General features: G+C 64.0%; 52 protein-coding genes, 1 tRNA gene, 1 other RNA gene and 1 pseudogene. 32 read left to right on the forward strand and 23 right to left on the reverse strand.

Features of this window, described 5'->3' with window-relative positions; genetic code table 11:
- Positions 1-83: 83 nt before the first annotated feature.
- Positions 84-905, reverse strand: a complete 822-nt coding sequence (gene nadE / locus AC3WJU_RS02660) for an NAD(+) synthase (protein WP_059388495.1) — start codon at positions 903-905, stop codon at positions 84-86.
- A 329-nt stretch (positions 906-1,234) separates the two neighbouring features.
- Positions 1,235-2,254, reverse strand: a complete 1,020-nt coding sequence (locus tag AC3WJU_RS02665) for a LacI family DNA-binding transcriptional regulator (RefSeq protein WP_284988616.1) — start codon at positions 2,252-2,254, stop codon at positions 1,235-1,237.
- Positions 2,255-2,439: 185 nt separating this feature from the next.
- Here AC3WJU_RS02665 and AC3WJU_RS02670 point away from each other — a divergent pair, with 185 nt between their 5' ends.
- From AC3WJU_RS02670 to AC3WJU_RS02695, 6 genes are all read left to right on the forward strand, one after another.
- Positions 2,440-3,795, forward strand: a complete 1,356-nt coding sequence (locus AC3WJU_RS02670; RefSeq protein WP_332602487.1) for an ABC transporter substrate-binding protein — start codon at positions 2,440-2,442, stop codon at positions 3,793-3,795.
- Between the two features lie 12 nt (positions 3,796-3,807).
- Positions 3,808-4,803, forward strand: a complete 996-nt coding sequence (locus AC3WJU_RS02675) for a carbohydrate ABC transporter permease (protein WP_492259057.1) — start codon at positions 3,808-3,810, stop codon at positions 4,801-4,803.
- Positions 4,804-4,886: 83 nt separating this feature from the next.
- Positions 4,887-5,720 (forward strand): carbohydrate ABC transporter permease, encoded by an 834-nt coding sequence (locus AC3WJU_RS02680; RefSeq protein WP_307052942.1) that lies wholly within the window; start codon positions 4,887-4,889, stop codon positions 5,718-5,720.
- 2 nt (positions 5,721-5,722) lie between these two features.
- Complete coding sequence (locus tag AC3WJU_RS02685) at positions 5,723-6,568, forward strand: sugar phosphate isomerase/epimerase family protein (RefSeq protein WP_284988621.1); 846 nt, start codon at positions 5,723-5,725, stop codon at positions 6,566-6,568.
- Positions 6,565-7,779, forward strand: a complete 1,215-nt coding sequence (locus AC3WJU_RS02690; protein WP_284988622.1) for a Gfo/Idh/MocA family protein — start codon at positions 6,565-6,567, stop codon at positions 7,777-7,779. The genes AC3WJU_RS02685 and AC3WJU_RS02690 overlap by 4 nt, the downstream gene beginning before the upstream one ends.
- On the forward strand, positions 7,776-8,687 hold the full coding sequence (locus AC3WJU_RS02695) for a sugar phosphate isomerase/epimerase family protein (protein ID WP_332602484.1): 912 nt from the start codon (positions 7,776-7,778) through the stop codon (positions 8,685-8,687). Before AC3WJU_RS02690 ends, AC3WJU_RS02695 begins: the two co-directional genes overlap by 4 nt.
- Positions 8,688-8,767: 80 nt before the next feature.
- On the opposite strand, the pseudogene AC3WJU_RS02700 reads toward AC3WJU_RS02695, so the two are convergent.
- Positions 8,768-9,408, reverse strand: a pseudogene (locus AC3WJU_RS02700) (NADPH-dependent F420 reductase).
- Positions 9,409-9,535: 127 nt separating this feature from the next.
- Between AC3WJU_RS02700 and pyrE the strand changes: the two are divergent.
- Positions 9,536-10,108 carry an orotate phosphoribosyltransferase gene (pyrE, locus tag AC3WJU_RS02705; protein WP_268023778.1) on the forward strand — a complete coding sequence of 191 codons (573 nt, stop codon included), beginning with the start codon at positions 9,536-9,538 and terminating at the stop codon, positions 10,106-10,108.
- A gap of 67 nt (positions 10,109-10,175) precedes the next feature.
- Complete coding sequence (locus AC3WJU_RS02710; protein WP_284988625.1) at positions 10,176-11,225, forward strand: thioesterase domain-containing protein; 1,050 nt, start codon at positions 10,176-10,178, stop codon at positions 11,223-11,225.
- Positions 11,226-11,235: 10 nt separating this feature from the next.
- On the opposite strand, the gene AC3WJU_RS02715 is transcribed toward AC3WJU_RS02710, so the two are convergent.
- Positions 11,236-11,913, reverse strand: coding sequence for a tyrosine-protein phosphatase (locus AC3WJU_RS02715; protein ID WP_332602483.1), 678 nt, complete (start codon positions 11,911-11,913; stop codon positions 11,236-11,238).
- A 17-nt stretch (positions 11,914-11,930) separates the two neighbouring features.
- Positions 11,931-12,761: an HAD-IIA family hydrolase gene (locus tag AC3WJU_RS02720; RefSeq protein ID WP_113990628.1), complete on the reverse strand. Its 831-nt coding sequence runs from the start codon at positions 12,759-12,761 to the stop codon at positions 11,931-11,933.
- Between the two features lie 133 nt (positions 12,762-12,894).
- Here AC3WJU_RS02720 and AC3WJU_RS02725 point away from each other — a divergent pair, with 133 nt between their 5' ends.
- The 3 genes from AC3WJU_RS02725 (at position 12,895) to AC3WJU_RS02735 (ending at position 15,191) form a co-directional block, all read left to right on the forward strand.
- A complete protein-coding gene (locus tag AC3WJU_RS02725) occupies positions 12,895-13,584 on the forward strand; it encodes a TrmH family RNA methyltransferase (RefSeq protein WP_306964124.1) in 690 nt (229 codons plus the stop codon).
- Between the two features lie 96 nt (positions 13,585-13,680).
- Positions 13,681-14,772 carry a class II fructose-bisphosphate aldolase gene (fbaA, locus tag AC3WJU_RS02730; protein ID WP_268819367.1) on the forward strand — a complete coding sequence of 364 codons (1,092 nt, stop codon included), beginning with the start codon at positions 13,681-13,683 and terminating at the stop codon, positions 14,770-14,772.
- On the forward strand, positions 14,772-15,191 hold the full coding sequence (locus AC3WJU_RS02735) for a DUF3151 domain-containing protein (RefSeq protein WP_059388503.1): 420 nt from the start codon (positions 14,772-14,774) through the stop codon (positions 15,189-15,191). The genes fbaA and AC3WJU_RS02735 overlap by 1 nt, the downstream gene beginning before the upstream one ends.
- A gap of 144 nt (positions 15,192-15,335) precedes the next feature.
- Here the strand turns inward: AC3WJU_RS02735 and AC3WJU_RS02740 are convergent, their stop codons facing one another.
- The gene (locus tag AC3WJU_RS02740; RefSeq protein WP_059388504.1) at positions 15,336-15,968 is read right to left on the reverse strand and encodes a uracil-DNA glycosylase family protein; all 633 of its coding nucleotides are present in this window, start codon (positions 15,966-15,968) and stop codon (positions 15,336-15,338) included.
- Positions 15,969-16,237: 269 nt separating this feature from the next.
- Positions 16,238-17,929 (reverse strand): phospholipase C, encoded by a 1,692-nt coding sequence (locus AC3WJU_RS02745; protein ID WP_492259058.1) that lies wholly within the window; start codon positions 17,927-17,929, stop codon positions 16,238-16,240.
- Between the two features lie 373 nt (positions 17,930-18,302).
- On the opposite strand from AC3WJU_RS02745, the gene AC3WJU_RS02750 reads away from it, so the two are divergent.
- From AC3WJU_RS02750 to AC3WJU_RS02795, 10 genes are all read left to right on the forward strand, one after another.
- Positions 18,303-19,592 carry an adenylosuccinate synthase gene (locus AC3WJU_RS02750; protein WP_059388506.1) on the forward strand — a complete coding sequence of 430 codons (1,290 nt, stop codon included), beginning with the start codon at positions 18,303-18,305 and terminating at the stop codon, positions 19,590-19,592.
- 393 nt (positions 19,593-19,985) lie between these two features.
- Positions 19,986-20,540, forward strand: coding sequence for an RNA polymerase sigma factor (locus AC3WJU_RS02755; protein ID WP_059388507.1), 555 nt, complete (start codon positions 19,986-19,988; stop codon positions 20,538-20,540).
- Positions 20,537-21,331, forward strand: coding sequence for a hypothetical protein (locus AC3WJU_RS02760; RefSeq protein WP_492259059.1), 795 nt, complete (start codon positions 20,537-20,539; stop codon positions 21,329-21,331). The genes AC3WJU_RS02755 and AC3WJU_RS02760 overlap by 4 nt, the downstream gene beginning before the upstream one ends.
- Positions 21,332-21,343: 12 nt before the next feature.
- A complete protein-coding gene (locus AC3WJU_RS02765; RefSeq protein ID WP_492259060.1) occupies positions 21,344-21,769 on the forward strand; it encodes a CoA-binding protein in 426 nt (141 codons plus the stop codon).
- A 71-nt stretch (positions 21,770-21,840) separates the two neighbouring features.
- Positions 21,841-22,683, forward strand: coding sequence for a polysaccharide deacetylase family protein (locus AC3WJU_RS02770; RefSeq protein WP_492259061.1), 843 nt, complete (start codon positions 21,841-21,843; stop codon positions 22,681-22,683).
- Between the two features lie 26 nt (positions 22,684-22,709).
- On the forward strand, positions 22,710-23,111 hold the full coding sequence (locus AC3WJU_RS02775) for an MmcQ/YjbR family DNA-binding protein (protein WP_284988633.1): 402 nt from the start codon (positions 22,710-22,712) through the stop codon (positions 23,109-23,111).
- 82 nt (positions 23,112-23,193) lie between these two features.
- Positions 23,194-23,823, forward strand: a complete 630-nt coding sequence (locus tag AC3WJU_RS02780) for a hypothetical protein (protein ID WP_284988634.1) — start codon at positions 23,194-23,196, stop codon at positions 23,821-23,823.
- A 209-nt stretch (positions 23,824-24,032) separates the two neighbouring features.
- A complete protein-coding gene (ngcE, locus tag AC3WJU_RS02785) occupies positions 24,033-25,442 on the forward strand; it encodes an N-acetylglucosamine/diacetylchitobiose ABC transporter substrate-binding protein (protein ID WP_284988635.1) in 1,410 nt (469 codons plus the stop codon).
- Entirely contained in the window at positions 25,439-26,464 is a 1,026-nt protein-coding gene (locus tag AC3WJU_RS02790) for a carbohydrate ABC transporter permease (protein ID WP_172465567.1), read from the forward strand. The genes ngcE and AC3WJU_RS02790 overlap by 4 nt, the downstream gene beginning before the upstream one ends.
- Complete coding sequence (locus tag AC3WJU_RS02795; RefSeq protein ID WP_492259062.1) at positions 26,464-27,357, forward strand: carbohydrate ABC transporter permease; 894 nt, start codon at positions 26,464-26,466, stop codon at positions 27,355-27,357. The genes AC3WJU_RS02790 and AC3WJU_RS02795 overlap by 1 nt, the downstream gene beginning before the upstream one ends.
- A 97-nt stretch (positions 27,358-27,454) precedes the next feature.
- On the opposite strand, the gene AC3WJU_RS02800 is transcribed toward AC3WJU_RS02795, so the two are convergent.
- Positions 27,455-28,312, reverse strand: coding sequence for a DUF1206 domain-containing protein (locus tag AC3WJU_RS02800; protein WP_492259063.1), 858 nt, complete (start codon positions 28,310-28,312; stop codon positions 27,455-27,457).
- Positions 28,313-28,394: 82 nt separating this feature from the next.
- Here AC3WJU_RS02800 and AC3WJU_RS02805 point away from each other — a divergent pair, with 82 nt between their 5' ends.
- Entirely contained in the window at positions 28,395-28,688 is a 294-nt protein-coding gene (locus tag AC3WJU_RS02805; RefSeq protein ID WP_236814542.1) for a DUF503 domain-containing protein, read from the forward strand.
- An 81-nt stretch (positions 28,689-28,769) separates the two neighbouring features.
- Here the strand turns inward: AC3WJU_RS02805 and purL are convergent, their stop codons facing one another.
- Genes purL through purS form a run of 3 tightly spaced genes read right to left on the reverse strand, consistent with a single transcriptional unit; the run spans position 28,770 to position 32,093 of the window.
- Entirely contained in the window at positions 28,770-31,088 is a 2,319-nt protein-coding gene (purL, locus tag AC3WJU_RS02810) for a phosphoribosylformylglycinamidine synthase subunit PurL (protein WP_284988638.1), read from the reverse strand.
- Positions 31,085-31,840 carry a phosphoribosylformylglycinamidine synthase subunit PurQ gene (gene purQ, locus AC3WJU_RS02815; RefSeq protein ID WP_307052872.1) on the reverse strand — a complete coding sequence of 252 codons (756 nt, stop codon included), beginning with the start codon at positions 31,838-31,840 and terminating at the stop codon, positions 31,085-31,087. Before purQ ends, purL begins: the two co-directional genes overlap by 4 nt.
- Position 31,841: 1 nt before the next feature.
- Positions 31,842-32,093, reverse strand: a complete 252-nt coding sequence (gene purS / locus AC3WJU_RS02820) for a phosphoribosylformylglycinamidine synthase subunit PurS (protein ID WP_028265707.1) — start codon at positions 32,091-32,093, stop codon at positions 31,842-31,844.
- 352 nt (positions 32,094-32,445) lie between these two features.
- Here purS and AC3WJU_RS02825 point away from each other — a divergent pair, with 352 nt between their 5' ends.
- The 3 genes from AC3WJU_RS02825 to AC3WJU_RS02835 all read left to right on the forward strand — a co-directional run bounded on the left by AC3WJU_RS02825 (position 32,446) and on the right by AC3WJU_RS02835 (position 36,511).
- Entirely contained in the window at positions 32,446-32,631 is a 186-nt protein-coding gene (locus tag AC3WJU_RS02825) for a hypothetical protein (RefSeq protein WP_059388516.1), read from the forward strand.
- 135 nt (positions 32,632-32,766) lie between these two features.
- Positions 32,767-33,057, forward strand: a complete 291-nt coding sequence (locus AC3WJU_RS02830) for a DUF1540 domain-containing protein (protein WP_059388517.1) — start codon at positions 32,767-32,769, stop codon at positions 33,055-33,057.
- A 280-nt stretch (positions 33,058-33,337) separates the two neighbouring features.
- Positions 33,338-36,511 (forward strand): S8 family serine peptidase, encoded by a 3,174-nt coding sequence (locus tag AC3WJU_RS02835; RefSeq protein WP_492259064.1) that lies wholly within the window; start codon positions 33,338-33,340, stop codon positions 36,509-36,511.
- A 248-nt stretch (positions 36,512-36,759) separates the two neighbouring features.
- On the opposite strand, the gene AC3WJU_RS02840 is transcribed toward AC3WJU_RS02835, so the two are convergent.
- From AC3WJU_RS02840 to AC3WJU_RS02855, 4 genes are read right to left on the reverse strand one after another with little or no spacing between them, the layout of a single operon-like run.
- Positions 36,760-37,128, reverse strand: a complete 369-nt coding sequence (locus AC3WJU_RS02840) for a serine protease inhibitor (protein ID WP_306964151.1) — start codon at positions 37,126-37,128, stop codon at positions 36,760-36,762.
- Positions 37,125-38,168, reverse strand: a complete 1,044-nt coding sequence (locus tag AC3WJU_RS02845) for a 3-methyladenine DNA glycosylase (protein WP_492259065.1) — start codon at positions 38,166-38,168, stop codon at positions 37,125-37,127. Before AC3WJU_RS02845 ends, AC3WJU_RS02840 begins: the two co-directional genes overlap by 4 nt.
- Complete coding sequence (locus AC3WJU_RS02850; RefSeq protein ID WP_492259066.1) at positions 38,065-38,634, reverse strand: SSI family serine proteinase inhibitor; 570 nt, start codon at positions 38,632-38,634, stop codon at positions 38,065-38,067. The genes AC3WJU_RS02845 and AC3WJU_RS02850 overlap by 104 nt, the downstream gene beginning before the upstream one ends.
- A gap of 15 nt (positions 38,635-38,649) precedes the next feature.
- Positions 38,650-39,144: a MarR family winged helix-turn-helix transcriptional regulator gene (locus AC3WJU_RS02855; RefSeq protein WP_492259067.1), complete on the reverse strand. Its 495-nt coding sequence runs from the start codon at positions 39,142-39,144 to the stop codon at positions 38,650-38,652.
- Positions 39,145-39,268: 124 nt separating this feature from the next.
- Between AC3WJU_RS02855 and AC3WJU_RS02860 the strand changes: the two genes are divergently transcribed.
- A complete protein-coding gene (locus AC3WJU_RS02860; protein ID WP_253257261.1) occupies positions 39,269-39,478 on the forward strand; it encodes a hypothetical protein in 210 nt (69 codons plus the stop codon).
- A 155-nt stretch (positions 39,479-39,633) separates the two neighbouring features.
- On the forward strand, positions 39,634-39,813 hold the full coding sequence (locus AC3WJU_RS02865) for a hypothetical protein (RefSeq protein ID WP_113990642.1): 180 nt from the start codon (positions 39,634-39,636) through the stop codon (positions 39,811-39,813).
- A gap of 114 nt (positions 39,814-39,927) precedes the next feature.
- Here the strand turns inward: AC3WJU_RS02865 and AC3WJU_RS02870 are convergent, their stop codons facing one another.
- Positions 39,928-41,274 carry an aspartate kinase gene (locus AC3WJU_RS02870; protein ID WP_306964159.1) on the reverse strand — a complete coding sequence of 449 codons (1,347 nt, stop codon included), beginning with the start codon at positions 41,272-41,274 and terminating at the stop codon, positions 39,928-39,930.
- A gap of 251 nt (positions 41,275-41,525) precedes the next feature.
- Between AC3WJU_RS02870 and AC3WJU_RS02875 the strand changes: the two genes are divergently transcribed.
- Both AC3WJU_RS02875 and AC3WJU_RS02880 read left to right on the forward strand, forming a co-directional pair.
- Positions 41,526-42,482: an ABC transporter ATP-binding protein gene (locus AC3WJU_RS02875; RefSeq protein ID WP_492259068.1), complete on the forward strand. Its 957-nt coding sequence runs from the start codon at positions 41,526-41,528 to the stop codon at positions 42,480-42,482.
- Positions 42,479-43,666 (forward strand): ABC transporter permease, encoded by a 1,188-nt coding sequence (locus AC3WJU_RS02880; protein ID WP_492259069.1) that lies wholly within the window; start codon positions 42,479-42,481, stop codon positions 43,664-43,666. Before AC3WJU_RS02875 ends, AC3WJU_RS02880 begins: the two co-directional genes overlap by 4 nt.
- Before the next feature lie 60 nt (positions 43,667-43,726).
- On the opposite strand, the gene recR is transcribed toward AC3WJU_RS02880, so the two are convergent.
- The 4 genes from recR to AC3WJU_RS02900 all read right to left on the reverse strand — a co-directional run bounded on the left by recR (position 43,727) and on the right by AC3WJU_RS02900 (position 47,952).
- Positions 43,727-44,326, reverse strand: coding sequence for a recombination mediator RecR (recR, locus tag AC3WJU_RS02885; RefSeq protein WP_284754578.1), 600 nt, complete (start codon positions 44,324-44,326; stop codon positions 43,727-43,729).
- Positions 44,327-44,445: 119 nt separating this feature from the next.
- On the reverse strand, positions 44,446-47,418 hold the full coding sequence (locus tag AC3WJU_RS02890; RefSeq protein WP_492259070.1) for a DNA polymerase III subunit gamma and tau: 2,973 nt from the start codon (positions 47,416-47,418) through the stop codon (positions 44,446-44,448).
- A 33-nt stretch (positions 47,419-47,451) separates the two neighbouring features.
- Positions 47,452-47,548, reverse strand: an RNA gene (gene ffs / locus AC3WJU_RS02895) — signal recognition particle sRNA small type.
- 80 nt (positions 47,549-47,628) lie between these two features.
- Complete coding sequence (locus AC3WJU_RS02900) at positions 47,629-47,952, reverse strand: YqfO family protein (RefSeq protein ID WP_306964166.1); 324 nt, start codon at positions 47,950-47,952, stop codon at positions 47,629-47,631.
- Positions 47,953-48,262: 310 nt separating this feature from the next.
- Here AC3WJU_RS02900 and AC3WJU_RS02905 point away from each other — a divergent pair.
- Positions 48,263-48,347: transfer RNA gene (locus AC3WJU_RS02905), tRNA-Ser, on the forward strand.
- A gap of 110 nt (positions 48,348-48,457) precedes the next feature.
- Here AC3WJU_RS02905 and AC3WJU_RS02910 read toward each other — a convergent pair.
- Positions 48,458-49,357 (reverse strand): LysR substrate-binding domain-containing protein, encoded by a 900-nt coding sequence (locus AC3WJU_RS02910; RefSeq protein ID WP_059388524.1) that lies wholly within the window; start codon positions 49,355-49,357, stop codon positions 48,458-48,460.
- Positions 49,358-49,482: 125 nt separating this feature from the next.
- Here AC3WJU_RS02910 and AC3WJU_RS02915 point away from each other — a divergent pair, with 125 nt between their 5' ends.
- Positions 49,483-52,962: a proline dehydrogenase family protein gene (locus tag AC3WJU_RS02915; RefSeq protein ID WP_492259071.1), complete on the forward strand. Its 3,480-nt coding sequence runs from the start codon at positions 49,483-49,485 to the stop codon at positions 52,960-52,962.
- 58 nt (positions 52,963-53,020) lie between these two features.
- Here AC3WJU_RS02915 and AC3WJU_RS02920 read toward each other — a convergent pair whose 3' ends face one another.
- Both AC3WJU_RS02920 and AC3WJU_RS02925 read right to left on the reverse strand, forming a co-directional pair.
- The gene (locus AC3WJU_RS02920; RefSeq protein ID WP_284988806.1) at positions 53,021-53,932 is read right to left on the reverse strand and encodes an oxygenase MpaB family protein; all 912 of its coding nucleotides are present in this window, start codon (positions 53,930-53,932) and stop codon (positions 53,021-53,023) included.
- Positions 53,933-54,058: 126 nt separating this feature from the next.
- A complete protein-coding gene (locus tag AC3WJU_RS02925; RefSeq protein WP_306963250.1) occupies positions 54,059-55,525 on the reverse strand; it encodes an MFS transporter in 1,467 nt (488 codons plus the stop codon).
- A gap of 97 nt (positions 55,526-55,622) precedes the next feature.
- On the opposite strand from AC3WJU_RS02925, the gene AC3WJU_RS02930 reads away from it, so the two are divergent.
- Positions 55,623-56,003 (forward strand): MarR family winged helix-turn-helix transcriptional regulator, encoded by a 381-nt coding sequence (locus tag AC3WJU_RS02930; protein WP_306963252.1) that lies wholly within the window; start codon positions 55,623-55,625, stop codon positions 56,001-56,003.
- Positions 56,004-56,127 lie beyond the last annotated feature (124 nt).

The following is a 56,127-nucleotide window of genomic DNA, read 5'->3' on the forward strand; positions in this document are numbered from 1 at the left end:
CCCCCGCTACGGCGCGGCAGACCGCCGTCGTGCGCTGCAAAAAGTCGCTCGGCGTGACGGCGGCGGGCCGGTTCAGGCGATTGCTATTTCCACCACGTGTCGAAAATCGTGACCGGAACGGTGCGCTTGTGCCGCGTGCGCAGGTACTTCTGTTCGATGGTCTCCGCGACCTCGTCGGAGACGTCGCGGCCTTCGAGGTAGTCGTCGATCTGGTCGTACTTGATGCCGAGCTCGTCCTCGTCGGTGCGGCCGGGCGTGCCGTCCAGGAGGTCGGCCGTGGGGACCTTGTCCCAAATGCGGGACGGGGCGCCCAGCTCGGCGAGGAGTGCACGGTTCTGCCGTTTGTTGAGGCCGAAGAGCGGCAGGATGTCCGCGCCGCCGTCGCCGAACTTGGTGAAGAACCCGGTGACGGATTCGGCTCCATGGTCCGTGCCGATCACCAGGTAGTTGTGCTCGCCGGCGAGGGCGTACTGGGCGGTCATGCGGGCCCGGGCCTTCGTGTTTCCCTTGTGGAAATCCGAGATGCGCGCGCCCGTGGTCTTTTCGAACTCATCCTCGAAACCGTCCACTGCGCGCGAGATGTTGAATGTCCATTCGGTCTTGGCCTGGATGAAGTCGAGCGCGGCCTGGGCGTCGTCCTCATCGTGCTGGGTGCCGTAAGGGAGTCGGACGGCCACGAAGTTCGCCTCGACGCCCTCGGCCTCAAGCTCTTGGACGGCCAGCTGGGCAAGCCGGCCGGCAAGGGAAGAGTCGAGTCCGCCGGAAATGCCCAGGACAAAGCCCTTGGTGTGTGTGGCCTTGAGGTATTCCTTCAGGAACGTGACGCGTTTGCGGACCTCCTCGGCAGGGTCGATCCGGGGCTGGACGCCCATTTCCGCAATGATCGTGGCCTGGAGTGTGCGCATGTCCCCAACACTAGTAACCAGTACTTGAAACACTCAACTGTGTCACCTCAAGTGTCACGCCAATCGAGGAACGCTCGCTCAGATATGGGCGCTAATCGAGGAACGCTCGCTCATGATGTGAGCGAGGGTCGCGCCAAAACGCACTATAAGTGAGCGAGCGTCCTGGGAGGGGCTCCGCCGTCGTGTGTCCGGGCTGTTTGTCACCACCCCCTGAGCTACTTCGACGATCGCTCGCTCAGATATGGGCGCTAATCGAGGAACGCTCGCTCAGATGATGTGAGCGAGGGTCGCGCCAAAACGCACTATAAGTGAGCGAGCGTCGGTGGGGATTACGACGGCGCGGTGCCCGTCGATGCCCGGACCGTGAGGTGCGTGGGCATGACCGCCAGGCGACGGCTGGTGCCGCCATATTGGGGATTGAGCCTGGACAACAGCATGGAGACGGCCACTCGCCCCGCCTGTTCAATGGGCGACGCCATGGTGGTCAGGGGAGGGTTGCAGAAATCGGCTCCGAAGATGTCGTCGCAGCCCACAATGCTCATGTCATCGGGCACCCGAATACCGCGTTCGCGCAGGCGCTGCAGCATTCCGATGGCCAGCAGGTCGTTGAAGACGATGCACGCAGTGGCCCCAGTGTGCACTGCGGCGTCCGCTGCGGCCGCTCCGGAGGTGGTCTTGGGCGCGAACGGCCCCACGCTGAACGTGGTCAGCTTCCGCTCGGTGGTTTCGTCCTGGAATGCCTGCCACCGCTTGGCATTGGACCAGGACGTGGCCGGGCCTCCAACGAAGCAAATACGTGTGTGCCCCAGCGAGACCAGATGTTCCAGCGCCTGGATGATGGCCGACGGCGTATCGATCACCACGGTGGGTGCTATAGCCGGAGCCCGGTTGATGGTGACCAAAGGCTGCTGTGCCGCCGCCTCGGCCAGCTGCGCATCCGTCAGGCGGGACGCGGCAAGAATGAATCCGTCTGCCGAGCGGCGCATTTTCTGCAGGGCATCTGCTTCCATCTCCGCTGATTCCTCGGTGTCTACGAGCAATTGCGTGTAGCCGGCGGCCTTCAACTGGTGCTGCGTCCCACGGATGATGTCGAAGTAGAACGGATTGGTGATGTCCGGAACCAGGACGGCAACTGTCTGGGTGCGTCCGGAGCTGAGCCCGCGGGCCTGGGAGCTTGGAATGTAATTCAGTTGCGCGGCCGCTTCTTCGATCCGCTCGCGCGTTACCCGGTTCACTCGGCCGGGATTGCTCAGGGCCCTCGAGACTGTTGATGTTGCCACTCCCGCAAGCTCCGCCACATCGCGGATAGTGGGCTGCCTGCCTGGTGACTGGAGCTGGAGTTCTGCCATCGCCTAGGTGTTCCTCATCTGCCGCAGCCGCTCTTCAACGAGTGACTTGTCCCACAATTGCAGCACCGATGACAATTTTTGGCAATCGCTTGTCATCGCTGTTGCGCTTCCCTAGACTCGGAGAAATCACCCGATGTGACGCGCACCACGCCAATGAGGCCATCGGGTCTCCAGGGAGGAAAACAATGAAGTTTGCATCGTCCGCCAAATTTGCCGCTGTTGTCGTAACAGCCGCCCTAGCTCTGACCGCCTGTGGAGGCGGAAGCACCAGCTCCGGGGGGAGCGTCGGGCCCGTCGACGGGAAGGGCAAGAAGCTGAGCGTCCTGGTCAACTCCAACGCAAACTATCCGGCACAGCAGAAGCAGTGGTTCACGGATATTGCCGCCAAGTTCAAGGCACAGACCGGTGCCGACGTCGAATTCGAAACGTTCGCGTCGGGAAATGACGAACTCACACGGATCCAGACCTCCGTGGTGTCGGGTCAAGGCCCGGACGTCTATAGCCTCGGTACCACCTTCACCCCCACGGCCTATGCAACCAAGGCCTTTGTGACCTTGTCCGATGACGACTGGAAGAAGGTGGGCGGTAAGGACCGGTTCAACCAGGCAGCCCTGGGCATCTCCGGCCCGGACGCCCAGCACCAAGCGGGGATTCCGTTCGTCAGCCGGCCGTTCGTGATGGCCTACAACAAGGACATCCTGAAGGCGGCGGGGATCGATAAGCCCGCCACCAGCTGGGACGAGCTCGCAGCCCAGGCCAAGAAGATGACCAACCCGGCCACCGGAACTTTTGGGCTCGCTACCGGGTACAAGGACAACTTTGATCCGTGGAAATTCATCTGGGCCATGTCTGTCCAGGCAGGCAACCCGCTCGTGGACGGCAAGACTCTCAAGCTCGACGACCCGACGGTCAAGAAGGCTTACGAAACGTACTTCGGATGGCTCACCAAAGACAAAGTTGTCGATCCGGCGTCTGTTGGCTGGAGTAACAGCAACGCCCTGGCGGCATTTGCGAGTGGCAAGGCCGGTTATCTGATGATGACGACCTCGAGTTCCGTCCCGACGCTTGAGAAGTCCGCTGTCGCCGGTAAGTACGCTTACACGGCCATGCCGACGACGGCCCCGGGCCAGACGTCTCCGCAGGGCGACGCCGCGAATGCGGCGAGCATCCTCTCCGGTGACAACGTGGTTGTCGCCGATTACTCGAAGCAAAAGGACCTGGCCTTCGCTTACATCAACCTCATCACGTCCAAGGACGAGCAGCTGAACTACCAGAAGATCTTCGGAGATCTGCCCGCCAATGCCGAGGCGCTGAAGTCTCTGAATAACCCGATACTCCAACCGGTTGCCGATACCGCCGCCAAGTCCAAGGCAACGCCCTTCACCGGCGCTTGGGGCGACATCCAGTTGGCCCTCGTCAACGTAGTGGTCCAGTCGATCCCTGATCTCTCCAAGGGTTCCGTGGACGACTCGAGCCTCCAGACGCGCCTCAAGGACGCACAAACCAAGGGCCAGGCCTCACTTGACCGGGCATCAAAGTAAGTAGGAACTGACATGTCCACCGATTCACTGACTGCGGGCAAGTCCACGCGCCGCAAGTCGTCCCGCGCTGCCAAGCCGGACCCGCAGTCACCGAATGACACTTCCCGGCGCCGCAAGGGGCTGAGCGAACGCAACCGCCCCATGTGGATGCTGATTCCAGGCGGCCTGCTGATGACAATCATCATCGTGGTGCCGCTCCTGCTCGGAATCTTCATGTCGGGGCTGGACCTGGACCAGTATTCGCTGCGCAAGTGGGTCAGCGCTCCGTTCATCGGAGTCCAGAACTTCGTCGAAGCGCTGACCGCATCGCCTTTGCTGCACGCCATCTGGCTCAGCGTCAGCTACTCCTTGCTCGCCATGGTGGTCACTATCCCGCTCGGCATCGCCGGGGCAGTCGCCACCCAGAACGCGTTCAAGGGCCGGGCAGTGATCCGTTCCATCTTCCTGATCCCCTACGTCCTCCCTTCCTTCGTGGTGGCGACGGTGTGGCGGACCATGTTCCAGCCGGGCAGCGTCATCGACTCCATGCTGCATTCGGTGGGCATCGACCCCGGACTGTGGCTCAACGGGCCCCAGTCGTATTGGACGCTCATCCTTGTCCAGATCTGGGCGTCGTGGCCGTTTGTCTACCTGCTGGCTTTGTCCGGGCTCCAGTCCGTGGACCATGAGGTCCACGAGGCCTCGGCCCTTGACGGCGCCCTGTGGTGGAACAAGCTCCGCTACGTGGTGTTCCCTTACCTGAAGGGTCCGCTCTCCTTGGCATTCCTGATCGGCATGCTGCACCACATCAACAACTTCACCTTGCCGTTCGTCCTGTTCGGGGTACCTGCTCCGTCCGATGTGGAACTGCTCCCGATCCTCACCTACGTCACCAGCTTCCAGAGCTTCCGGTTCGGGCTCAGCGCGGCCATGGCGTTCATCTCGCTGATCCTGATCGCGATTCCCTTGTTCGTCTATCTGCGTGCCGTCAAACTCGACGACGCCGAAACACCCGGAGGCAAAAAGTGAGCACCGCAACTACCGCCATCGGACGCAAATCGAAGGAGGACTTCCGTCCGGGCTCCAAGCGCCAGCATGAAGTCACCCGGCTCATGCCAGGGCCGATGCTCGCCATCATCCTGACTCTGTTGTGTGCCCTGGTGCTGATTCCGGTGGCGTACATCTTCCTCGCGTCCGTGAACTCGGACATCGGCGTGGCCAGGGGCGAGTTCTTCCCGTCCAGTTTCTCCTTTGAGAACTACTCGACCATCTGGACGAGCGTTGGACTGGCCACCGGCTTGGCCAACAGCGTGCTTGTGGCCGGTTCCACCGCCGTTGTCTCCGCGCTCATGTCGATCGCCACCGCCTACGTCCTGGTCCGCTACCAGTTCCGCGGCCGCTTGACGATCCTTCGCGGGCTGCTGGGACTCCAGTCGGTTCCCGGCACCCTCATGGTCCTTCCGGTCTTCGTCCTGTTCTCTTCGTCCGCCACCTATCTGGGCATCCAGGTCATCGGCACGCAGTGGGGCTTGTTCATCACCTATTTGACGTTCGCGATGCCGTTCTCCACCTGGGTGATGGTCACCTATCTGCGCGGCCTGCCGCGCGAACTCGAAGAAGCGGCAAGGATCGACGGTGCCAGCAACCTGGGCGTGCTGGTGCGGATCATCCTCCCGCTGAGCTGGCCCGGCGTCGTCGTTTCCGGCATTTTCGCCTTCCTGCTCGGCTGGAACGACGTCCTGTTCGCCTCAGTCATGACGCGGCCCGAAAGCCAGACGGCCGCCGTCGCGCTCCAGGTCTTCGGTGCCTCGCAGGAAGGCGGCGCGATTCCCTTCTACGGCCAGATGATGGCAGCTTCCCTTGTGTGTGCTGCCCCGGTGGTCATCCTGTACCTGATTTTCCAGCGTTACCTAGTGGGCGGCCTGACCGCCGGAGGAGTCAAGTAACTATGAGCACGCCAGCTGTTGAATGGGAGCTCTCGGGCTTCGGCGACGAGATCGACGACGACCCCAAGATCCAGATTGCCGTGATGCAGGCATTGGGAGCCAAGCACATTGAGGTCCGCAGCGCCTGGGGCACCAACATCGTGGATCTGGATGACGCACAGCTTCGTGAATTGAAGTCCTTGCTGGATGCCGCGGACATGAAGGTTTCCGCGATCGCCTCGCCGATCGGGAAAGTGGACGTTTCCCTCCCCGTCGAGCACGAGGTGGAAAGGCTCCGCCGGGCAGTCAACGCGGCACAGGTCCTGGAATCCCGCTACATCCGGATCTTCTCCTTCTACTACGGCGAGGACGTGGCGGTGGAGAGCATCCGGGAGGCGGTCATCGAACGCATGCGTGCCCTTGCGGACGTGGCGGAAGAGTCCGGCGTCGTTCTTCTGCACGAGAACGAGAAGGACATCTACGGAGACATCCCCGAACGGGTCCTGGACATCATCGAAACCGTGGCCTCTCCCGCGCTCAAGGTGGCTTGGGACGCGGCGAATTTCGTCCAGGTAGGCGTCAAGCCTTTCGAGGACGGCTACGCCAAGCTCCGCCCACACCTTGAGTACCTGCAGGTGAAGGATGCCTTGTTCTCGAACGCCCACGTGGTCCCGGCGGGCGAGGGCGACGGCGATGTGCTCCGCACTGTCGAGGCCTTGAAGGCCGACGGCTACACGGGTTTCGCGAGCCTCGAGCCGCACTTGGCCGGCGCCCACGGACTGGGCGGTTTCTCCGGCCCGACGGCGTTCGGGATCGCAGCGAGGGCATTCGCGAAAGTCCTCAATGAAGCAGGAGTGGAGACGAAGTGAGCGAGGCCTCAAACGCTTCCGGCGCGGAGATCCGGGCCGCAATCGTAGGGTGCGGCGTGATCGGCCGCACCCACTCGGCCGCGGTCCGCGAATTCCCGGAGATCGTCATCACGGCCCTTGTGGATGTGGTTTCCGAGGCTTCCGAGGCGCTCGCCACCAAGATCGAAGCCCAGGGCGACCCGAGGCCGGCAGTCTTCCTGACGCTCGCCGAGGCGCTCGCCGCTGTACCCGTGGACCTGGTCATCGTCTCGACGCCCAGCGGGCTGCATATCCAGCAAGCGCTGGAAGCGCTCGACGCCGGCAAGCACGTGGTGATCGAAAAGCCCCTTGACGTTGACTTGGTCAAGGCGGACGAGATCCTGGCCGCGGCCAAGGCCGCCGAGGCCAAGGGCTTGGTGGCCACGGTGATCAGCCAGCACCGCTTCGATCCGGCCAGCCGGGTGGTGGACGAGGCCCGCCGAGCCGGACGCTTCGGTACGCTGACCTCGGCCGTCGCCTCGGTCAGCTGGTGGCGGAGCCAGGGCTACTACGATTCGGGCGCGTGGCGCGGAACCTGGGCCATGGACGGCGGAGGCGCCATCATGAACCAGGGCGTGCACACCGTGGACCTGCTCTTGTGGTTCCTCGGCCGGCCCCTTGAGATCAGCGCCAAGACCGCCCTTCTCGCCCACGAAGGTGTTGAAGTGGAGGACACCGCCGTAGCTACCGTCACCTTCGAGTCCGGGGCCCTTGCCGTGCTGCACGCGACGACGGCGGCGTACCCTGGCTTGACGGTCCGCCTCCAGGTGATGGGCAGCAAGGGTTCCGCAGTGATCGACAACGACGACCTCGCGTACTTCCACGCATCAGACGCCGCCGATCCTTCGGAGAGCAGTGCGATGGGCATCCTCGGCGGCGGGAACCAGGCCGCCGTCGAGCTCGCCAAATACCCTGACGACACCGTCGAAGCACTGGATCCCACGGTGTACCCGGCTGGACATGTCCGGCAGTACCGCGACATCGTCGCGGCGATCCGGGAAGGACGCCCCGCGGGCGTTACCGTCCGGGACGCCGTGACCGCCTTGGCCACGGTGCGCGCTCTGTATGTCTCGGCAACCCTGGGCCAGCCGGTGCTGATCGACGATGTCATAGCGGGCAAGTACAACAACGTGGAGGTCCGTACCGGCGGGGCTGCTTCCCACCCGGACGCCCGCGAGGAGGTATCGGCATGAAGTTCTCCGTCTTCACCGCATCCACGCCCGAGTGGTCGCCGCAGGAAGCCGCCACCAAGCTCGCCGCCCAAGGGTGGGACGGCATCGAATGGCGGGTCACGGACCAGGCGGAGGCAGCAGAACCGGGTTTCTGGGCAGGGAACCGTGCCACCTGGCCCATGACGGGCCTGGAAGATTCGATCCCGGAGATTGCCCGGCTCACCGCCGATTCAGGGTTGGAATTCTCCGGCCTCGGCGGCTACGCCCGCTGCGACAACCACGACGACGTCGATCGGGTCCTCGCAGCGACAGCGGCCTTGGGTGCCGGGCAGGTCCGGGTGAACGTGCTGCCGCTGGGCAACTCGAATATGGGCGGCCCGGAACCCACAGGCCTGCCCTACCCGGAACTCTTTGCAGCCACGCGGGAACACTACGAGTGGGTTGCTTCCCGTGCAGCACACCACGGCGTCAAAGCCCTCGTGGAACTGCACCATGGAACCGTGACGGCGTCGGCTTCCTCGGCCCGTCGATTGTTGGAAGGCCTGGATCCGCGGCATGTCGGCGTTATCCACGACCTCGGCAATCTGCTGATCGAGGGCTGGGAATCACCTTTGCCTGCCCTCCAGCTCCTCGGCCCCTATTTGGCACATGTCCATGTGAAGAACGCCCGCTGGGTCCGCACCGACTCGAAAGACGAATCGGGTGCGGCCGTGTGGGTCAACGAATGGGCCCCTCTTGCTGAAGGCCAGGCGAGTGTCCTCGCCTACTTCCGGGCGCTCGCTGACGTCGGCTATGACTCCTGGGTAACACTGGAGGACTTTTCCACCGAGCTTCCGTTGGAGGAACGGACGGCGTCCAACTTGGCTTATGTCCGGAAGGCAGCCGCCTTGGCGGGGTTCGCCGTCGTCGATCCCGCTTCTGCATCCTGACCGGTCCGGGCGTCCACGCCTAAACACAGCAGCCGCTTGCCTTTAGGAGGCAAGCGGCTGCTGTGTTGTTTGGAGGTTGCTCAGATGGTGCGCGGTGCCTTCGCCAGGTTGTCCTTGAGTTCGGCAGCGTTCTGCCGCACCACGTAGGCCGGGCGGTCACGCTCCACGCGCCAGCTCTCATCGAGCGGGCCGATGTTGACGGTGTCGAAACCGAACTCGTCGTAGAGCTTCGCCAAGAGTTCCGCCGCCTCGGGGTAGTCGCTGGCGGTGGCCAATGCGCGGCGGTTCTCGGTGCCCGACGGGGAGCCGTCAGTGCCGATCTCCTTCGCCATGATGTGGTTGAAGCCCTTGGCCACCTTGGACGTGGGCAGGTGCTTCTGCAGCAGGCCCGACGTGGTGGCCTCGCCCTTGGCGAGCTCCGGGATGCGGCCGTCCCGCTCCCAATAGTAGTTGTTCGTGTCGATCACAATCTTGCCCGCGAGCGGTTCACGGGAATGTCCTGGTAGCTCCTGAGCGGAACGGTCACGACGGCGAAATCGCCCGCCGCTGCTGCCTCGGCCGGTGTTGCGGCCCGGGCATGTTCGCCAAGCTCCGCCACCAGTTCCGCCAGGGTTTCCGGTCCCCGCGAGTTGCTGATCACTACGTCATAGCCAAGCTCGACTGCTTTGCGGGCGACTTGGCTGCCAATGTGTCCTGCACCGATGATTCCGATTGTTGTCATATGGGCGGGAACACCGCCTCCCGCGCAGATATTTCACAGGTTACGGCGGGTGACGTGACGGCGCCGTGGACAGTGCATGACGCTCGCCATTCCCTTGCGTCGAACGGCTTTACGTAGAATGGGCACCATGACTCCCGCTGTTGACACTGCCGCTGCCCGTGCCCGCCTCCTTGAATTGATCAAAGAACTGGCGGTTGTCCGCGGCAAGGTGATCCTTTCCAGCGGTGCCGAGGCGGACTACTACATCGACTTGCGGCGCATCACCCTCCACCACGAGGCTTCGAAGCTTGTTGGCCAGGTGATGCTCTCCATGATCGACGACGCCGGAATCGCCGTTGAGTGCGCCGGTGGCCTGACGATGGGTGCGGACCCGGTCGGGACCGCCGTGATGCACGCCGCGGCCGACGCCGGCCGCGCGGTTGACGCCTTCGTGGTGCGCAAGGCCCAGAAGTCCTACGGCATGGGCCGCCAGGTTGAGGGTCCCTCGGTGGAAGGCCGGAACGTCGTGGTTCTCGAGGACACCTCCACCACCGGCGGCTCGGCACTGACCGCCGTCGAGGGCGTCCGCAAGGCCGGTGGCAACGTGGTGGCCGTGGCCGTCATCGTGGACCGCAACACTGGCGCCAAGGAAAAGATCGAGGCCGAAACCGGCGTGCCGTACCTCTTCGCCTTCGGCAAGGACGAGCTGGGACTCGACTAACTCTGCCAAGGCCGGGCGGGTTTGAGGGGACCGTGTGCCCGTCCGCCGAAGCGCCTAAGCTGGCTGCGTGAACTATCGGGCGGGGAAATTCCCTCGGAGGCAGCAGCGCTGGCAGGACCCGGGCTCCCTTGCCCGGGTGCTCCGCCAAGCCGCCGAGCTGAAGAGCTTTTCCCGCCGTTCCTTCCTGATTGGAGCCGGTGCTTCCACGGCCCTCGCAGCGGACATGCTGTTCACCCGCCAGGTCCAGGCGGAACGCCGCACCACCAAGATCCTCCCGGTAGGGGACGATTTCGCGGAGTCGTACTACCCCAACTCGAGTTGGATCCTCTTTCCCGGCTATAAGACGAGCTGGGAAGAGGCCCAATGGATCCTCAACTCGATCCGCGGTTCGCTCCGGCAGCGCGGCCAGATGGCCGCCGTCGGATACTCCAACCTGGGGATGGAAGTCACTGAGGTGGTGGACGCTGTGCTCGCCTATATCAATGAGCGCAAGCTGAACACCCTGTATTTCTACGGCCACAGTTTCGGCGGGATGTTGGCCACTGAGGTGGCCGCACGCCTGCGTGAACGCAACGTCAGCGTCAAGCTGATCCTGTTGGATTCCTCGCCGTTCAGTAAGTACGACATCCTCGACCAAAGCTGGTTCGACGGCGTCGTGTTCTTGTACGAGAGCGGCTTCCAGGTTCCGTCAGTCCTCCGCGGCGGCTATGAGCTGGGCGAGCGCGTGGTGAACAAACACGAACGCACATGGGGGCAGATCTGGGACCAGACCTTGGAGCAGCTCTCGCCGATCGCGCCGTCGAGCGTGCTGATCCAGAGCGAATCGGACTACATCTACCACTTTGACGGCACACGGTTTGTCGACGGGCTGGGAGACACCCGCATGGCCTTCATCGGAAACCCGAACGACGACACCGTGAACTACGAAACCGCCCGGGCCGCGTGGGCCAAGGTATTCCCCCTCAACATCGCGTCCACGGGCCGCAGGACCGACGGCGCCCGCCCCGCCCATGCGAGCCCGCAGTGGAATCCCTTTATCTACAATCCGATCATTGAGGACCTGGAGAACGAGCTGTTTCCGCTGCCCCGGGCCGGCTCGCGGGTGGTGTTCTACTGACGGTGCCTCCCTACCTGCGCCGCAGTCCGTCCAGCTCGGAACCGCTGAGGCCGGCGACGCGCAAGTAATCCGCCGCGTCGCCGAACTCGTGCCCGAAACGGTCCAGGAAGTATTCCATCGCGGCTTCGGGGGATTGCAGCAGCATGAGCGAGGGACTGAATGCCTCCTCCGGAACCTCGGGGACAGCCAGCCGCCAAGCTGCTGACATGGTTTCCAGCATTGTAGGGAGGGCCGCGGTGCTTGCGGCGTAGTCCGCCACGACGGCCGCGCGGTCAGCGCCCGTCGCGAGGAGCGCCAGAGCGGATACGACGCCGGTGCGATCCTTGCCGAGCGAGCAGTGGATGAGCGTCCGCTTGCCTTGGGTCGCGGGACGCAGCGATTCGGCCACCCAATCCGGGCGGGCGCGAACCCAGCCAAGGTACAGCTCGCCAAGGTCTTCGGCCGTGTGGATCGATTGGAGCCCAGCAGAAGCGGTACGCGGATCGAGGGGGTTCTCCACGAGCTCCACCGCGCCGTTGGCAAGTTGCCAGGGCACGATGGCGCGCTCGTACGCGCTCCGGAGATCCACGACGGCCTGGATGCCATGACGTTCCAGGAACGCGGCCGTCGCCGCGGTGTCCATGCCAAATGGCTGGCTGCCCCTCAGGATACGGCCACCGGCCAGGGACCGGAGGTTCAGCACAGCCATGGCACCGGCCCTTCTTCTTAGATCTGGTTTTTGAGGTCCGCTACCGAGTTCAGGACCTGGTTCGGCCGGAACGGGAAGGCCGCGATGTCCTCCCGCTGGGTGATGCCGCTGAGCACCAGGACCGTGTGCAGCCCGGCTTCCATGCCCGCGATGATGTCGGTGTCCATGCGGTCACCGATCATTGCCGTGGTCTCGGAGTGCGCGTCGATCTGGTTCATCGCGGAACGGAACATCATGGGGTTCGGCTTGCCCACAATGTAGGGCTCGCGGCCGGTCGCCTTGGAGATGAGCGCGGCGATGGCGCCGGTGGCGGGCATCGGCCCGTCCTTGGAGGGACCGGTGGCATCCGGGTTGGTGGCGATGAAACGCGCCCCCGCGAGGATCAGCCGGATGGCCATGGTGATCGCTTCGAAGGAGTAGGTGCGGGTTTCGCCGAGCACCACGAAGTCCGGGTTCTGGTCGGTGAGGATGAAGCCGGCCTCGTGCAGCGCCGTCGTGAGCCCTGCCTCACCGATGGTGTAGGCGCGGTTCCCGGACTCGGAGCCCTGCACCTGGTCCTTGAGGAACTGGGCCGTGGCCAGGGCCGATGTCCAGATGTTCTCTTCCGGGATTTCCAGGCCTGAGGAGCTCAACCGGGCTGCCAAGTCCCGCGGCGTGAAGATGGAGTTGTTCGTGAGGACGAGGAATCGCTTGGAGGTGTCCACCCAGCGCTGGATCAGTTCAGCCGCTCCGGGAACCGCTTGGTTTTCGTGGACAAGGACACCGTCCATGTCCGTGAGCCAGCATTCGATTTCGTGTCCGTTGCGGTAAAGGGCTGAGCTCTTGGGGGCCTCGGTTGCGTTCTCCATGCTTTTCCTCCGCGTAGTGGCTGCTTCTCGTCCCAAGTCTTTCATCTTTCGGTCTCCGAGACACCCGGGTGTCCTGCGTTACGGGGCCGGGTATCGGCGCCGCATGCGGCACTGGCCGGGCTAGGGTTGAGGAGTGACTGACCGGCCCCAGAACCCTGCCCCCACCGACCCGTCGTTCGTCTCCTCTACCGAAGGGGAGTCCGAAGCGAAACCGGAGGTCGGCGTCGGGCCCTGGGAAGGAGACTGGCCGGAAGGCGAGCAGTGGGACCCGGACCTCCTGGCGGACGGCGACCGCCGGAACGTCGTGGACAAGTACCGGTACTGGAAGCACGAAGCGATTGTCGCGGACCTGGACGCCCACCGGCACGATTTCCACATTGCCATTGAGAACTGGCAGCACGACCTCAACATCGGCACCGTAGTGCGTACCGCCAACGCGTTCCTCGCCAAGGAGGTCCACATCATCGGACGACGCAGGTGGAACCGTCGCGGCGCCATGGTCACCGACCGCTACCAGCACGTCCGCCACCACCCCACCGTGGAGGATTTCGTGGAGTGGGCGCAGGGGGAGGGGCTGGCCATCATCGGCATCGACATCTTCCCCGATTCCGTGCCGCTGGAAACCTACGAACTTCCGCGCAACTGCGTCCTTGTGTTCGGGCAGGAGGGCCCCGGCCTGACTCCCGAGGTGCACGACGCCGCCGTCGCCACTTTGTCGATTGAGCAGTACGGTTCCACGCGGTCCATGAACGCGGCGTCGGCCGCGGCCATCGCGATGCACGCCTGGATCCGCCGGCACAACTTCGGCCAGCGCGTGTCTTGAGTCAGCCTGTCCTGAGAGGACCCGGCGGCAAAAGGTCCGCAAGTGTTACCCGTCTCCGTGACCGGAAACACGGTGTCGGATTCTTCAGTCGCTAGGATGGTGCCTAGCCGTATAGGTCTACTCCAGGGTCAACAAAACCCACAGACGAAAATCAGCATAGGAGTCAGCATGCCCATCGCAACCCCAGAGATTTACTCCGAGATGATCGACCGCGCGAAGGCCGGTGGATACGCGTTCCCGGCAGTGAACGTGACCTCGTCGCAGACCCTGAACGCCGCCATCCGCGGCTTTGCCGAGGCCGAATCGGACGGCATCATCCAGGTCTCCACCGGTGGTGCTGCCTACTGGTCCGGCGCCTCCGTCAAGGACATGGTTGCCGGCTCCTTGGGTTTCGCGGCTTTCGCCCGCGAAGTCGCCAAGAACTACAACGTGAACATCGCCCTCCACACGGACCACTGCCCGCAGGACAAGCTGGCTGATTTCGTCCTGCCGCTGCTGGCCGCTTCCGAGGAAGCCGTCAAGGCCGGCAAGGACCCGATCTTCAACTCGCACATGTGGGACGGTTCGCACGAGACCCTGTCCGAGAACCTGCGGATCGGCCGCGAACTCCTGGAACGCGCAGCTGCGGCCAAGATCATCCTCGAGGTTGAAATCGGCACGGTCGGCGGCGAGGAAGACGGCGTCGAGAACGAGATCAACGAGAAGCTCTACACCACCACCGAAGACGCCCTCGCCACCATCGAGGCACTCGGCGCCGGCGAGAACGGCCGCTACCTGACCGCCCTGACCTTCGGCAACGTGCACGGCGTGTACAAGCCGGGCAACGTCAAGCTCCGCCCCGAACTGCTCAAGCAGATCCAGGCCGAGGTCGGTGCCAAGATCGGCAAGACCAACCCGTTCGACCTCGTCTTCCACGGCGGCTCCGGCTCCACCGAGCAGGAAATCGCTGACGCTGTTTCCTACGGCGTCATCAAGATGAACATCGACACCGACACCCAGTACGCGTTCACCCGCCCGGTTGCCGGACACATGTTCTCGAACTACGACGGCGTCCTGAAGGTCGACGGCGAAATGGGCAACAAGAAGACCTATGACCCCCGCGTCTGGGGAGCCTCCGCCGAAGCCGGCATGGCTGCCCGCATCGTGGAAGCCGCAAAGCAGCTCGGTTCGGTAGGCAAGACCTTCTAATGTCCGACGAATTCCGCAAGAACCTGATGGGCCCGGAGCCGACGCTTCTCCCTGCCGAGACCGAGGTGTACCAGCACCTTGCCTTGGGGCAGGAGGCCCTGGACCTCGTGGCCAAGTACCCCACGTCTTCGTTGCTGTGGGCGATCCTGGCCGAAGAAGCCTGGGCTGACGGCCGGACCATCGATTCCTATGCGTATTCCCGCGTGGGTTACCACCGCGGACTGGATTCGCTGCGGCGCAACGGTTGGCGCGGCGTCGGGCCCATCCCGTGGGAGCACGAGCCCAACAGGGGATTCCTGCGCGCCCTGTACTCCCTCGGCCGGGCGTCGGCTGCCATCGGCGAGGCTGAGGAACCGGAGCGGATCGAGAAATTCCTGAACGACTCCGATCCCGCCGCGAAGGCAGCGATCGAAGGCTAGGACAAGTGAATTAAACGCCGACGGCGGCCTCCCACTCAGGTGGGCGGCCGCCGTCGCGCTTTCCCCACCCAACTAACTCGCAGTTAATGTCGTTATGAGGCGTCATAACGACAACAAATGCGAGTCAGTTGGGTCGGGCGGTTCCTAGGAGACCGGGGTGAGGCCGGTCCGGGCCATGGCCTCGGCGTAGGCGCCATGAATGAGGTCCAGGTACTCCTGCTGGCGCGTGGGGGAGCCGGCGAAGGAACGCCCACCGAGCGAGCGGACCTTGAATGTCTTGAAGCCGCGGCGGTGGATGCTCTGCGGAGCAGCCTTCATCAGCTGGTCTGCCAATCGATGGGCTTCATTGCCGTGGGCTACCAGCACGGACGTGCGCGGCACGATCGCCAGCAGGCGCAGGAGCGGTTTGAGGCCTTCGGTGATGTTGGCAGGAGTCAGCTTGCCCGGTTCGCCGTCGGGCTCGATCCACGGGTAGACGTTCCACGGCATCATGAGTTCGGGACGAAGGCCCAACTGCCACTGCATGCCCACCATGCGGGTGGTGGCATCCGCGTCACCCGGGACGATGAAGCCCGAGCCCTCCGTGGTGCGGGTGTTGGAGAAAAGGCTGATGATGCGGCACTCGTCAACGCTGTGGACGGGGTCCACGTAGAGGACTTCGCTGCCCGGCTTCTGTTCTTTGAGGGAATCGCAAAGCCCCGTGACCTCGGCGATGTGGGGTTCGAAACGTCGGTTCCAGAGCTGCTCTTCGCGTGTTTCAGTCGCCAGGTCTTGCATATGGGCTTGGGTCTCCTACGTGTAGCGAGGCGCACTTATCCGGCCGGGAGCGGTTTGCCGCGACCGGTCAGATTGGGTGCAGTGTTGGGGGCTGGTTAACTCTACCGGAACGGCGGTGAGCTGTGGGGTGAATCGGGACTTCTGTGGTGGGACTCTCGACGGCGGGAGCCGGCTTCCGGGCATGGACCGGGCCGTGCGCTAGGCCGTACGTTAACGGAAACGGCACCATCCCGATGCATTCGGGACGGTGCCGTTTCGGAAGTACCTTGCTACTGCTTGTTCTCGTTCTGGTCGTCGCTTTCCTTGGTCCGGGAGACCACGGTGCCGTTCGATTCGTTGAGGATAAGCTTCACGTCCCGCGCGTTGTCAAAGTTGAACATCGCGTTGATGGAGCCGGCCTTGGCGTCCGCCGAGGAGTCGCCGATCTGGCCGGTGTGCCAGTTGTCCTCGATGAAGCGAAGGATGGATGACTGGTCCGTCTGGGTGTGGTCCACGAAGTTCTTCTTCGCGAAGGGCGAGATCACCACGAGCGGCTGGCGGGGGCCGGGGCCGCAACGGTCCGCATAGCCTCCGGCCATCGGGACACCCTTGTTGTACGCGTTGAGGCACCATGCGGCGTCGTCTGTGGTGTTGGAGGAGTTCTTCACGCCAGCCGCGACGTGGTCGTACCAGCCATCGGAGTCATCGTAGGCGAGGACGATTGCGGTGTTTTCCCAGTTCTTCGAGTTCTGGATGGCGTTCACCTGCTGCGTGATGAACTTCTGCTCGTCCAGGGGATCGGAGTAGCCGGCGTGGCCGTCCTGGTAGTTACCCGCCTTCAGGAAGGAGACTGCAGGCATGTTGTCCGAGTTGACCACCTTCGCGAAGTCCGTGGTGTCGTACTGGTGGTTGGCCTGGCCGTTGTGTCCGATTTCGTCCACGCTGGCCGGAGCAAGGTGGTGGGGGTTGGACGTTGACTTGTAGTACTGGAACGGCTGGTGGTGCGGGTTGTAGTCAGTCACCGTGGCACCCGCGATGTTGGTGTGGGTGGTCATGCAGGCTGCCGGCGTGGTGTCCGTGGCCGGCGTCGTCGGGGCGAAGCCGCCCTGGAACCAGCCCCAGCTGACGCCCTTGTCGTTGAGCAGGTCGCCGATGTTCTTGCCCTGCATGCCGGCGAGGTTGTTCTTGCTTGCGTGGCTCTTGTTGGAGCAGTCGTCGTAGACCGGATCCGGGTCTTCCGTCATGGTGCCGACGCCGTTCGCGTCAGGGAACTTGACCGTGTAGTCGCTGGTTGCCGGTTTGACGGGCTGTCCGGCGGCGGTGAATTCGGTGACGCCGTGGGTCTGGCCGGACACGAGGTTGAGCGCGCCGGGGCTGGACGGGCCGAAAACGGTGCTGAAGTGTGAGTCGCTCATGGCGAAGTTCTGGGCGTAGTTCCAGATCCCGGTGACGGTGTTGCCGTCGTAGTAGTCCATGGTGAGCCCGGGACGCCCGAACTGGCCACCCGAACAGGTGTCCATGCTCGTGTTCTCGACGAACTTGTTCATCAAGCCACCGTTGTAGGCCTTCTGCTCCGCGGTGTATTCGTGGTCCTGGTCGCACGTGATTGCCTGGCCCGGAGTCAGCCGCTGGGGCTGGACCGAGTTGGGATTGTTAGGTGCCAAGAGCTTGTCGTTGGCGAGGGTGGCGATGTTCTTCGGCGTGTTCTTGGCCGCCGTGAACGCGGGAGCCGCTGCGCCGCTTCCTTGCTGGGTTTCGCCTGCCGTGTTGGCTGCCTGCGGATACGTCGCGAAGTAGTGGTCGAAGGAGACGTTCTCGCCGAAAATTACGACGACGTGCTTGATAGGCGTCGCGGTGTCCTTGTGGTCGTTATTGGCCGAGGCCGGCGTCAGGCCGAACCCGATCAGGCCGGCAGCGATCGTGGATGCTGCGAGTGCGCTCACTCCTGCCGTGGACAAGAGCCGCTTGTTGCGAAAATTCATCGATTTCCCTTCAGATTCACGGAAGTGCCCGCTGGGGGTGAGGATTCACAAAGAATGTAGCCGCTCGCCTGGGGCCCGAGGGCCGTTTTGGAGGCTCGAAGCGGACTGTTTGGGAAGAGTTCACATTCTGCTCACGGGGAACTTCGAGGGCGCCCTCCCTGTTTTCATGTCGCCTTCCGACCGTGTGACAACAGGTCCAAGAGCCGCATCGGCTAAACTTGGCTGGTAAGAGCCCCGGAACTCTTGCTGATCCCGCCGATGAACTTTTGCGAAAGTCTGCGGGCAGGACCGAAAGATTCGGGGCGTTCTCATGTACGGCGCTGAGCCTTGGTGATCCCGCCAGGACCGGCCCGAAAGAATGGGGGAGGATCCCATGCCAGCTATCGTGATCGTCGGAGCCCAATGGGGCGACGAAGGCAAAGGCAAAGCAACCGACCTGCTCGGTGGCCGCGTTGACTACGTGGTCAAGCCCAACGGCGGCAACAACGCCGGGCACACCGTTGTGGTGGGCGGTGAGAAGTATGAGCTCAAGCTCCTTCCTGCCGGCATTCTGAGCCCCAACGCGATTCCGATCATCGGCAACGGCTGCGTGGTGAACCTTGAAGCGCTGTTCCAGGAGATCGATGGCCTGGAAGCCCGCGGCGCAGACACCTCCCGATTGCGTGTCTCCGCGAATGCCCACCTCGTGGCGCCGTACCACCAGGTGTTGGACAAGGTCACGGAGCGCTTCCTCGGCAGCCGCGCCATCGGCACCACAGGCCGGGGCATTGGCCCGGCCTACATGGACAAGGTGGCCCGCCTGGGTATCCGCGTGCAGGATGTCTTCGACGAATCGATCCTCCGCCAGAAGGTGGAAGGCTCGCTGCGCCAAAAGAACGAGCTCCTGGTCAAGGTCTACAACCGCCGCAATGTGGTGGTGGACGAGATCGTGGAGTACTTCCTGTCCTACGCCGAGCGCCTGCGGCCGCTGGTCATTGACAGCACGCTGGTCCTCAACAACGCACTGGATGAGGGCAAGGTGGTCCTCATGGAGGGCGGCCAGGCCACGTTCCTGGACGTCGACCACGGCACCTACCCGTTCGTGACGTCGTCCAACCCGACCGCCGGCGGCGCGTCCGTTGGCTCGGGCATCGGACCCACCCGGATCTCGCGGTCCATCGGCATCATCAAGGCCTACACCACGCGCGTCGGCGCCGGCCCGTTCCCCACGGAGCTCTTCGACGAGATGGGCATGTACCTGCAGAAAACAGGCGGCGAGTTCGGCGTCAACACCGGCCGCCCGCGCCGCTGCGGCTGGTACGACGCCGTCCTGGCCCGCCATGCATCCCGCGTCAACGGCTTCACGGACTACTTCGTCACCAAGCTGGACGTCCTGACCGGCATCGAGCAGATCCCGGTCTGCGTGGCCTACGACGTCGACGGCGTCCGCCACGACGAAATGCCCATGACCCAGACCGAGTTCCACCACGCAGTGCCGATCTTCGAGTACTTCGACGGCTGGACCGAGGACATCACCGGCGCCAAGACGCTCGAAGACCTCCCCGAGAACGCCCGCCGATACGTGCTGGCCCTCGAGAAGCTCTCCGGCACGCGCTTCTCCGCGATCGGCGTCGGCCCGGACCGGGACCAGACGATCGTGGTGCACGACCTCATCGAGGACTAGTCACCACAGCTAAATCACGACGTCGGCGGGTCGCCCTTTCAGGGGTGGCCCGCCGTCGTGCGTTCCGCGCCAAAAGGCACACAAAACGCCGTCGAAAAAAACTTTTGGAATCCGCGTAACCCTTTGGGGTGCCCCGTCGATTACCTCTTTGAAAGGCCGAGCTGAAATTTGTCCCCCATCATGTTTCAGCTCGGCCCTTTTCATGTCTGAAGGGGTTTCGTGGATGTGCAAAAAGTCCGGGAGAGGCAGGTCCCCGGAACCGAAGGCTGGTCCTTGGGCATAGCGGGAGCAGCGGTTAAGCTAGGTGAGGTTGCCCGGCCCTGCCGCGTTTGGGCGGCACCGAGGATCTCGCATGGATCCGGACATTCGCTCCCCAACGAAAGCCACGCTTCAGTGACCGACGCCTTGACCGATGCAGCATTGCTGGCCCTTCGCGGCCGCGAAGCTGAACTGTTCAGCGCCGTCTATCAGGCCTTTGCGGGCCAGGTGCTTGGCTACCTGACGGCGAAAGGTGTCTCGGATCCCGAAGCTGTCACACAAGACGTTTTTCTTGCCGTCCTGCCTCGCGTCGAGACGATCACGGGCGGCGTCAGCGGTCTGCGGACGTTCGTGTTCTCGGTGGCCCATGCCCGGATGGTGGATGACCATCGTCGGCAAAGCAGGGCGCCTGAGCACCACGAGTTTGAACCTGAACGTGACACGCGCCAGTCGAATTCGGCAGAAGCCGAAGCGATGAACCGCGTGGCGCCCGGGGAAGTCATGGCGCTGCTGGACCTCCTTGGGGAAGATCAGCGGGAAGTCCTGACCCTTCGTATTGTTGCCGGTCTGACCGTTGACCAAGCAGCCGAAATCATGGGGAAAAGCCAAGGCGCAGTCAAACAACTACAGCGCCGGGCGTTGAATTCACTCCGCGAGCACTCGGTAGTAAAGGAATACGTGGCACCATGATGCGTTGGGATTGCAAGGACATTGACCGCGACGCGGTCATCCTCGAGCTCATGCTTGAGGCTGGCCTCACGGACGCCCCTGAAGTCACGGATTCGTTGAAGGCACTGGAATCGTTTGCCTCCATGCCGGCGCCTGTCCCCGGGCCCGCGCTCGCGGCGATGTTGGCTGGCTCGGCTGTGGGCGAGACTCTTCCCCTCGACGAGCTCGGCAAGCGGCGTCAGTTGCGCAAGCATCGCCCCGCCGTTATTGGTGCTGCGGTCCTGACCGCCATGGGCCTGGGTGTTGGTGGCGTTGCGGCCGCGAGCGGCGGATTCAGCAAGGGAACGCCGGAATTCATGCAGACGCTGATCTCCGGCTGGGCGCCCGCTTGGACCACAGCTCCGCCGTCGCTGGTACCTCCGGCCCCCGCCCAGGACTCCCCGAAGGTTGCGACGCACCCGGCGCCCGTAGACCTGCCGCCGGCGCCCCCGGTGGCGGGCCCCTCGGCGGATCCCGTGGTCACTGCTCCAGCTGGTACTGGCGAGGCGGCGCACGAGCCGGAAGCACAGGCGGCCGGTCGGGCTCCGGCAAGCCAGCCAACGCAGGAGCAAGCTCCGAAGGCAGCCCACACCGAGCCTAAGAACGATTCGCAGGGAATCCTTCCGCAGCCCAAAACCGCCATCCCATCAGCCCCCACGGCGAAGGACCTCCAAAACGGAGTGCAGCAAGCGGTCGGGAACGCCCAGGACGACGTGTCCCTGAAGCCTGCCGGGCCCTCGCTGCGTTGGCTCCTTGGACTGCTGTCCCGCTAGTAGGCTGAAGCTATGACACATGTCAACGATCCGGGAGTCATAGACCGGCTGATGCGAACAAAGGGCCGCTGGGCCATCGTGGGACTCAGCACGAATGAATGGCGCTCCGCGTTCGAAGTAGCTCTCTATATTCGCGACACCATGGGCATGGAGATCATCCCGATCAACCAAAAGGGCGAGGACGTCCACGGCGAAACCGGGTACAAATTCCTTGCGGATGTGCCGCTTGAGAAACAGCCCATCGACGTCGTCGATTGCTTTGTGAACTCCTCGCGCGTTGGCGCGGTCGTGGACGAAGCGATTGCCGTGGGAGCGAAAGCTGTGTGGCTCCAGCTCGGAGTCATTGACGAGGATGCAGCGGAGCGGGCCAAAGCTGCGGGCCTGGACGTCGTCATGAACGCTTGCCCGGCCCAGATGGGCTGGCGGAGCGGCATCTAGCCGTCGTTTTCTGTTAACCGGCCGCTGGTATGTTTTGGAGGCAATCACCCTTTCGAGCCCAGGGAATCCCCATGTGTGACCACCATCCCTCCACCGCCAGCCGGCGCACCGCGCTCGGTTTCCTCGGGGCTTCCCTCGTGGCCGGGCTGGGGGCTTGCGCGGTCCCGGGAAACCAGTCCGCGGAAAGCCCGACGGCGGCGCCCCGCACGGTGGGCCTCTCGCCGTCGTCGTCCGCAAGCGGCGCGATGAGTCCCACACCAAGCCCAGCGGGTCCTGGGCGGCTCCGGAACCCCTTCACCCCCGACTTCACGCTGCCGCCAATCCAAGGCGGACTGGCTCCCGTGATCACCAAAATCCCCACCAAACATCCCGTGGTGTTCCTCACGATCGACGACGGACTGGTCAAGTCCCCGGAAAGCGTCCGGCTCCTCGCGGAGAACGGCTACCCGGCAACGCTCTTCCTGACGAGCAACACGGTCCGCGACAACCCCGCGTTCTTCAAGGCGTTCATGGCGCAGGGGAGCCTGGTTGAAAACCACACGGTCAGCCACAACGTCAATATGACCACTCAATGGGGTTACCAGCGGCAGCTTGACGACATCGCAGGCATGCAGGATTTCGCCCTCCAGCAGTATGGCCGCAAGCCCACACTGTTCAGGCCTCCGGGCGGTGCCTATTCGACCGCCATGCGGCAAGCTGTGGCCGCCGCCGGCTTGAAGGCGATCGTTACGTGGGAGGCCAAGGCCAATGCCGGGCGGATGGACTACCAGTACGGCAATTCCCTCCGGCCGGGCGACATCGTCCTGATGCACTTCCGCCCCGAATTCGCGGCGGACTTCGAGGCCTTCCGCTCGGCGCAAGTGGCTGCTGGCCTGGAAGTGGTGCTCCTCGAGGACTTCCTGGACGTTGCGTGAGGCGATCGGTCCGCTAGTCTCGCTACATGGACGCTGCGACACTCCGCCAAATCTGCCTTGGCTTCCCCGGGAGCTATGAAGACTTCCCGTTCGGCCCGGAAACCTCGGTTTTCAAGGTCCGGGCCGCCGTATCCGGCGGATCCAAGCAGGAAGGCAAGATGTTCGCCGCATCCGCCATGGACGACCAGAACCTGGCAGTAAGCCTCAAATGCGATCCCGCCTTGGCCGTGCAGCTTCGCTCGGCCCATCCGGAAATCACCGGTGCCTGGCACATGAACAAGACGCACTGGAACGGCGTGCGCCTGGATGGCGCCCTCCCTGACTCCATGGTCAGGGACATGGTGGAGGATTCCTATGACCTGGTGGTTTCCTCGTTGAGCCGCAAGCAGCAGGAGCAACTGGGCTGGGCCCGGCTCGCCAAGGACTGACACGCGGACCCCGCCTGCCGCTTCGGCTAGATTGTGAGTGGACCGCACCTTCCATCGCCTCGAAGCAATCAGGAGGAGCCAGATGCTGGAACAAAAGACCCTCGATGAGCTGTGGAATTTTGAGGACCCCGCGTTGTCGGAAGCCCGATTCCGCGAAGCCATGGCCGATCCCGCCTACGATCCCTTTGAACGGGCCGAGCTCGCCACCCAATTGGGCCGGGCAATCGGCCTGCAGGGCCGCTTCGAGGAGGCGGACGCCCTCCTGGACGGGATCGACGCCGAAGAGGAGCCGACCATTGCGGTGCGGATCCTCCTGGAGCGCGGCCGCCTGCTCAACTCCGCCGGCCACCCTGCCATGGCCGTTCCGCTCTTTGAGCAGGCCGCCGAGATGGGCGACCTCCTGGGCGAAGATTTCCTCGCTGTGGATGCACTCCACATGCTGGCCATCGCCGACTCCGGACACCAGGAATCGTGGACGCGCAGCGCGCTTGAGTACGCGTCCGCCGTCGAGGATGCACGCACCAAACGGTGGATGGTTTCCCTGCACAACAACCTCGGTTGGGCGATGTACGACGACGGTCGCCGCACCGAGGCGATGGTGGAGTTCCAGCTCGCTGAGCAATGGGCTGAGCGGGTAGGAACCGAGCAACAGCAGCAATGGGCACGCGAGGCTATCGCCCAGTGCGCAAAATCCTTGAATTTACGGGGCTAAAACACCCAAACGACCCCGACGGAGGGCAGGATCGTCAGATCACATTTTGACAAAAGTTGATTGAAACTGCCCTCAAATATTGCTTTTCAATCACTCGTGGTGAAGTATGTCACACGAAGGGCGCGTCGCAGCGGCGGTGCCCTGACCGATCGACTGCCGGCCGAGGCGCCGTCAGCGTGAGGTACTACGAGTCTCTGGAGGGTTTTAGGATGAACGTTCAGCAGCAGTCTTTTGCACGCCGCGGTTTCCTCCGCGGCGCGCTTGCCGCGGCCGTGCTTGTGCCGTTGGCCGGCTCGATGGCGTCCTGCGCGGGGGGTGGCGGCGGAGGAACAACTGGTCCAACGGGAACCGTTTCGGACACCAATCCCTTCGGCATGGCAGACAAGTCCACCGTTGACGCCGTGATCTTCAAGGGCGGGTACGGAATCGACTACGTCGACTTCGCGGGCAAGGGCTTCGAAAGCGCACATTCAGGTTCCACTGCCAAGATTTCCCCGTCCACGGACATCGCACAGGAACTGCAGCCACGATTCGTCGGAGGCAACCCGCCGGACCTGATCGACAACTCGGGCGCCAAGGCAATCGGCTTCAGCACCATCCTGGCCCAGCTTGAAGACCTCACCAGCGTGGTCAACGCCAAGAACCTTGAGGGCAAGGTCATTAAGGACACCCTCTACGGCGGAGTGCTCGCCCCGGGTACCTTCGAGGGCAAGCTGGCGGCCTTGAACTACGTCCTCACCGTCTACGCGATGTGGTACTCCGATGCCCTGCTCAAGGACAACGGCTGGTCCGTTCCCAAGACCTGGGATGAGATGTACGCGCTCGGGGAGCAGGCCAAGGCCAAGGGCAAATACCTGTTCGTCTGGGGCAAGGAAGCCGCCACGTACTACCAGGAAATGGCGATCGCCTCCGCTATCAAGGAGGGTGGCCACGACGTTCGCCTCGGCCTTGAAAACCTGAAGGCAGACTGCTGGTCCCACCCTGCGCTCCAGAGCGTCTTCACCGCCCTGGAAAAGATCGTCAAGGCAGGCCACTTCAAACCAGGTGGCTCGGGCACCCAGTTCACGGCTGCACAGGCGCAGTGGAGCAACGCCCAGGAAGCAGTGTTCTACCCGTCCGGTTCATGGATCGAAAACGAGATGAAGGACCAGACCAAGGCCGGCTTCAAGATGACCGGTGCGCCCGTCCCCTCGGTGACCACCAGCTCCAAACTGCCGTACGCGGCACTGCACAGCGCAGCGGGCGAGCCCTTCGTGGTTCCTTCACAGGGCAAGAACGTTCCCGGCGGCAAGGAATTGCTCCGCGTCATGCTCTCCAAGGACGCTGCGACCAACTTCGCCAAGACCAAGCTGGCCCCCACCATCGTCAAGGACACCGTTCCCTCTGATGGCTTCGGATCTACGGCACTCGTCTCCCAGACGAAGCTGCTCAGCGACGCGGGCGACAACATCTACACCTGGAACTTCATTGACCTTTACGGCACCAACAAGGACCAGCTGGTTGTGTGGAACACGTTCCTCGATGGAAAGTCCGATGTCGCCACACTGACGTCGGACCTGCAGAAGATCACCGACAAGGTCCGTAACGACAGCTCGGTCAAGAAGATCGAAGTGAAGTGACTTCAGTGAAAGCAAAAACCCTCCGGGTCGACGGCGGCGCGTCCGCCGTCGTCGTTCCGGATACCGCACCACCCGTCTACAAGAGGCGGCGCAAGCCCCTGACGTTCGACAAGGTCAGTTTCTTCGTGGTCTTCCTGGGCCTGCCCCTGGCGATCTACCTCCTCTTTGTGATTTGGCCTTTCATCCAGGCGTTCGGCTACTCCCTGACTGACTGGAGCGGTTTCTCACCCGACCAGAACTTCATCGGACTCGAGAATTACCGGAAGCTCTTCACGGATGACATCTTCATGAAGGCCATGGGGAACAACATCCTGCTGGTCATCTGCCTGCCCATCATCACCATCATCCTCAGCCTGGTGCTGGCAACCTTGGTGACAGTGGGCGGCAGCAGCAAGGGCCAGATCAAGGGCCTGCGCAACTCCAGCTTCTACCGGGTTGTCTCTTTCTTCCCCTACACGATTCCGGCGATCGCCATCGGCATCATGTGGGGCCAGATCTACGATCCTTCCGGGGGTCTGTTGAACGGCATCCTCACTTCCCTCGGCATGGACCAATTCAAGTCCTACGCGTGGCTTGGAGATAAGAACACCGCCATGATCGCCACGATGTTCGTGATCGTGTGGGGCTTCATCGGCTTCTACATGGTGCTCTTCGTGGCGGGTATCAAAGGTATCCCCGCCGAACTGTTCGAGGCGGCCCGGATTGACGGCGCGGGGCGCTTCCGCACTGCCGTGTCCATCACCATCCCGCTGATCCGGGACAACATCCAGACGGCGTACATTTACATGGGCATTTTGGCGCTGGATGCCTTCGTCTACATGGCCGCCCTGAACTCCGGCGGTGGTCCGGACAACTCCACCCTGGTGATGTCGCAGCAGCTCTTCTTCACCGCCTTCACGAAGGGCCAGTTCGGACTGGCCAGCGCCATGGGCGTTGTGCTGGCCGTAGCCACCCTGATCTTCTCCGGCCTCGTGTTCCTGGTCAACAGGCTCACTGGTGGCGACAAGGATGTGTCCCTCTGATGACTACCAAAATAGCCAGCCAGGAAATGAAGTCGCTGCACTTCAACCCGCGCAAACCGGCCACGACACCAGGGGACAAGGTGGTGGGCGCCGTTTCGCACACTGCCCTGACCATCTGGTCGCTGATCGTGATCCTGCCCTTGTTGTGGACTTTCATGTCCTCCTTCAAGACCTCCAGCGAGATCTTCGCTTCGCCGTTCGCCCTGCCCTCCCAGTGGCGCTTCGACAACTACGTCAAGGCCTGGACCGAGGCCGGCATCGGAAGCTACTTCCTCAACTCCGTGATTGTGGTGGGCTGCGCCCTGGTCATCGTCATGGTCCTCGGAGCCATGTGCGCCTACGTCCTGGCGCGCTATGTCTTCTTCGGTAGCAAGGCGATCTACTACCTCATGCTGGCCGGGCTCACGTTCCCGATCTTCCTCGCCATGGTGCCTTTGTTCTTCGTCATGAAGAGACTCGGCCTCCTCAACACCCTCCCGGGTTTGACCTTGGTGTACGTCGGCTTCGCGCTGCCGTTCACGGTCTTCTTCCTGTTTTCCTTCTTCAAGTCGCTCCCTCACGAAATCACGGAAGCGGCTGCCTTGGATGGAGCAGGCGAGTGGCGGACGTTCTTCCAGGTCATGCTGCCGATGGCCAAACCGGGACTCGCTTCCGTGGCCATCTTCAACTTCCTGGGTTTGTGGAACCAGTTCCTGATTCCGGTGGCCATCAACTCGGCCGGGCCACGCGTGCTGTCCCAAGGACTGGCCGCTTTCGCCGGCCAAATGGGTTATGCGGTGGACTTCGGCGCCTTGTTCGCAGCAGTCACCGTCACGGTGGTTCCGGTCCTGATCGTCTACGTCATCTTCCAGCGCCAGCTGCAGGGTTCGGTGTCGCAAGGCACGTCCAAGTAGCACAACCTGGCTAAAAAAGCGCCCGACGGCGGTTCCCACCTTTGGTGGGGGCCGCCGTCGGGCGCTTCTGGCCACCACGCGAAGGTGAGGCCCGCTTTCAGAGCCGCTGGTAACGGGAGCGGAACAAGGAGTAGACGCCGTAGGCCATCAGTCCGAGGCTGACGAACCCGAGCACCCATCCGCCAAAGGGCTGTTTCAGGAAGGCCTTGAGTGCGGAGTCGAGGCCGCCTTGTTGGGAGGGGTCGTGCTCCGCCGTGGCAATCAGGATGAGCAAGCCGACGGCGCCAAGCGCCACCCCTTTTGCGCAATAGCCCACTACTCCAAGCACCGTGAACGCATCTCCCAAGGCTCCCGACGGTTTTCCCCTCAGGTTCTTTTCGTACCTGCGTGTGATCCCCAGGAAGACGTAGGTGCCGGCAGCCGCCAGCAACGCCACTCCGATGACCACCAAGAGGACAGTTCCCGGAGTGCTGGACATGAGGTCTGCACTGGTCGAGCGGGATTTCTCGCTGCTGCTGCTCGGACGGCTGAGCGCGAAGCTTCCGAAGGTCACCGCGGCAACAGCGAAGACGATCGCCTGCCCGGCTGCCTTGAGCCGATTCATCCAGGGCTTCGAGCTGCCACCCCCGCTCCACCCCATCACGGCGTCGCTCGCCATGTACAGCGCGAGGACACCGCAGGCCACGAGTCCCGCCCATAACAGGACGACGCCGCCAGGCGTGGCTGCCAGCTGGCTGACCGCACCGCTTTGGTCGGCTTGGCCGGATGCGCCCAGCGCGATCCCCAAGGCGATGATCCCGATCAGGAGGTGTATCAGCCCTAAGGCGACGAACCCGGCCCGTGCCACTACCCTGACGGTGCGTGAATCCTTCGCATCGTCTACGGCGTCTCCCACCGAATCGGCACCCCGGGATACTGCGTTGCCGGCCTTGTTCGTATGATCGTCCGCGCCCATGGAGCTCCTTTAGTCTGCCCTTATCTTGCCACCGTGGGCTCCGAAGCGGGAGGGCGCGCGGACTACTGGATACGATGGGCGCATGTGGATCGCGTGGATTGAGTTCGACATCCTCCTCGGCGAAGTGCACAGCCTGAAGGAGAAACGTTCCCTCGTGCGTCCGCTGATCGCCGAGTTGAAACGGCGTTTCGAAGTCTCTGCCGCCGAGACCGGGCATTTGGACCAGCATCGCCGTGTACTCATCGGCGCGGGGGCAGTGGCAGCAGACCGGGCGCATCTCGTCGAGGTGCTCGACGCCGTCGAACGCTTCGTTGCAGCACGCCCGGAACTGGAGCTCCTGAGCGCCCGACGCCGGGACCTCCACAGCGAAGACTGAAAACACAACGCGGGGTCACTTACGGCCCATCCCGAGGGGATTCTTGGGCCGTAAGTGACCCCGCGTTGGGGTTGCCAGGCGCTAGCCGAAATACTTCGGCAGCGTGGCCTCGTGGGCTTCGTTGAGAGCGTCCAAGGAGAGCTCGTCCACGCCGTTGATCTCCAGCTTGCCGCCGGCAGCGTCGACGACGCCGATCCGGAGGTGGGCGAAGCCGCGGGCCGTGCACATGTCCTTGAAGCGGATTTCCTCGGAGCGCGGAACGGACACGATGGCCCGGCCCTGGGACTCGGAGAACAACGCGGTGAACAGATCCACGCCGTCGCGCTCCACGAGTTCGTCCAGCGCAATCCGGGCGCCGACGCCGTAGCGGAGTGCGGACTCCACCAGCGCAGCGGCAAGGCCGCCCTCGGAGAGGTCGTGCGCGGCGTCGATCATGCCGTCGCGCGAGGCGTTGATGAGGATCTCGCCGAGCTGGCGCTCGATGGACAGGTCAACCTTCGGCGGCAAGCCGCCGAGGTGTCCGCGCAGGTTGGACCATTCCGAACCGTCCAGTTCCGCGGCCGTGGTGCCCAGGAGGTAGATGGCCTGGCCATCTTCCTTCCAGCCCGACGGCGTGCGGCGCGCGACGTCGTCGAGCTTGCCCAGCACGGCAACCACGGGGGAGGGGTGGATCGGCACGGTACCGGTCTGGTTGTACAGCGAGACGTTGCCGCCGGTGACCGGGACGCCCAGTTCCATGCACGCGTCCGACAGGCCACGAATGGACTCGGCCAGCTGCCACATGACATCCGGGTCCTCGGGGGAACCGAAGTTCAGGCAGTCGCTGACGGCCATCGGGACGGCGCCGGAGGTGGCGACGTTCCGGTAGGCCTCGGCCAGTGCCAGCTGTGCGCCGTGGTACGGATCGAGGTAGGTGTAGCGGCCGTTGGCATCGGTGGCCAGGGCCACGCCCAAGCCGGTTTCCTCGTCCACGCGGACCACGCCGGCGTCGTCCGGGAACGCCATGGCGGTGTTGCCGCCGACGTACCGGTCGTACTGCTTGGTGATCCAGGCCTTGCTGCACATGTTCGGCGAAGCAATGAGCTCGGTGATGGCGGCAGCCAGTTCCCCGGAAGTGGAGGGGCGGCCGGCGTCCTGCACGGAGCCCGTGAAGGTATCGGCCTGGACGGAATCCTGCCACGAGGGGCGGGCAAACGGGCGGTCGTAGACCGGACCGTCGTGGGCAACGGTGCGCGGGTCGACGTCGACAATGACTTCGCCTTCCCACGTGATGATGAGGCGGCCGGTGTCGGTCACTTCGCCGAGCCAGGAGTACTCCACGGCCCACTTGTCCATGACCGCTTCAAACGCGGTGATGTTCTCCGGCGTGACAACGGCCATCATGCGTTCCTGCGACTCGGACATCAGGATTTCGCCCGGGGTCAGGGTGGGGTCGCGGAGCAGCACGGAAGTCAGCTCAACCTGCATGCCGCCGTCGCCGTTGGAAGCGAGTTCGGACGTGGCGCAGGAGATGCCCGCAGCGCCGAGGTCCTGGATACCCTCAACGAGCGAACCTTTGAACAGCTCCAGGCAGCACTCGATGAGCACCTTCTCGGCGAAGGGGTCGCCCACCTGGACGGCGGGGCGCTTGGAAGGCTTGGTGTCGTCGAAGGACTCCGAGGCCAGCACCGAGGCGCCACCAATGCCGTCGCCGCCGGTGCGCGCACCGAACAGGACAACCTTGTTGCCCTTGCCGGACGCGTTGGCCAGGCGGATGTCTTCGTGGCGCATGACGCCGACTGCCAGCGCGTTGACCAGCGGGTTGCCCTGGTACACAGAGTCGAACACCATTTCGCCGCCGATGTTCGGCAGGCCCAGCGAGTTGCCGTAGCCACCGATGCCGGCAACAGCACCGTGCATGACGCGGGCGGTGTCCGGGTGGTCGATGGCGCCGAATCGCAGCGGGTCCATCACGGCCACCGGGCGGGCGCCCATCGAGATGATGTCGCGGACAATGCCGCCGATGCCGGTCGCGGCACCCTGGTAGGGCTCCACGAAGGACGGCGAGTTGTGGGACTCGATCTTGAATGTCACGGCCCAGCCGTCGCCCAGGTTGGTGACGCCGGCGTTTTCACCGATGCCCACGAGCATGTCCTTCTTCATCTCCTCGGTCACCTTTTCGCCGAACTGGCGCAGGTGGTTCTTCGAGGACTTGTAGGAGCAGTGCTCGCTCCACATGACGGAGTACATGGCGAGTTCGGCGCCCGTGGGGCGGCGGCCCAGGACCTTGACGACCTCGTCGAACTCGTTCTGCTTCAGTCCGAGTTCGGCCCAGGGAAGCTCGGTGTCCGGGGTCTTCGCGGCGTTCTCGACGGTGTCGATGTTGAACTTCTTGCCGACGGTTTCAGCTGAGGTGGTCACTGTGCGCCTCCCACGATCTTGTTCAGGACGGAAGTGAAGAAGCCCAAGCCATCCGTGCCGGCGTTGGACTCCGGACCGAATCCGGGCTCCACCGCGTGCTCGGGGTGAGGCATGAGGCCCACTACGTTGCCGGCGGCGTTGCTGATGCCGGCGATGTCGCGGCGTGAGCCGTTCGGGTTCCAGCCGACGTAGCGGAACACGACGCGGCCTTCGGCCTCAAGGGCGTCCAGGGTCTTTTCGTCGGCGATGTACTGGCCATCCTGGTTCTTCAGCGGAACCGTGATTTCCTCGCCAGCCTCGTAATCCGAGGTCCACAAGGTCTTGTTGTTCTCGACGCGCAGCACCTGGTCGCGGCACAAGAACTTCAAGTGGTCGTTCTTGATCATGGAGCCCGGGAGCAGGTGCGACTCGGTCAGGATCTGGAAACCGTTGCAAATACCCAGCACGGGCAGCTTGGCGTCGCTGTTGGCGGCATCGATGATGCGGGACATCAGCGGAGCGAAGCGCGAAATCGCGCCTGCGCGCAGGTAGTCGCCATAGGAGAAACCGCCCGGGATGACCACGGCGTCCACGTCGGCCAGCTGTGTGTCCGCATGCCAGAGTGCGACGGCGGTGCCGCCTGCGAGGCGGACCGCACGGGCGGCGTCGCGGTCGTCAAGGGTGCCGGGGAAGGTGACGACGCCGATTTTGGCCCCGGCCAAATGGGGTTCGACGGCCACGGGGGCTCCGCCGATCAAAGGAAGTTCAGTCATGTCAGGCCTCGACGACCTCGACGTTGACGACGTCTTCGATCACCGGGTTGGACAGCAGGGTCTCGGCGGCCTCACGGGCTTGGGCGAGGATGGCATCGGTCACCTCGCCGTCAACGGTCAGTTCGAAGCGCTTGCCTTGGCGGACAGCGCTAAAGCTGGTGAAGCCGAGGCGGGGCAGTGCGCCCACGATGGCCTTCCCCTGAGGGTCCAGAATCTCGGGCTTGGGCATGACGTCGACGACGATCCGGGGCATCCGGTAACTCCTGTGCGTGAGCGTTGGTTAAACCTTGGTTAAAGGCTGCCGCGGAGTGGTGCCGTCTCACGCCGGAACTGCCTTTAAACAGCGTTCAGCAACAGTGTTTACCGGCAGGGTCTTACGGAATAAGGGGGGCGCTCCGCGAGCTTGCATGCCCATTCTACCGGCCAAATCGCTACATACCCTATTTGCGGGGGATCGGTGAAGAGGTGGCTACCAAGCAAAAGGTACGCGCCAATTCGCGGCGGCGCCCCGCCGTCGTCGGGGGTTTTGGATGAACGACGGCGGCTCTGGCCACCGAACGACGGCGGCTCTGGCCGGAGGTGGTTTGGCTCACTAGGATTGCGGCATGGCCGAGAACGCTAAGTCGATGGTTTTGCCCGTGGTTCTTGCCGCTGTATTTGCCGGCCTGGGGAGGATGGTTTTCCAAAGGATCATGGCGGACCGGGCGGCCCGGGAAAACCGCATTTCCGTCCCGCCGGATGCTTCGACGAGGGCCAAAATCAGCGACGCGTTGCGAGGGATCCATTCCTAGCGCGGCCTGCCCGCCGGCGCCACGCTGAGCGCAATAGGGTACGCGCAAATGCGCTAATCCTCCGGGTTAAAGGCGCGTATTCGGGAGTAGCTTGGAATTACTGTCCAGGAAATTCCCCGTCCACCAGGAGGAGCAATGACCGAACACGTCGCCGAAGTGTCCGCCTGCAGCGTTGGCAGCTGTGGATTCAACCATCATGGCTGCACTGCCTTCGGGATCACCATTGGCGGAACCGCGGACCACGCATCCTGCGCCACCTTCATTGACACCACGCTCATGGGAGGACTCCCCAAAGTCCTGGCGCATGTCGGTGCATGCCAGCGCTCGGAATGCACCCACAACAACAACCTCATGTGCGAGGCCCACGATGTCCGGATCGGCCCCGGTGCCGAAGCGGCTGATTGCCTGACGTACCAGCACGCCTGAGGCGCCTTTCAGTCCGTCTTCGCCTGAATATTTGAATATCCGCACAGCGGGCACGTCCCCTTCCGACGGGGGCGTGCCCGCTGCTGCGTGCGGATGTATTCTGATGCCGAATGACATGACAAAAAACGTGAAATGTGTCCTATGTCATATTCGACTATCGCTCTGTACTCTATGAATCGGCTGGGCTTTACCTGATTACAAGAACTGTCAATCGGTGCCCATCCTTTGTTGATTGATCTTGACATGACCGCCACGATCGCCCGGAAAGGTGCAATCACTCGTGAATTCACAAGGAAAGAGCTTCATTGGAAGCGGGGGGCTCCGAAAAGCTGCGGCGCTAGCCGTCGGATTACCGGTTCTGCTCTCCTCGGTGGCGTTGACACCCGCACAAGCAGCGCCCGCTTCCGGTTCAACGGTCCTCGGATCAACGGCCGCGGGAGTTGCCCGCAATGTCGACCCCAAGTCTTACCAGGATGGCCGTTACGTTGTGGTGCTGGCAGAGAAGCCAGCGGCCACTTACGACGGCGGAACCCCCGGCTATGTGCCCACCAAGCCGCAGGCGGGCAAGAAACTGGATGTCGGCAAGGCCGAAGTGAAGCAGTACCAGGCCCACTTGCAGCAGAAGCAGCAGGACGTGGCCAAGCAGCAAAGCGTAACCATCAACCGCGACTACACCACAGCCATCAACGGCTTTAGCGCCACGCTTTCCGCGAACCAGGCGGTCAATCTCGCGAAGAATCCCGATGTTCTCCTCGTGGCCCCGGACACGCAGTCTGCTCCTGACTACTCCACCACCGATTTCCTCAACCTCAGCGGACCGAATGGTGCTTGGAATACCCAGTTCGGCGGCCAGGACCAGGCCGGCAAGGGCACCGTGGTGGGTGTCATCGACACCGGCTACACGCCCACAAGCAAGTTCTTCGCCGGGGATCCCGTCCAGCCGCTGGTCGGGGACCCCCAGGTGGGCATCCCGTACCGCACGAGTGACGGCAAGATCGCCATGCTGAAGGCCAACGGAGACACCTTCGTCGGCGAGTGCCAGAAAGGCACCGACACCGGAGCGGCCTTTGACGGAACTGCCTGCAATTCCAAAGTCCTCGCCGCCCACTACTTCGCAGATGCCTTCCTCCAGACGGTTCCGCCAGCCCAACGGGCACCCCAGGAACAAATCTCGCCCATCGACGTCGTGAGCCACGGTACGCACACGGCCAGCACCGCCGCCGGCAACCCTGGCGTGGAAACGTTCGTGGATGGCCGGAGCTTCGGCAAGACGAGCGGCGTGGCACCAGCTGCCAAGCTCTCCATCTACAAGGTGTGCTGGGAAGACACCGACCCCAATACGGGCGGTTGCTACAGTTCCGCGGCCATCGCCGCCATTGACCAGGCCATCGCCGACGGCGTGGACGTCCTGAATTACTCCATTTCCGGCGCCACGGACACCACTACCGACCCGGTTTCGCTCGCGTTCCTCTCTGCTGCGTCGGCCGGCATCTTTGTGGCGGCATCCGCCGGTAACTCGGGACCTCAGGCCAGCACCGTCAACCACGGCGCACCCTGGATGACCACGGTTGCGGCTACCTCCTTCTCCCAGGAACTCCAGGGAACGGTCGAATTCTCCGACGGCACCAAGTTCCGCGGAGCCAGCATCATGAACCACCAGGTGAGCGGGGCCGGCGTCGTGCTTTCCGCAAACGCCGCCTCCGGCGCCGGTAACGCGGCACTTTGCGCGCCTGGGTCCCTGGACCCGGCGAAAATCGCCGGCAAGGTAGTGGTGTGTGACCGTGGGGTGATTGACCGCGTCGCGAAGAGCGCCGAGGTGCTCCGCGGTGGCGGCGTGGGCATGATCCTGGTGAACCTCACCAGTTCCTCCTTGGACACGGACAAGCACGCGGTGCCTACCGTCCACGTGAATCCTCCCGCCTCGCAGGCCATCAAGGACAAGGTCGCGGCCAACCCGGCACTTACTGTTTCCCTGGTTGACCACGACACCACTGGGCTTCCGCTCGAGGCCCAGCCGCAGATCGCCGGATTCTCCTCCCGCGGCCCGCTCCTCGCCACCGATTCGGATCTCCTCAAGCCGGACGTCTCGGCTCCCGGCGTTGCGGTGCTCGCGGGTGTTTCGCCGATCGGCAGCAAAGGTGATGAGTACGGATTCATGTCCGGTACCTCCATGGCGTCCCCGCACATTGCAGGTTTCGGAGCCTTGATCCTGGCGAAGAATCCCGATTGGTCCCCTGCGACGGTCAAGTCGGCCATGATGACGACGGCGAGTGACGTCAAGCTGGCCGACGGAAGCAAGAACCAGGACGTCTTCGCCACCGGTGCGGGAGAAATGAACCCTGCCAGCGTGGTGGAACCGGGCCTGGTCTACGATGCCGGAACCGAGGACTACCTGAAGTTCATCCAGGGTACCGGCGTCGATCTCGGCAAGCCGGGGCTGGGCTCGACACTGCCCCGCGACATGAACCTCCCCTCGTTCGCCCTGGGTAACCTCGCGGGCAGGATCGAGGTCACCCGCACCGTCACCGCCCTGACTCCGGGACAATACCGGGCCACAGTCAATGTCCCCGGCGTTGACGTCAAGGTCACTCCGTCCGTGCTGAACTTCAACGAAGTCGGCCAGAAGAAGACCTTCAAGGTGACCTTCGAAAACAAGACGGCCGCACTAGGTACTTTCGCGATGGGATCCCTGAAGTGGGAAGGTGCCAACAAGTCGGTGGTCTCTCCAATTGCGGTCCGTCCGCAGTCGGTGCTGGCCTCCAAGAGCGTCGCCTTCACGTCCCAGGAGGCAAGCGGATCGGCAGACATCAACATAGTTTCAGGTTCCGACTCACCCACTGCTGTGACCATTGACGGTCTCTCCAAGGCTGATTCCTCGGCCGCGGAACTTGTTCCCGGTCCCGTGGCTGTTGCGAACAACGCCTCGAACTTCGTCAAGACCGCCACGGTTCCGCCCGGAACGGCGTTCGCGAAGTTCTCGGTGATTTCCCCCGACCCCACGGCGGATTTCGATCTGTATGTCCTGTCGCCGTCGGGCCAGTTGTTCACGGCAGCGACACCGAGTGCCAGCGAGTCGCTCTCGCTCGACAACCCCCAGCCTGGAACGTACACCATCATCGCGAACCTGTATGCAAGCCCGAACAACCGGCCCACCAAGGCCAGCGTTGACGCCGCGATCCTGGGCGCGAACCAAGGCAACGCCACGGTTACGCCCAACCCGATCAAGATGAAGAACGGCAAATCCGGGAAGCTCAGTTTCGCGTGGAACAACCTGACTCCGGGTTCCTACATCGGCCGACTCACTTTTGACGGCACCAGCGCGCCGACGTTTGTGTCCGTCCTGGTCTCGGCAAGCGGCACCGTGTCCGTGGTGCCGAACGACGACCAGGAAGGCGAACATGGCAAGGGCAAACTGCAGAACGCGGGGGAGGACCAGTCAAACAACGCGCCGTAGCGCGGCATTAATGGTCTGACAGATATGCGAGGCAGCGGCCGGCGGGATATCCCGCCGGCCGCTTTCTTATCGTCCCCCGGACGCTCGCTCACCTATATGTCCCTTTTGGCGGACGCTCGCTCACCTTAATGGCCAAACGGCGGAACCCTCTTGCAGACGATGTGAGCGGGCGTCCGGCTCGGGACGGTTGTTTGTGAGCGGGCGTCGGGGTCGGGACGGTTGTTTGTGAGCGGGCGTCGGGTCGGGTGTTAGATGTTTCCCGTGGATCCTGCCACGCCGCCGAGGAGGGCGGCCATGGTGCGCCAACGGGCGATCTCGCAGCCGTCCGTCCGGCTGAAGCGGCTGCTGACCTCGCGCCCGCGGAACCGGCCGGTCACCAAGGCCACTTGTGGACCACCGTATTGCTGGGTGCATATGCGGTCCGGCCGGGGCACGGGAAAGAAGATCTCCTCGCCGAACTGTTCGACGGCGGCAAGCGCCGCCCGGGGGTCCGGAAGGGTCGAGCCTTCGGAGACTTCGCCGCCCGAGCCGAGCAGGACGAACTCGTAGTCCGCGGCGCCTGGTGCCTCCGTCAGCGTGATGGTGAGCTCGACGTCGTACTTTGTGCTTGAAGTCATCGCTGTCCTTCGTGAGACGGTGTTTGTACCAGGAGATCCAGGAGCGGCCGCACGTGGTCGAGGACCCGCGCACGGAGCGCTTGGGCCTCGGCAGCGAACGCCCTCTGATACTCAACGTACTCGGCCTTGCCTTGTGGTGTCTCGATCCTGATGGCCGGGTATCCCCACTCTTCAAGGTCGTAGGGCGAGGCCTGCATGTCCATGGCCCGGATCCGCCAGGACAGTTCGAAACAGTCCATCACCAACTCGCTCGGTAAGGCCGGCGTCAGTTTGTACGCCCATTTGTAGAGGTCCATGTTGGCGTGCAGGCAGCCCGGTTGCTCCATGGTGCGCTGGTTGTCCCGTGTCGGGGTGAGTTCGTTGAGCGGAATGGCGTCCGGCGTGTAGAAACGGAAGGCGTCGAAGTGCGAGCAGCGGATCCGGTTGTCTTCCACCACGGTGTCAGTGCCTTCTGAGCCGAGGCGCAGCTTGAGGTATTCGTGGCGAAGATCGAACTTGTCCTGGCGGTAGACCATGGCCCACTCGTGGAGTCCGAAGCAACCAAACTGGGCGGGCCGCGCTACGGTTCCGGCAAGGATGATGCCGGCGAAGCGGATGGCTTCGGTGCGGTCGGCCACGAAGCGGCTGCGATCGAAGGTGACGGCAACGGTACCGGCGGGCAGCCCCGCGGCCGCCAGCGCGCCGTCGTCGAGCACTCGGTAGTACTTCCACCCGGCCCGCTCGGCGGCTTTGGGGCCGGAGAGGACGACGCCGTCGCCCGGGTGCCAGCGCAGCAGCTGGCCGGGCTTCTGGGTGTAGTACGTGAAGAGGAAGTCTTCGACGGGATGTTTCTCGCCTGCGGAGCGCCGGGCCAAGTAGGGCTTGGCATAGCGTTCGACGCGGGCGTGGTGGGCAGCCTCCAGCGCGAGCCATTCCTCTCGCGGGAGGTGCTTGTACTTAAGCTCCGGCACCGCTTGAACCAAGGATGTCGGCGACGGCGGCCCACGCGGCAATTTCGCAGCCGTCCGTGAGCTTGTAGGAGGACTCGACGCCCACGCCATCAACGGCCCCGGTGACTATTGCCGTCTGGGGTCCGCCGTAACGCTGGTCGCAGACCTGGTCGCTGGAGCGCGGCGTGCGCGTGAGAAGGGCGGGGTTCTTTTTCAGGGCGGCGCATGCTGCGGCTGCGGTGGGGTGGTGGCTTTCCGCGGAGGGGACGCCGCCGGTGCAGACGAGCGTGTAGCTTTCAGGGGCTGCCGAAGCGGAGAGCTTGACGATGATGGAAAGCTCGGCCTCTGCGGAGCCGGGAGAGCCGGGCGCCGTGGGGGAGATCGAAGGAGTCGGTTTGCCGCTGGGAGACGCCGTTTCGTCGGGCAAAAGCCCGGTAGGGCTGCTCGACGGCGAGGATGACGTGCTGCTACCAGGCGCCGAACTGCTGGGCGAACCGCCCCCGGGGCCGGGCATGCAGGCGGCAAGACCAGCGACGGCGACGACGGCCAACACCGACCGGACTATTCGCAGGCGCATGGGGTTCTCCTTGATTTATGCCAGTTTATCGCCCGCACCGGCAGTGGGGTGTTGCGTGGCCGCGATGAGCCCGGTCATTGCACGGTGCAGTTCCGCTACTTCGGCACGCGTGAGTTGGAGCCGCTCCATGATGGTTGCCGGCACGGCCGTCGCCTGTTGCCTGAGGGCGGAGCCGGCTTCCGTCAAGGTGATGGCAAGTGCCCGTTCGTTTCCGTGGATGCGGTTGCGGGTGACGAATCCTGCTTCTTCGAGCCGGCGCAGGATGGGCGAAAGGGTGGCAGGCTCGTGCAGGAGTGCCTCACTGATGTCCTTGAGCGTGCGCGGACTGCGTTCCCATAGGGCGAGCATCACGAGGTACTGGGGATGGGTCAGCCCCATCTTTTCAAGCACCGGCTTGTAGACGCCCACCACGCTCCGCGACGCCACGGTCAGGGCGAAGCACAATTGGCGCTCGAGTAGAAGGTCGTCTTCAGGCGGGGCGGCGGTTTCGGGGGCAATGGGTGCGGCCATGGCTTGCTCCGTTCCGTGTCGATGACCGGACTGCGCCGGCCAATAGTTAGTGCACTAATTGTTAGTGTACTCTTAAACCACAACATCCTTTTGAGAGAGGGTAGACCCGGTGGCCAAAGAGACCATGACCCAGAGATTCATGCGCGCAACTGGCAAGCTTCGGATCATTTTCGGACCGGCGCACAGCAGTTCCCTGGATCATGAAATGACCGAGGAGAACAAGCGTCTCCTCGTGCGGCGCCAGGCCGAAGCGCAGCAATGGGAGACCGTCCGCCGGCCGGACGGCAGCACCTACGTGGTCCCCAAGAACCCGGACGACAAGTCCCTTCGCTAGGGGCTTCTCGCTCTCAGCGATCGACGCCGACCCCGGGCCTTTTGCGGGTTCCGGGCGTAAAATTGGCCTCACTGGACCACTCAGCTCCAACCGTACGGCTGGACCTCGCAGCGGGGAAGGAGGTGGGAATTGTGGGACATGCACTCGATAGTTTCATGAGGGTAACCGATCGACTGCGTTTCTGGTTCGGCCCGGCAACCCGGGGCGACATTGATGCGCCCGTAGTCCACAAGCATGACGACTTCGAGACGGCGTCGGAAGAAGACCTGGGGCATTTCGTCGTCGAAACGGACGACCAGGGCCACCACTACGGAGTCCGCAAGGAAGGCGCCTGAAGCCGCTCGCGGCTCCAAAGCCGCAGGAAAGCAAAAGAACCGGAGCACAAGCTCCGGTTCTTTCACGTTAAGTACTGCAGATTCCGACGGCGGGTGCCCGACGGCGGAGTTCGTCTAGCGGCCGGTGCCACCATAGACGGTTGCCTCGGCGTCGCCGTCGAGCTCGAACGCCTTGTGGATGGCGCGCACTGCGTCATCCAGCAGATCGGCGTGCGTGACCACGGAGATGCGGATCTCCGAGGTGGAAATCATGTTGATGTTGATGCCCGCGTCGGAGAGCGCCTTGAAGAAGGTGGCGGAGACGCCCGGGTGCGAACGCATGCCGGCGCCGATCAGCGAAAGCTTGCCGACGTTCTCGTTGTATTCGATGCTCTCGAAGCCGATTTCAGGCTGCGCAGCACGGAGGGCGGTGAGGGCGTCGGCGCCTTCCACGATGGGCAGGGTGAAGGAAATATCCGTGCGGCCGGTACCGTGCGTGGACACGTTCTGGACGATCATGTCGATGTTCGAATGTGCTTTGGCGATGACCTGGAAAATCGCGGCGGCCTTGCCGGGGATGTCCGGGACGCCGACCACGGTGACCTTGGCTTCTGAACGGTCGTGTGCAACACCGGAGATGATTGGCTGCTCCAAGGCAACTCCCTCTTGAATCGTGATCTTGTCATCGGCGCTGGGCAGGACCCAGGTGCCTTCGTTCTGGCTGAATGAGGACCGGACGTGCAGGGGCACGCCGAATCGGCGGGCGTATTCCACGCAACGCAAGTGCAGGATCTTGGCGCCGGAAGCTGCCAGTTCCAGCATTTCCTCGCTGGAAATACGGTCGATCTTCGTGGCAGTGGAGACCACGCGGGGGTCCGCGGTGTAGATGCCGTCGACGTCCGTGTAGATTTCGCAGACGTCTGCTTCGAGCGCGGCTGCGAGGGCCACCGCAGTGGTATCGGATCCGCCGCGGCCAAGGGTAGTGATCTCCCGCGTGCTCCGGGTCATGCCCTGGAAACCGGCCACGATGGCGATGTGTCCCTTGTCCAAAGCGGTGCGGATGCGGTGGGGGTCGACGTCGATGATGCGCGCCTTCCCGTGGATGCCGTCCGTGATCATGCCGGCCTGCGAGCCGGTGAACGACTGGGCGGAGGCACCGAACTTGTTGATGGCCATGGCGAGCAGGGCCATGGAGATGCGCTCGCCTGCGGAGAGGAGCATGTCCATCTCACGGGCGGGAGCAGAATCGGTGACTTGGGCGGCGAGGTCCAGGAGCTCGTCCGTGGTGTCTCCCATGGCGGAAACCACTACGACAACCTCGTTGCCGGCCTTTTGTGCGTCAACAACGCGGCGGGCAACACGCTTGATGCCTTCTGCATCGGACACCGAGGAGCCGCCGAACTTCTGCACGATCAGCTGCTTGGTCTTGGCAGGCTGCGCGGTCAGGTCTTCGGTTTTCACATCGGTAGTGGGCAAACTCATGCGCGCACCCTCACTGCTCAATTGGGGATCATACGTTGCGTGGCCAGGTAGCGGCACGGCTACGTGGCTTATGTGGCCAGTTTATCGCCGGGCGCGGCGGGCGGGGGAATTGTGACCAAATCTCGGCCCTTGGGTGCAGGCCGGGCGGTTTCGGCTTGGCGTACGATCAAGAAATACGCAGCCTGCGGGCATGTGGGCTCACGGGAGTTGAAGCGTACTTGTTCTGTTTGGGGGAAACAGGTGAGTAGAGCATGTCCATCGCTGAAAGTTCAAGAGTCCCGGTTGGTGACGCCCCGGGAGTATCCGCGGAAGGCGTCTCACGCCGCTTTGGCACGGTCCACGCCGTCGAGCACATCGATTTCCACGCCCCGCCAGGGAAGGTCACGGCGCTCATTGGGCCCAATGGCGCAGGCAAAACGACGCTCCTTCTCATGCTTGCCTCGCTTCTGCGGCCCGACTCAGGGACCATTCGGATCAACGGCTCGGATCCCTTGCACCACAGCGCGGCCGCGCGGCTTCGGATCGGTTGGATGCCGGACACCCTGGGGGTGTGGGAGTCCTTGACCGCACGCGAAATCCTGGTCCAGATGGCGCGCTTCTACCGCCTGCCCAGGGCAGGCATCGCCCAGCGTGTTGCCGGCCTGCTCGAACTTGTCCGGCTGGACACCCTTGCCGACCAGCCCGCCCGGGTCCTCTCCAGGGGCCAGCAACAACGGCTCAGCCTGGCCCGGGCCCTCATCCACGACCCGTCCGTGCTTCTGCTCGACGAGCCAGCGTCCGGCCTCGACCCGGGATCCCGGGTGGAGCTCCGAAACCTGCTGCGCCGCCTGGCCGGGGAAGGGAAAGCCGTGGTGGTTTCCTCCCACGTACTCAGTGAGCTCGATGAAATCGCGGACGGAGCGGTGTTCGTCAGCCAGGGCCGGACTGTGAAACAGCAGACCCTTGAGGAGGCGGCCCTGCAGGGCCGGCGCTACGCGATCACAACCCTCGACAATGCGGCCCTCACCGCAAAGCTCAGCGAACTCGGGCTGGAATACCGGGTGGAAGCGGGCCGCCGCCCGTCGGTCACCTTGCTGTTGACGCACGACGACGGCGCTGCCGCCCTCTTGGGCGAACTCGTCCGGTCCGGCATCGGAGTAGTTTCCTTCGCCCCCGCAGCCGGTGCGTTGGAAGAGACGTACATGAACCTGGATACGGAGAGGCCATGAGCGACGTGAGTGAATCCGTGCCTGTTTCAGCGGGACCTCCGGCGGGACCGCAGGGAGCTACGGGAGGCTGGAGCGCCGTCGTCGGCTACCTTGGCGGGATACGCGACGTCGTGGTCCTTGAGATGAAACAACGGTTGCGCTCGCGCGGCTGGTACATCATGTTGGGCATCTGGTTTTTTGTCATCGCGGTAGTGACGTGGCTGACGTGGCTCGCCTGGAACGCGAGCATGGAAGCGCGGCGTTCCACGTTGCCGGCTTCGGCACTGGCGCCGCAGGACGGTGCGGGGTCCATGATCTTCGAGGTCGTGCTGGCTTTCGTGCTCCTGTTTGCCCTGCTTGTGGCACCTGCGCTGTCCGCCAATGCCATCAATGGAGACCGGGCCGGGGGCACACTCGCCATCCTGCAAATCACCTTGCTGACCCCTGGCCAGATTCTCTGGGGCAAGTTCTGCGCCGGATGGCTCGCGGCGCTCGCCTTCCTGGCGACAAGCGCCCCGTTCCTTGTCTTCGGAATGTTCCAAGGCGGCCTGACCCCGGGGCACGTGGTGGTTTCCTTGTTGATGCTGGCGGTAGAACTGGCCGTTGTGTGCGGGATCGGAGTGGGGATTTCGGCGCTTGCCGGGCGGCCACTGTTCTCGATCGTGGTGACCTACTTGGTAGTCGCGGCGCTGGTGGTCGGCTCGTTGATTTCCTTCGGACTGGGATCGCAACTGGCGCAGGGCACGGTATTGGCCAACTCTCCCGTTGGCCGTGGCGTTTTGTATGCGCCGGTGCAGCCGAATCAGCAGCCGACGGAACCAGCGCAGCCGGCATACACCTGCGAGGGGCCCTTGGTGGAGCACCCGGCCGTCCGGACCGAACGCGTTGCGTGGATGCTCGCGTTGAATCCCTACGTGGTGGTGGCCGACGCCGTTCCGTATCCGGACCGGAGCGGGACGGCGTTCTACTCGGTCGGGATGATCGAGGGCATCAGCCAGGGTGCCAGGTCCGCGCTCGCCGGGCCGGAGCACTCTTACCTATGCGCAAACGGCGTGCCGCAGCCGCAGTACCTCAAGCAGACAACGCCTTTGTGGCCACTGGGACTCGGCCTGCAATTGGTCCTGGCGGGGCTGCTCATGTGGCTCGGTTGGCGTTCGCTGCGGACGCCAGCAGGCCGGCTGGCCAGCGGGACGCGGATCGCTTAAACCGGGCGGCTCGCTTAGGGGTCCGCAACGGCGTCGGGGGTGTTCCTGGAAGCGAGCCGCCTACATGAGGGCGTTGCGGCGGCCCTCGAAGGCCCTACCGAGGGTGACTTCGTCCGCATACTCCAGGTCTCCGCCCACCGGGAGGCCGGAAGCAAGCCTGGTGACGGTGATGCCGATCGACTTCAGCATGCGGGCCAGGTAGGTGGCCGTCGCTTCGCCTTCGAGGTTGGGGTCGGTCGCGATGATGATTTCCTGGATGGCGCCGTCGTTGAGCCGTGTCAGCAGCTCGCGGATACGGAGCTGGTCAGGCCCGATACCTGCGATCGGATTGATGGCGCCGCCGAGGACGTGGTACCGGCCGCGGAAGGACCGCGTGCGTTCCACAGCCAGGACATCCTTGGATTCTTCGACCACGCAGATCACCGAGGGGTCGCGTCGCGGATCGCGGCAGATGTTGCACAGCTCCTGCTCGGTGACGTTGCCGCAGACGGTGCAGAACTTCACCCGTTCCTTGACGGTGGTGATGGCCGCGACCAACCGCTTCATGTCCTCGGGATCGGCCTCAAGGATGTGGAAGGCCAGGCGCTGCGCCGACTTCGGCCCGACGCCGGGGAGCCGGCCGAGCTCGTCGATCAGCTCTTGTACTGCGCCTTCGTACACAATGTCCTCGTTCGTTCGGTGTGGACGCCTTTGCCGTTCGGCGGCGTCGCGGTTTGGTGGCACCCTTTGTGGCGCCGGCGGGGCTCTCGCGCGCAGGGTGTGGTGACGGCGTCCGTTTGTTAGCGACGCATGCTGTCCAGCGACCGTTCTTCCAGTAGCTTTCCGCCCAGAATACGCTCGACCGCGGCCCGTCCAAAGACTCCCGATTCCTCGATGGTTTCATCGTCGGCACTCGGGATGTCTTCCACCACGGTGCCGGGAGCGACGGCGGCCCGTGCAGGTGCTTTCTCGCGGCCGGCCATCGCTTCGGGGCTGTTCGAAAGCCGTTGGTAAAGGCTCTGCTTCCCGCTTCCCGAAGGCGCCGACCCTGTTGCAGGGGCCGCTTGGGCAGCGACAGGGGCAGGGGCTTGCGCGAGTGTTACGGCCGAACGCGCGGGTTCGGCGGCCGGCTCGGTGCTCAGTGCCGGCACTGACGCCTGCGGCTGGTTTGGAACCTGCGCGGCGGCAGGTTCATAGACGGGGCTCGGCGTGGCCGGCGAGGGCGAAGTGGCCTGGCCGTCAGGGTCGGCGGAGGTGCCCGAAGCCGCCGAACCAACGTTGGACTCGGTGCCGACCACCCACGAACCCGGCGCGTGCTCTACAGCCCTGGACCATGGATCTTCCGGGGTCTTCGATTTTTTCCCCGAAGGTGCTTTCTCCGGAGATGCTTGGGTGGAGCGCTTGTTCGTGGGGGCTGGGGAATCAGTGCGTGGCGTAGCGGCCGGGGCGCGGGGGCCCGCCGTGGGCATGGCGGAGAAGCCCGGGGACGCCGACGGCTCCCAATCCACGGGCGGTTCTTCGTCCAGCGGGGGAGCGTCCTCGTCCCGAGGGGGGCCCCAATCATCGTCCGAATAGGAGTAGTCCGCAGCCGGGTCTGCCGGTGCGGTCGAGGCAGCTTCTGCGGCGGACGATGCCCCGGTGGCTGCTGGGGCCGGATCCGGAGCCGCGGAAACGGCTTGGCTCGGAGCGGACCCGGATGCCGGTGCCGCCTCGGGCTTGTCTGCTTCCGGTACGGCAGGGCTTTGGAGCGCAGGGGCAAGTCCCCATGCGCTATCCACAGCAGACGACACAGCCGGGGAGCCGCCACCCCCTACAGGGGGCGCCGGGTCAGCCGGTGCTTTTGGGTTTGGTTCAGAGCTACCTGAGCTGTTGCCTCCGACGACCGAAGTGATCTGGCAGTCGATGCCGATCGTCTTGTGGATGGCCTGGCGAAGGTTCTCGGCATGGTCTGCGCGGCTGAAGGCGCTCGCAAGGCCGTCAGTGCTGAATGCAAGAGTGAGAAGTTGACCGTCGAACTGTGCCACCTGCGCGTTCGCTCCGACCAACGCCCAGCTGCTGCGCTTGATCTTGGTCAGCGTCTGGAGGATTTCGGGCCAAGCCCGCCGGATGACCTCTACATCGGCGCCACCGGCAGCGGGGCGAGGCGCCTGAGCGGGCGCTGGCTGCGGGGCGGGCGCCTCCGCGGGCGCCGGCGGTTGTACGGGGGTTGACGCCGGAGCCTGGGCCGGCGAGGAAGTTTGAGCTGGAGCCTGGGCAGCTGGCTCGGGAGCGGGGCGGCTGGCCTGCTGCCTGGATTCGTCCACGGGCCAGTCAGTAGTGGACACCCGTGGCGGCGTCAGTTGTTCCCTGGACGGTTCCCCGGAGGCAGGCGAACGGCCGGGGGCCGGAGCCTCGGCGAACGTGGCTGACAAGGGCGCGGCCCGCCCGGACGCGGCTGCCCCGGGCGTTGGTGAGTGGAGCGCTGGTGAGGCGGGAGCGGGACTGGCGTCCGCCGTCGGGCGTTCCACTGGTTGTTCCGCTGGGCGCGCAGTTGGCACGGCGGAAGTGGAAGGAGCCGCAACATCTTCCGGCGGCGTCTGGGCTTCCGCGGGGGGAAGTGCCCCGCCGTAGTTGAGACGGCGTTCGACGCGGTCGATCCGGGCCGCGATCCCGCGTTCGGTCTGCTCGGAACTGGGCAGTAGGATCCGGGCGCAGAGCAGTTCGAGGTGCAGACGCGGCGAAGTGGCGCCGGTCATCTCAGTGAGCGCGGTATTGGTCACATCGGCGGCACGGGATAGCTCGGCTGCACCGAGGTTGTTTGCCTGGCTGCGCATCCGGGCTATCTGGTCCGCAGGCATGCCGCGGAGGATGGCTTGGGCGCTTTCCGGCATGGCTTGGACGATGATGAGGTCGCGGAACCGCTCCAGCAAGTCTTCGACGAAGCGGCGGGGATCATGCCCCGTTTGGATGACACGGTCCACGGCACGGAAAACCGTGGCGGAGTCTGACGCGGCGATCGCCTCGACGACGTCGTCCAGCAGTGAAGCGTGGGTGTATCCAAGCAATGCGACGGCGAGTTCGTAGTCCAGGCCGTTGGGTCCGGCGCCGGCCATGAGTTGGTCCAGTACGGAGAGCGAGTCGCGCACCGAACCGCCGCCGGCCCGGATCACGAGGGAAAGCACGCCGGGAGCCACCGGCACGTTTTCCTGTTGGCAGAGAAGCTCGAGGTACTGCATCAACGGCTCGGGCGGCACCAGCCGGAAGGGGTAGTGGTGCGTACGGGAGCGGATGGTGCCGATGACCTTGTCCGGCTCCGTGGTGGCGAAGATGAATTTGATGTGTTCCGGCGGCTCTTCGACGATCTTAAGCAGCGCATTGAAGCCGGCCGAGGTGACCATGTGGGCTTCGTCAATGATGAAGATCTTGTAGCGGTCCCGGACCGGGGCGAAGGTGGCGCGTTCGCGGAGATCCCGGGCGTCATCCACGCCACCGTGGCTGGCAGCGTCGATCTCGATCACGTCGAGGGAGCCGGAGCCGCCGCGGGCCAGCTCAACGCAGCTGTTGCATTTGCCACAAGGAGTGTCCGTGGGGCCTTCGGCGCAATTGAGGCAGCGGGCGAGGATGCGGGCGGACGTGGTTTTTCCGCAGCCGCGGGGGCCGGAGAAGAGGTAGGCGTGGTTGACCCGGTTTTTGCGCAGGGCCGTCATGAGCGGCTCGGTGACGTGTTCCTGCCCGATAACGTCCGCGAAAGAATCGGGGCGATATCTGCGGTAAAGCGCAGTAGTAACAGTCACAGGGGAAACCTACCTATAGGGACTGACATTTAAATAAGAGACCCCTCATGCACCCGCCAGAGCCCATCTACCCTTGCTACCTTCCGGTCCTGGGGGAGTTCAACAGGATGACGCCACATGAGGGGCCGTCGACAAGCTTACCCGAAGTTTTCGAGCCCTCCGAATTTGCGGACATGTGCCTTGTGGGAGCCAAAAGATGGACATGTCCAGTTAGCGCCAGCCGTTCACCGGCCACGTCATGAACGCGGGCTCCTCATAAGGGTGGGCTGAGCGCAGGGCCTGCACTACGGCGTCGAGCAAGTCTGTCTCAACCACGCACTCGACCCGGATTTCCGGCACCGTTTCACCTTGCCCCACGGCGCCGATGAACGGTTGTGCCCCTGGCATGGGGGTGAAGCGTCCGGTGCCCGGAGTGGTGAATGAGCAATGCGAATAGTCGCCGATTCTGCCGGCCCCGGCATCACCGATCGCGGCCAGCAAGCTCTCGCTATGGGATACCGGGACGTAGACAACGAGGGCGTGCAGTTGGCTCATTCCACCATCCTCCCAGCGGCCGCTCAAAAACAGGTCAAAGGATGGTTTCCAATCTCCATTGCCAAACCGCTGAACCCAGCGGACTATTGGTATGTACACCGATTGGGGCAATCTCAAGATTGTGAGCCGCAGGGCCTGGTTTCAGGGGCTGGACCCAGCAGCTCAACGGAGTGCCGGAGGAATGGACGCATTGGGGGCGTCCATTTTTACGTTTAAGCGCACGGAGGGCCCGCTCGACACCATGAATGTCCCGATTGGGCGATGCCGAAATTCTCGGGTACAGTGGAGTCTGCTTTTGATTCAGAAGCATGGAGAATTCGCCTAGCGGCCTATGGCGCACGCCTGGAACGCGTGTTGGGTTAACGCCCTCGGGGGTTCAAATCCCCCATTCTCCGCGTTTGGCCCCGGTCCTTGGACCGGGGCCTTTTTGCGTTTTGGCTCTATTCGGATTGTGGGCGCGAGCGGAATGATCGTGCAGAATCCGACCGCACCAGCCAGCCGAACCCTACGCCCGTTCCGCGGCCACCCGTTCTAGGACTTCCCGGCATGCCAGGATTGCGGGGTGGATCCGGCCGGCGGTGCGCGTCGACGTGAAGACTGTCCGCTTGGGGAGCCCGGGGAGGTCCAGCAGTTGGACCGGAGTGGTCCGGCCCGTCCAGACGAGGTCCGGCATGAGGGCCACGGCATTGCCGGACTCGATGAGCCGGATTTGCGCTTGGAGATCGGCGGTTTCGTACCGGACGTCGGGCTCGAAGCCAGCGGAGCGGCATGCTTGTTCTGCCCAGTGCCGGGACGCCGCACCATGCGGTTCCATGACCCATGGCAGGGGAGCCGTATCCGCGAGCGAGGAAATCGACTCGCCACCGAGGCCAATCGGGGGAGTGGCCAGCCTGATGGCGTCGCTGGTCAGGGTTGCGCGGTCCAGGCCGGGGTGGTGTGGTGCTGCGTGCCCTGGGTATTGCTCGGCCACCACGATGTCGAAGTCTCGGGCCCAGGTTTCATAGAGCGCAGTCTCGGGTTCGCGCTGGATCATTTCCACTCGCACTTCGGGATACTCGCCCTTCATGATGGTGAGGAAGTCCGGCATGAGGGCCAGGGCGGCGGTTTGGAACACGGCGAGCCGCACTGTTCCCGTCACTGTGGAGAGGGACGCCGCGAGATCCGTCTCTGCCCGCTCGAGGGTGGCCAGCAAAGCGGCCGCATGTTCCACGAGGATCTCGGCCTGCGGCGTCAGCTGCACCCGTCGGCCGGATTTTCTCAGCAGTTTCACGCCCGCTTCCTTCTCCAACAAGGTCAACTGCTGGGACACCGAGGACGGGCTGTACTTCATGGCGTCGGCCACTTCTGCGAGCGTTCCGCGGATCTTCAATTCGTGCAGCAAGCGCAGCCTGCGGACATCCAGCATTCGGCTCTCCAGAAGGGTCGAGAAATCTAATGAATATTCTTCAGAAAAGATCGCTTTTCCTAATCTGATTGTAGATCCATACTGATGGAAACAAAGCACTCTCCGCACCAAAAGGAATGAAGCGCATGAGCACACCAACCCGGGATTCGAGCATCGACGCCAGGACACAATCCACCCCGGAATCCGGACACCTCCAGGAGTTGGCCCACGAAGCCATCCAACTGGTTCGACACTGGCTCACCGAGGCCTCGAAGGTACCCGTTGACGTTTCCGCACAGCGCCTCGCCGGCGTCCTGAAGGATCCGAACGGCCTGGACTTCACGGTGGGATTCGTCGACGGCGTCATCCGCCCCGAGGATCTGTCCGTCGCCGGCCGCAACCTGGCCAAGCTTGCCCCGAAGGTCCCGGCCTTCCTGCCTTGGTACATGCGCGCTGCTGTGCGCACCGGCGGCGTCATGGCTCCGGTCCTGCCGCAGGTGGTCATCCCGATCGCACGCAAAGTCCTCCGCGACATGGTGGGCCACCTGATCGTGGACGCCACCGATGCCAAGCTTGGCCCGGCCATCGCCAAGATCAAGCAGAACGGCGTCCACCTGAACGTGAACCTGCTGGGCGAGGCCGTCCTGGGCGAACGCGAAGCCAGCCGCAGGCTCGAGGGGACCCTCAAGCTCCTGGCCCGTGACGACGTCGACTACGTCTCCATCAAGGAGTCCTCCACGGTGGCCCCGCACTCGCTGTGGGCCTTCGACGAAGCAGTGGACCACGTGGTGGAGAAGCTCACCCCGCTCTACGAGCTGGCCGCATCGTTCCCCAAGCCCAAGTTCATCAACCTGGACATGGAGGAATACAAGGACCTCAGCCTGACCATGGCCGTGTTCACCCGGATCCTGGACAAGCCCGAATTCAAGAACCTTGAGGCCGGCATCGTGCTGCAGGCCTACCTCCCGGACGCGCTGTCGGCCATGCAGGAACTGCAGGAATGGGCTGCGTCCCGCCGGGCAAACGGCGGCGCTCCCATCAAGGTGCGCGTCGTCAAGGGCGCCAACCTGCCTATGGAACAGGTCCAGGCGTCCATCCAGGGCTGGCCGCTCGCTACGTGGGGCACCAAGCAGGATTCGGACACCAACTACAAGCGCGTCCTGAACTACGCGCTCACTCCAGGACACATCGATGCGGTCCGCATCGGCGTCGCCGGCCACAACCTCTTCGACATCGCGTTTGCGTGGCTGCTCGCGAAGGAGCGCGGCGTTACGGCGGGCATTGAGTTCGAGATGCTCCTCGGTATGGCCACGGGCCAAGCCACGGCCGTCCGCAAGGACGTCGGCAGCCTCCTGTTGTACACGCCGGTGGTGCACCCGGGCGAGTTCGACGTTGCCATCGCCTACCTGATCCGCCGCCTCGAAGAAGGCGCCAGCCAGGACAACTTCATGTCCGCGGTGTTCGAGCTCAGCGAGAATGACACTCTGTTCGAACGCGAGAAGCAGCGCTTCCTCGCCTCCCTCGCAGAATTGGACGACGCCGTTCCGGGCCCCAACCGCACGCAGGACCGCAACAAGCCCGCGGCCGCCATGCCAAGCCAGGGCTTCGCCAACACTCCGGACACCGATCCTGCCCTGCCCGCCAACCGGGCCTGGGGCCGTGCCATCCTCGACCGCATCCCGGGCTCCACTGCGGGAAACGCGATCGTTGAAGCCAGCAAGGTCAGCGACCCGCAGGAACTGGAACGCATCATTGCCACCGCAGTGGAACACGGCAAAACTTGGGGCGCCATGCCTGCCGCCGAGCGCGCAGCCATCCTGCACCGCGCAGGCGACATCCTGGAATCCCGCCGCGCCGAACTTCTCGAGGTTATGGCCTCCGAGACCGGCAAGACGATCGAACAGGGCGACCCCGAAGTCAGCGAAGCAATCGACTTCGCGCACTACTACGCCGAGCGCGCCAAGGACCTGGAAACGGTCGACGGCGCCAGGTTCGTCCCAGCGAAGCTCACCGTTGTGACCCCGCCGTGGAACTTCCCGGTGGCGATTCCTGCGGGCTCCACGCTGGCGGCACTCGCGGCGGGATCCGCCGTCGTGATCAAACCCGCAAAGCAGGCCCGCCGCTCCGGTTCCGTCATGGTGGACGCCCTGTGGGAGGCCGGCGTGCCGCGCGAAGTGCTGGCGCTCGTGCAGCTCGAAGAACGCGAGCTGGGCACCCAGCTGGTCTCGCACCCCAGCGTTGACCGCGTGATTCTCACCGGCGGCTACGAGACCGCTGAGCTCTTCCGGTCCTTCCGGCAGGACCTCCCGCTGCTCGCGGAAACCTCGGGCAAGAACGCCATCATCGTCACCCCGCACGCCGACCTCGATCTTGCCGCCAAGGACGTTGTGTACTCCGCTTTCGGGCACGCAGGGCAGAAGTGCTCCGCCGCTTCACTGGTGATCCTGGTGGGTTCCGTAGCCACGTCCGAGCGCTTCCACAACCAACTCGTGGATGCCGCCCGCTCGCTCAAGGTGGGCTACCCGGAAGAGGCCACCACCCAGATGGGCCCGATCATCGAGCCGGCCAACGGCAAGCTCCTCAACGCGCTGACCACCCTCGGCGAGGGCGAGACCTGGGCCGTGAAGCCCGAGAAGCTGGACGAGACCGGCCGTCTGTGGTCCCCGGGCATCCGGTTCGGCGTGAAGCGCGGATCCTACTTCCACCTGACCGAGTTCTTCGGCCCGGTCCTCGGCGTCATGACGGCGTCCACCTTGGAAGAAGCCATCGCAATCCAGAACGAGATCGAATACGGCCTCACCGCCGGGCTGCACTCGCTCGATTCCGGTGAAATGGGCGTCTGGCTGGAGACCATCCAGGCCGGCAACCTCTACGTGAACCGCGGCATCACGGGCGCAATCGTCCAGCGGCAGCCGTTCGGCGGCTGGAAGAAGTCCGCCGTGGGCGCCGGCACCAAGGCCGGCGGACCCAACTACCTGGTGGGGCTGGGTAGCTGGCTCCCTACGGAGCCCCGCGCCAAGCGCGGTGCCACGCTCAAGGGTGCGGCCGCTTCGATCCTGGCCGCCGCCAAGGCCGCAGGCTCGCTTGTCGAAGCCAGCGAGGCGGAGGCCCTGCAGAAGGCGCTCTTCAGCGACGCCGAGGCATGGGCCACGGAATTCGGCACCCGCAAGGACGTCTCCGGCCTGAGCGCCGAGCGCAACGTCTTCCGGTACCGGGCCATCCCCGTGACCATCCGCTTGTCCGAGGGCGGGAAGCTCGTGGACTTGCTTCGCGTCGTGGCAGCCGGTGCAGTGGCGAGTTCGGCGCTCACGGTGTCCTCCGCCGTCGAACTTCCCGAAGCTGTCATCGCAGCGTTCGCGGGGCTCGGCGTGGGCACCCGCATCCAGAACGACGCCGAATGGCTGGTTTCCGCGGCAGGCATCAACGGCGGCCGTATCCGCCTGATCGGCGGGGACAGCAGCGCGCTGAGCGCAGCGACCGGCGGCCGTCCCGACGTCGCGATCTACCACGGCACGGTGACCCCGGCCGGCCGCATCGAGATGCTGCCGTTCCTGCACGAGCAGGCCATCAGCATCACGGCGCACCGCTTCGGCACTCCGAACCACTTGTCGGACGCGCTGATCTAGCGATTCGTCAAGGAAGCCCGGCGGAACGGCCACACCGTTCCGCCGGGCTCCTCTGCGTCTAAGCCTCGTACCCCAGGCGCCGCAATCGTTTCCGGGCGGCCTGCTCGCTGGGGCCGCTGCGGCCCAACGTCAGGCGCACGACAGCGAGCACCACCCGCGCGGCGAGAATCGACGGTAGCGGAATGGGGCCTATACGGGCTTTTTCCAGCCCCAGCAATTCCCGATATCGGGGCTCCAGGCTGGCGACGGCCGCGGCGAACAGAATCCGGTAACCGGGTTGCAGCGACGCTTTCAACGGGGGGTACCTGATGAATTCGATGGTTTCCCTGAGCCGCTCGTCCGCGCGGAGATGTCCGGAGGCGTACCACTGGTCCATTTCCGCCGTCACTTCCGCGAGGCTCAAGGGAGGGTCCTCGACTCCCATGAGGCGGCCGGCCTGGGCCCATTCGCGGATGTAGGCGTCGGCGCCGCCGGGGACCGCCCCGCCCCAGATCCGGTGCGCCGCAACGAAGGAATCCGCGTACGCAACGTGGACCCAGCGGAGAAGCTCGGGATCGTTTGCTGAGTACTCGCGGGTTTGGCCCTGGGCGTCAACGTAGTTGCCCTTGACGGAATCGTGCACCCGCCGCACGAAGTGGGTTGCCGTGTGGGCTGCGTCCATGGAGCCGTAGCTCACCGTGAAGATCCAACGGATGGTATTTGCCAGGCGGCCGAGGGGATCCCTTTTGAAGCCTGAATGGTCGTACACCCCCGCCAAAGCGCCGGGATGCAGGGATTGCATGAGCAGCACCCGGATTCCCGCGATGATCGTGGACATGGAACCGTGGACGGCCCAGACGGCCGATCCGGGAAGGTGGTACCCGGGGTCGTTTCCCTCGGCAAGCCGCAGCACCCAGTCAGGCGTGGACTGCGGGTGACCCGTAAAAGTCATCCGCAGTTCCGCTTGCCACTTCTTCAGGAAGTTGACCATGGTCCATTGTTGCGCTTCATTCTGCTGGCGCAAGGTGCCGTCTTGTTTACGCAGCGGTACCGGGCTAACGCAGAAGTGCCCGCCCGCTCTGGAATGAGCCGGCCGGCACCTTTCACGCGAGTCCGCTTAGGCTGCGGGCTGCTCGGCAAGTGCCCGACGGCGGCGCGCCGGGGACGCTGCCACGAGCAGGGCCGCGATCGCCACCGCAGCGCTCAGGACCAGGCCGGGCCGGTACTGATCGAGCATGGCCGCCGCGCTGACAGTGCCGTTTGCGCCTGCGCCGGTGTCATGCCCGCTGACGAGGGCGGTCGTCACGGCGAGGACGAGTGCCGCGCCAACCTGCGTGCTGGTCTGGATGAGTCCGGCGGCCAGTCCCTGCTCCGAATCCCGGATTCCAGCGGTGGCTTGGACATTGATGGACGGGAAGGCCAAAGCGAAACCGATGCCCAGCAGGATGACCGAGGGCAGGATGTCCAGGACGTAGTTGGGCGACGTTCCAACGCGGAGGAACAAGACGTAGCCCAGTCCCATGGCGGTCAGGCCGGTGAGGATGAGCTTCGGGGCGCCGAATTTCTCGATGAACCTGTCCGCGAAGGGTGCGCTCGTTGCCACCAGGAGCCCTGTGGGAAGCAAGGCAAGCGCCATGCCCAGGGGAGACCAGCCGAGCACCGACTGCAGGTACATGGTGAGGATGAACTGGAAGCTCAGGTAGGAGCCGAACAGTCCAACGGCACTCAGGTTGGCGCGGGCCACCCAGCCTTCACGCAGGATGCCGAAGCGGATAAGCGGGTGCTTGACTCGGTTTTCGATGACGGCGAAGGTTGCCAGCACGGCAGCAGAGATGGCGAATCCGGCGATTGTTGCCACAGATCCCCAGCCCTTCTCCGGCGCTGAAACCAAGGTGTACACGAGGCCAAGCATGCCGAGTGCGAGGGTCACCGCGCCCCAGACGTCGTGGCCGCTTTCTTCCGTGGACGGCTTATCCCGGGGAATGAACAACATGCCGAGAAGCACGACGGCGACGGCGATCGGTACCGATACAAGGAAGGTCCAGCGCCAGCTCAAACTGGTCATGAGCCCGCCAACCACCAGCCCGAGCGAAAAGCCGCTCGCGCCGAAAGTGGTGAAGATGGACAGCGCCTTGTTGCGCTCGCGGCCTTCGGCGAAGTTGGTAGTGATGATGGAGAAGCCGGTAGGGGCAGTGAATGCCGCGGCCAAGCCCTTGACGAAGCGCGTTGCGATCAAGAGGGTGGGATCGTTCACGAGGCCGCCGAGGAGCGAAGCCGCAGCGAACACAGTCAAGGCGATCAGGAAGATCCGACGCCGGCCCAGCAGGTCGGCGAGCCGCCCGCCCAGGAGCAACAGGCTCCCGTATCCCAAGACGTAGGCGGAAACGATCCACTGCAGGGAATCGGTTCCGAGGTGGAGTTCGTGGCCGATGGAGGGAAGGGCTACGCCCACCATGGAAACGTCCAGGCCGTCGAGGGCCAGAACGGTGCACACCACCATCAGCAGCAGCCACTGGGCCCGGGTCCAGCGGACGGCTGTATGGAGCTGCTCGGCAGATCTAGTGAGGGTGCTTGGTGAAGTCATGCAGATCAATCTATATGACGCGTCATTCAATGACAAGGAATATGACTAGGAATCTTATGACGTGGACTTTATTTGGGGTTTCGACTAGAATCGGGCCATGGCAACAACGCAGGATCGCCAGCTGGTTGAGCAATGGCGCAGCATCCAGAACTCGTACTTCCGCACCGCGGCCGCGATCGACCGCGCCCTCGAAGCCAAGTTCGACATCGGCCTGAACGAGTTCGAAATCCTCGATCTTGTTGCCGAAAGTGTTGACTCTGCCTGCCGAATGAAGGCGCTGGGCGAGCGGACTCCCATGACCCAGAGCGCTGTCTCCAAGGTTGTTGACCGCTTGGAGAAAGCCGGACTCGTGTCCCGCGTGACCTGCGCGGATGACCGCCGCTCGCTGTACCTCGAACTGACCGACGCCGGGCGCACGCTGCATTCGGATGCCGCCGTCGAGCACCGCGCCCTGCTTAAAGCGAACCTCGGCGAGTAGCCCGCCACGGTCCGGCGAGTGTTTCGCGGACCGGCCAAGTATGAAGTCGAGTGTTCCCATTCGATTTCGCAACGGCCACAATGGGACAAGCGCGCCCGTACTGGGGATGAGCGCCCGTCTCAGG

It is taken from the genome of Arthrobacter sp. FW306-1B-F12A, assembly GCF_058781865.1.

Bases quoted from the DNA above. Each gene is read 5' to 3' on its own strand.
- nadE (WP_059388495.1), bottom strand. From the start codon at position 905: ATGCGCACACTCCAGGCCACGATCATTGCGGAAATGGGCGTCCAGCCC.
- AC3WJU_RS02665 (WP_284988616.1), bottom strand. From the start codon at position 2,254: ATGGCAGAACTCCAGCTCCAGTCACCAGGCAGGCAGCCCACTATCCGC.
- AC3WJU_RS02670 (WP_332602487.1), top strand. From the start codon at position 2,440: ATGAAGTTTGCATCGTCCGCCAAATTTGCCGCTGTTGTCGTAACAGCC.
- AC3WJU_RS02675 (WP_492259057.1), top strand. From the start codon at position 3,808: ATGTCCACCGATTCACTGACTGCGGGCAAGTCCACGCGCCGCAAGTCG.
- AC3WJU_RS02680 (WP_307052942.1), top strand. From the start codon at position 4,887: ATGCCAGGGCCGATGCTCGCCATCATCCTGACTCTGTTGTGTGCCCTG.
- AC3WJU_RS02685 (WP_284988621.1), top strand. From the start codon at position 5,723: ATGAGCACGCCAGCTGTTGAATGGGAGCTCTCGGGCTTCGGCGACGAG.
- AC3WJU_RS02695 (WP_332602484.1), top strand. From the start codon at position 7,776: ATGAAGTTCTCCGTCTTCACCGCATCCACGCCCGAGTGGTCGCCGCAG.
- pyrE (WP_268023778.1), top strand. From the start codon at position 9,536: ATGACTCCCGCTGTTGACACTGCCGCTGCCCGTGCCCGCCTCCTTGAA.
- AC3WJU_RS02715 (WP_332602483.1), bottom strand. From the start codon at position 11,913: ATGGCTGTGCTGAACCTCCGGTCCCTGGCCGGTGGCCGTATCCTGAGG.
- AC3WJU_RS02720 (WP_113990628.1), bottom strand. From the start codon at position 12,761: ATGGAGAACGCAACCGAGGCCCCCAAGAGCTCAGCCCTTTACCGCAAC.
- fbaA (WP_268819367.1), top strand. From the start codon at position 13,681: ATGGTGCCTAGCCGTATAGGTCTACTCCAGGGTCAACAAAACCCACAG.
- AC3WJU_RS02735 (WP_059388503.1), top strand. From the start codon at position 14,772: ATGTCCGACGAATTCCGCAAGAACCTGATGGGCCCGGAGCCGACGCTT.
- AC3WJU_RS02740 (WP_059388504.1), bottom strand. From the start codon at position 15,968: ATGCAAGACCTGGCGACTGAAACACGCGAAGAGCAGCTCTGGAACCGA.
- AC3WJU_RS02745 (WP_492259058.1), bottom strand. From the start codon at position 17,929: ATGAATTTTCGCAACAAGCGGCTCTTGTCCACGGCAGGAGTGAGCGCA.
- AC3WJU_RS02750 (WP_059388506.1), top strand. From the start codon at position 18,303: ATGCCAGCTATCGTGATCGTCGGAGCCCAATGGGGCGACGAAGGCAAA.
- AC3WJU_RS02760 (WP_492259059.1), top strand. From the start codon at position 20,537: ATGATGCGTTGGGATTGCAAGGACATTGACCGCGACGCGGTCATCCTC.
- AC3WJU_RS02765 (WP_492259060.1), top strand. From the start codon at position 21,344: ATGACACATGTCAACGATCCGGGAGTCATAGACCGGCTGATGCGAACA.
- AC3WJU_RS02770 (WP_492259061.1), top strand. From the start codon at position 21,841: ATGTGTGACCACCATCCCTCCACCGCCAGCCGGCGCACCGCGCTCGGT.
- AC3WJU_RS02775 (WP_284988633.1), top strand. From the start codon at position 22,710: ATGGACGCTGCGACACTCCGCCAAATCTGCCTTGGCTTCCCCGGGAGC.
- AC3WJU_RS02780 (WP_284988634.1), top strand. From the start codon at position 23,194: ATGCTGGAACAAAAGACCCTCGATGAGCTGTGGAATTTTGAGGACCCC.
- ngcE (WP_284988635.1), top strand. From the start codon at position 24,033: ATGAACGTTCAGCAGCAGTCTTTTGCACGCCGCGGTTTCCTCCGCGGC.
- AC3WJU_RS02795 (WP_492259062.1), top strand. From the start codon at position 26,464: ATGACTACCAAAATAGCCAGCCAGGAAATGAAGTCGCTGCACTTCAAC.
- AC3WJU_RS02800 (WP_492259063.1), bottom strand. From the start codon at position 28,312: ATGGGCGCGGACGATCATACGAACAAGGCCGGCAACGCAGTATCCCGG.
- AC3WJU_RS02805 (WP_236814542.1), top strand. From the start codon at position 28,395: ATGTGGATCGCGTGGATTGAGTTCGACATCCTCCTCGGCGAAGTGCAC.
- purQ (WP_307052872.1), bottom strand. From the start codon at position 31,840: ATGACTGAACTTCCTTTGATCGGCGGAGCCCCCGTGGCCGTCGAACCC.
- purS (WP_028265707.1), bottom strand. From the start codon at position 32,093: ATGCCCCGGATCGTCGTCGACGTCATGCCCAAGCCCGAGATTCTGGAC.
- AC3WJU_RS02825 (WP_059388516.1), top strand. From the start codon at position 32,446: ATGGCCGAGAACGCTAAGTCGATGGTTTTGCCCGTGGTTCTTGCCGCT.
- AC3WJU_RS02830 (WP_059388517.1), top strand. From the start codon at position 32,767: ATGACCGAACACGTCGCCGAAGTGTCCGCCTGCAGCGTTGGCAGCTGT.
- AC3WJU_RS02840 (WP_306964151.1), bottom strand. From the start codon at position 37,128: ATGACTTCAAGCACAAAGTACGACGTCGAGCTCACCATCACGCTGACG.
- AC3WJU_RS02845 (WP_492259065.1), bottom strand. From the start codon at position 38,168: ATGGCGTGGGCGTCGAGTCCTCCTACAAGCTCACGGACGGCTGCGAAA.
- AC3WJU_RS02850 (WP_492259066.1), bottom strand. From the start codon at position 38,634: ATGCGCCTGCGAATAGTCCGGTCGGTGTTGGCCGTCGTCGCCGTCGCT.
- AC3WJU_RS02855 (WP_492259067.1), bottom strand. From the start codon at position 39,144: ATGGCCGCACCCATTGCCCCCGAAACCGCCGCCCCGCCTGAAGACGAC.
- AC3WJU_RS02860 (WP_253257261.1), top strand. From the start codon at position 39,269: ATGACCCAGAGATTCATGCGCGCAACTGGCAAGCTTCGGATCATTTTC.
- AC3WJU_RS02865 (WP_113990642.1), top strand. From the start codon at position 39,634: ATGAGGGTAACCGATCGACTGCGTTTCTGGTTCGGCCCGGCAACCCGG.
- AC3WJU_RS02870 (WP_306964159.1), bottom strand. From the start codon at position 41,274: ATGAGTTTGCCCACTACCGATGTGAAAACCGAAGACCTGACCGCGCAG.
- AC3WJU_RS02875 (WP_492259068.1), top strand. From the start codon at position 41,526: ATGTCCATCGCTGAAAGTTCAAGAGTCCCGGTTGGTGACGCCCCGGGA.
- AC3WJU_RS02880 (WP_492259069.1), top strand. From the start codon at position 42,479: ATGAGCGACGTGAGTGAATCCGTGCCTGTTTCAGCGGGACCTCCGGCG.
- AC3WJU_RS02900 (WP_306964166.1), bottom strand. From the start codon at position 47,952: ATGAGCCAACTGCACGCCCTCGTTGTCTACGTCCCGGTATCCCATAGC.
- AC3WJU_RS02910 (WP_059388524.1), bottom strand. From the start codon at position 49,357: ATGCTGGATGTCCGCAGGCTGCGCTTGCTGCACGAATTGAAGATCCGC.
- AC3WJU_RS02915 (WP_492259071.1), top strand. From the start codon at position 49,483: ATGAGCACACCAACCCGGGATTCGAGCATCGACGCCAGGACACAATCC.
- AC3WJU_RS02920 (WP_284988806.1), bottom strand. From the start codon at position 53,932: ATGGTCAACTTCCTGAAGAAGTGGCAAGCGGAACTGCGGATGACTTTT.
- AC3WJU_RS02925 (WP_306963250.1), bottom strand. From the start codon at position 55,525: ATGACTTCACCAAGCACCCTCACTAGATCTGCCGAGCAGCTCCATACA.
- AC3WJU_RS02930 (WP_306963252.1), top strand. From the start codon at position 55,623: ATGGCAACAACGCAGGATCGCCAGCTGGTTGAGCAATGGCGCAGCATC.